A 57,671-nucleotide genomic window follows, 5' to 3' on the forward strand; every position below is an offset into this window, starting at 1 on the left:
GTTTACTGCTCATAAGCACCTCGTTAATTAGCCATTTTATCTAACTAAAAGGTGTCTACAAAATCGGTGGCTATTCATTCAGACATTAAGAATGCATGGCGACAAAAAAAGTGTAGGGATAAGGATAAGGCTAAAATTAAGCGCAATATTTCACTTAACAAAAGAACCAACAATATGTTAAAGCGACTGGCAGATGCCGATGGTAAATCTACAACAATGTATTTGGAAAGACTCATTGAAATTGAATACGCTCACAAATTTGATAAGCCAAAATAATGATATTCCAGATGAAGTACTAGCCAAGCCAGTACTTCACCTTTTGCGTATACCACTCCATCATCTTGACACACTCATCCCAATACTGTGCTCTATTGTACGCAGATCGAATACGGTTTTGGGGTACATGAGCAAGCTGTCTTTCGATAGCATCAGGACTAAACAAATTCGACTCATTGACTACTGTACTAAATAGCGCCCGAAAGCCGTGTGTCGTCATTTTGCCTTTATATCCTGACCTCTTGATTACTTGAAGGACTGTTTCACTACACATCGGCTTTTCATGATCCATGCGATGAGGGAACAGAAGATCATGATTGTGTGTCCCTCTAAGTTGATGCAATATTTCAATCATTAAATCTGTGAGTGGTACACGATGAGCTAAGCAATTTTTCATACGATCTTCTGGGATATCCCACTTCCGCTCCTCAAGATCAAACTCAGTCCACTTTGCACTCAATAACTCACCAACACGCACGCCTGTAAGCATAACGAGTATAATTGCACAATGCGTCTGTTTATCACATGGGTAAGACATGACCTTAGAGAGAAACATAGGCATTTCTGACTCAGGTAATGAGGCTAAATTCGTGACTTTTATAGATTTGAGCGCATAGACTAAATCTGATGCTGGATTATCTAATCTATAGCCATGAGCTATGGCATATTTCATGACCATGCCACAGCGTGAAAGTGTGCGCTTAGCTATTTCGAGAGAGCCACGACCTTCAATACGCTTTACTGCTTTCAATATATCTTGTGCAGTTATTTCATTAATCTGAATTCCGCCCATAAGGATACATAGTTCGTCCAACGAAGCTCTTACATTTTGGATATGCTTTTTAGACCAATTGAGCTTCTTATTGGTAAACCATTCTTCGGCGACTTCTTGAAATTCAGGTTGAGTAACTTTTATCTCGGACTTAGCTGAATATTCATAAACATAACACAGCGCAATTTCTCTAGCTTTCTTCAATCCTGTTTCGGGGTACTGACCGATGGATTTTGATCTACGTTGTCCATTTACTGTGAAGCGTACTGACCAGTACTTTTTCCCATTGGGATCGACTCTCAACGATAAGCCGTTATTGTCGGTAAGACGGTACTGTGTTTCCTTAGCAATTGCATTTTTACATTGAGCGTCTGTTAGTGCCATTTGAACCTCCAATAGAATGTTTGGCTGGGTCAAATTGTCCCAATTTTGACCCAATTAAGGCAAAGGCAGGGTCAAACAACATCGGATTAGGTTGGACAAACAGGCAAATAAAAAAGCCTTTAAATGTTGTATTTAAAGGCTTTTTATACTTCAGTGAATTTCACTGGAAGGATATGTGGTGGAGGTGGCGGGAGTTGAACCCGCGTCCGCAAGCACTACACTCGAGAATACTACATGCTTAGATATCGTCTATTATTTTAACTCAAAGTGACCCGACGAACAGGGTACAGCGAGCGATCTTCTAAGTTTGGTATAAAGCCCCGAAGCGTGACTTTATACGGACTTGTGTGCGTTCGCTTCAGTCGGGTTCACTGACCACAAGTATTCAGTGAAGCGGACAAGCTGCCCTTAGGCAGCTAGAGCGTAAGTTTCGTCGTTTGCGACTAAAAAATGCAAATTTGATTTACGAGAGGAAATGCGCTCTCGGCATGCATCTATGAGTTTCATCACCAGCGTCGAAGCCAATAACACCCCCAGATGGTCGTGCAGTATAGCACTGTTTAGATAATGGGTATAAATCATTTGTTTTTCAAGTGTTAGTTGCCGAATTTTCCACCATGCAATCTAACCATTTCAAATAATTTTGAACTTCTATAGCTCTACACTTCTATCAGTCTATACCTCTAATAATGCAGGGAGCTCTTTACGTGATATTTCAAAAGCTTCTTTGGCATCTACACCAAGTGCGATCAACACGAGTTCCGCCATCTCTGAGCCAATATCACGCCATGTTTTATGCCCTTCAAGCACCATAAATATAGAGGTTAAGACACCGCCTGCAATCATCGCCATGACCGAGATGAGTTGCTCTTGGCGAAAGCTGTATCGCTCATATTCCAAACCTTGCAATACATCAGGTACGGGAGAATCCTGCCCCGCCCACAATCCAAGCATCGCTTTATTGCTAAAAGCAAATTTGCAGATAAATTTCCCCCAATCAGGTTCTTCATGCGCACGGCGTATATACATACGAATACCATTGGCAAGGCGGTAGGCAGGATCTTTTTCATATGCAGAAGTTTTGATCACGCGACTATTCATCTCGTCGCTAAGCTGAGAAGCAATATCTTCGAACAAGCTATCTGGACTTAAGCCATTATTATAAATTGTACCCCTTGCAACACGTGCAGCCTCTGCAAGCTCGCTAACCGTAATCACGGTTGAACCTCGCTCTGCAAAAAGACGCAATGCAGCTTTATGGATTCTCGACTGGGAAGAACTATGTGCGACCATCAAAACAACCTTGAACATTTTATATTTTATTGAACACATCATAGCATGTCTGTTCAAACATTAATGTGTTTTTGACTACTTATTCAACTCAGCTTAAATCAACTTTGATCTATATTTACATCGCCTTACTTGAATTCACTTTGAGCTATTTGAATCACAACTTATCTTTTCAAAACCTCACACCTATTGAACTTCTGTTGCAAAAGTCACCGTTCTCACCACGTTTATCAACAAAACTGTCAAACAACTCGGTGGTTGTTCACAATGTTCTGCTTCAGAATGCGCCTACATTTCAACAAAAAAGGATGAAATTATGAAGCGTTCAGTAATCGCACTTATCGTTGCATCACTCCCTATGGTGGCATTTGCTGCGGATGAATTGAATGGATCAGTGTGGAAGACTGTTGATGACAAAACCAATCAACCTAAAGCATTGGTGAAATTCAAAGAAAATGGTGATGGCACGTTGTCAGGTACGATTCAAAAAGTATTAGCACCTGATGCAAAACAAAAATGTACAGACTGCGAAGGTAAGTTTAAAAATAAACCGCTTGTTGGCGCAACGATCGTCACCGGTTTAAAAAATGTTGCAGATAATCAATATGCAAATGGTTCTATTGTCGATCCTGAAAGCGGCAAAACGTACAAGTTCAAAGCCAATCTTTCTGACGATGGTAAGACTTTAAATGGTCGTGGCTTTGTCGGTGTATCAGCCATCGGTCGTGACCAAACTTGGTATCGTGTAAATTAACTTGCTATCGTGTAAGTTAACAGAACATTTGATTTATTTATTAGATGAAAAGCCCCTTATTCGGGGCTTTTCTGACATTTAAAAGCACGTTAAATACTGATTCTCTTACATACTTTGCATCAAGATCAATACAGCGACTATTGCCAACATTCCACCAACAGCACGACTTTGATTGAGTTGTTCTTTAAAGATCAATACCGCTGCCAAAATCCCCAAGCACACCACCATAATATTCATCGATGCAAATACCAATGCAGGACTATCGCTGAGCTGTCGGTGCGCATATAGATAAAAGGCAATATTGGCAAAATTCAGTGCACCTAATATCACGCCTGCAATTAAAGTTTTTAGTGTCAAAGCTTGTGATTGAAACAATGAAGCGAATAAGCACAAGATCGCAGAACAAATAAAAATCGCATTTAAACTCATCGCAAACTGCAAGCCTAAACCCGAAGTATATTTAAACAGTAAATCTATCACTGCATAGCCAACCCAGACACTCAAAATGCTCAGCCACGCTGCGACCGATTGACTTGATTTGGCACTGCCCTGTCCAATCAACATGATCAGTACAGCAACCACACCAAGCACGATGCCAAAAATTTTAAGTAATGAAAATTGCTCATGGTAAATAAGCGTCGAAACTAAAATCGTTAAGACAACTGATAAGCGCTGTGCGATCTCGGTTTTAATCAGACCTGCATGATGCAAAGCACGATCTAAGCACCAAAAAATACTGGGCAATATCACCGCCAAAGCACCAATCAACCACCACGAATGCTCAAGCTGAGCAATGTTAAATGTGGGTTTGAACCACAAAAAACACTGTACCGATGCGGTGATATAGTTCACTGTGAGCAGATGGATGATATTCATCCCATACTGACGGTAGAGTTTCAGTGCGATGGACACCGATACACTAAATAATGCTGCGATAAGGATAAATTGCATATTCAATCCATGAACTAATTTCTAATCCGAAATACTTAATCTCTGAGATCTTTAAAATAAGCGAATTCACATTCGATACAAAGCTTTTGACAATAAAAAACCCATCACATGATGGGTCTTCTATAGGTCAAATCAAATACTGTACAGATTAATAACGCTCAACCATTTTTTCCAATGAAATTGGACGGATCTTGCTCGCATTACCTGCTGTACCAAATGCAGTATAACGATCTACACAGATTTGCTTCATGGTTTCTACAGTCTTCGCCAAGTATTTACGTGGATCGAATTCCGCAGGATTTTCCGCCATAAATTGACGAATCGCACCAGTTGATGCAAGACGCAAATCGGTATCAATATTGATCTTACGCACACCATGCTTGATCGCTTCAACCAGTTGATCAACTGGCACACCATAAGTTTCACCAATCTGACCGCCGTATTCGTTGATCACTTTGAGCCACTCTTGAGGTACAGAACTAGAACCGTGCATCACGATATGCGTATTTGGCAATGCGGCATGAATCTCTTTAATACGATCAATCGCCAAAATATCACCTGTAGGTGGACGAGTGAATTTGTACGCACCATGTGAAGTACCGACTGCGATTGCCAAAGCATCGACATTAGTATCTTCTACAAACTGTTTTGCTTCTTCGACAGAAGTCAGCAATTGAGAATGATCAAGTACACCTTCTGCACCAACGCCATCTTCTTCGCCTGCCATACCTGTTTCCAAGCTACCCAGACAGCCGATCTCACCCTCTACAGACACACCACAAGCATGCGCCATCGCAACCACTTCACGTGTTACACCGACGTTATAGTCATAATCTTTTGGTGTTTTGCCATCAGTGCCTAATGAACCATCCATCATCACTGAGCTAAAACCAAGCTGAATCGAACGCTGACAGATCGCAGGGCTTGTACCATGATCTTGGTGCATCACCACTGGAATATGTGGCCATTCTTCGATTGCTGCCAAGATTAAATGACGTAAAAATGGCGCACCTGCATACTTACGCGCACCCGCAGAGGCTTGCACGATCACAGGGGAATTGGTTTCATCTGCCGCCATCATGATGGCACGCATTTGTTCTAAGTTGTTGACGTTAAACGCTGGAACGCCATATTGATGCTCAGCCGCATGGTCTAATAATTGGCGAAGTGAAATAAGTGCCATAAGTAACTCCCAAAATCTAAGCGCATTCTAACCTGATAATCATTCTAATTCAGCTAAAATCACGATTTAAAATATAAAAAAATCCCCGCAGATGCGAGGATTTTCAAAATCAATTATTGTGCAGCTTCTGTGCTTTGTTCAGCTTGCGCTGCAGGATCAGCTTCTTCAGTCGCTACTGGTTTAGTTGTCACAGTTTCAGTCGTTTCAACTGAAGCTGTAGGTTCTTCACCCTCTACAGCGATCGCTTCTGGATTTGGTTGATCCACTGAATCAATCGCCGCTTGTTGTTCTGGTGTCACCGCTTCATCAGCAGGCGCAGTCGCTTCTGCAGGTGTCGCACCTTCAGCAGGCGCTTCTTTTTTTGCACATGCCACAGTGAATAAAGGAAGAGCAATTGCCAAAGCAGTTAAAAATTTAATATTCATCAAGATATCCTCAATTAAAGTGTTAATTTAAAGTCAATTAAAATCAAATTTCAAAAAACTAACAGTATTAGTTTTTCGCACGTTCAAGAAGTACAGCTACAGCAGGTAAAGTTTTGCCTTCGACAAACTCAAGGAACGCACCGCCACCCGTAGAGATATAACCGATTTGGTCAGCCACTTGATATTTATCAATCGCCGCCAAAGTATCTCCACCGCCTGCAATCGAGAAGCCTGCGCTCTCTGCGATCGCCAAAGACAATGCTTTTGTTCCTTCACCAAACTGATCGACTTCAAAAACGCCGACAGGACCGTTCCATAGTATAGTCTTTGATTGCTTCAGCAATGTTGCAAATTGTTGTGCAGTTTCAGGACCAACATCGAGAATCATATCGTTATCAGATACATCAGCGACTTTTTTCACCACGGCTTTGGCATTGCCTACCGAACCTAAAAAGTCATCGAAGTTAATTTCTGACGCATCTGCAACCACCACATCAATTGGTAGTGGTACATCGACTTTAGCAGCGATTTGTTTTGCAGTTTCAAGTAAATCTACTTCACAGAGTGATTTACCGACGTTATAGCCTGCGGCTGCAAGGAAAGTATTGGCTATACCACCGCCAACGATCAACTGATCACAAATTGTCGATAGTGACGTTAACACATCAAGCTTCGTCGATACTTTTGACCCTGCAACGATCGCTACCATTGGCTTTTCAGGCGTTTGCATGGCACGACCTAAAGCATCCAACTCTGTTGCAAGAAGCGGACCTGCAGCTGCTTGCTTGGCATAACGTGCTACACCTTCTGTTGAAGCCTCTGCACGGTGTGCTGTACCGAATGCGTCCATGACGAATACATCGCACAGTGCTGCATATTTCTGTGCAAGTTCAGGATTATTCTTCTTTTCACCATGATTGAAGCGCACATTTTCAAGGAGTACCACTTGCCCTGATTTGACTTCAACACCGTCTAAATAGTCAGTAAACAATTGAACGTCTTGACCTAAAGCATCAGTCAAATATGCTGCAACTGGTGCAAGAGATTGTTCAGGCTTTGGCTCACCTTCTACTGGGCGACCCAAGTGAGAAAATACCATCACCGCAGCGCCTTGAGCGAGGGCTTGTTTGATGGTTGGAATCGCAGCACGTAGACGAGCATCACTGGTAATTTTGCCATCTTTAACTGGTACGTTTAAATCTTCACGGATTAAAACTCGTTTTCCATTTAAATCTAAATCAGTCATGCGCTGAAAATTCATCGACTTCTCTCATCATTGGTTAATTCAATTGCGCAAATTTTAAATCATTCTCATTAAAAAGGTAGTTCTATTTCGGTAAAATATGAAATTCGCTTCAAATATCATTTATCATGATGGTAGTTCACCTATTCATTTTTCAAAGCAGGCTGTTTTTATGTCATATCATCCCGACCCAGAACTCAATCGCCTCAATGTCTTGGGTGGCGCATTGGCTAGCTGTTGCTTTGATCCGATCACAGGTTATTATCGTGATGGTTTTTGTCATACTGGTTATGCGGATGTTGGGTTACATACGGTGTGTGCGCAAATGACTTCTGAATTTTTAAGCTTTTCACAACGTGTCGGCAATGATTTGACCACACCATTACCTGAAGTTGGCTTTCCTGGTTTAAAACCTGGTGATTTTTGGTGTATTTGCGTGACCCGTTGGGTAGAAGCTTATCAACATCAAGTTGCGCCACCTGTGAAAATTCACGCTTGCCATGAAAGTGTGTTGCAGTTTGTAGAACTCGAAACCTTGATGGAATATGCAGTGTAATGACGCAGATTATCCTTGCCTCAAGCTCTGAAACACGTAAAGCCCTGCTCAATCGACTACATCTCGATTATCTTGCGATTAGCCCTGATATTGATGAAAGCGCAAAACCACATGAAACGGCGGAACAACTTGCACAGCGTTTGAGTTATGAAAAGGCATTAAAAATTGCCAATCATCATCCCGATGCGATTGTGATTGGTTCAGATCAAGTGGCGTATCTTACAGAATCCCCACAGCAATTCATCGGCAAGCCATATACCGAACAAGGTGCAATTGCACAGCTTCAACAGCAATCTGGCAAAGTGCTTCATTTCGCTACTGGCTTGTCTGTACAGTGTATCAATCAACAATTTGAACACACATGCGTTGTGCCCTTTCAAGCCAAATTTCGTGAATTAAGCAATAATGAAATTCAGCGTTACGTGTCTTTAGATCAACCGCTACATTGTGCAGGAAGTTTTAAAGGTGAAAGCCTCGGTATCAGCTTATTTGAATGGCTCAAAGGTGATGATTATACTGCTTTGATGGGATTGCCAATGATTCAACTATGTTCTATCTTGAGAAAGCTGGATATTCAAATTCCTTGATTTATTTCTTTTGATTTAAATATAAAAAAAATGCCCAATACTTTAAGCATGGGCATTTTTTATCACAACAGATTTTCTAGGAATTCTGATGGTAAATTCGATCCGCTTCTTCAAAACGTGCCATCGTTTCACTTGACGGTGTTTTAGAAATTAAACTGACTAAAACAATCGCAATCGTTGAGAAAATAAATCCTGGAATAATCTCATAGACACCAGTATCACCAAGCATATTTTTCCAAATAATCACTGTCACAGCACCAATGATCATACCTGCAAGCGCACCCGAAAGCGTCATGCGTTTCCACATCAGTGACAATAGAATCAACGGTCCAAAGGCTGCACCAAATCCTGCCCAAGCATAAGACACCAAACCAAGCACTTTACTGTCTGGATTACTTGCCATCGAGATCGCTAATACTGCGATCGCAACAACCATGATACGACCAATCCAAATCAACTCATTTTGTGAGGCATTTTTACGGATAAAGACTTTATAAAAATCTTCGGTAATCGTCGTTGAACAGACCAAAAGTTGACTACTCAACGTACTCATGACCGCTGCCAAGAACGCTGCAAGAATCACCCCTGCAATCCACGGATTAAACAAGATTTGTGTCAGTTGTAAAAATACTGTTTCCGAATTCGCAGTCACAGGCGCCGCAAGCTCTGGATTGGCTTGAAAAAATGCAATACCAAAGAAACCGATACCGACTGAACCAAGCAAACAGATGATCATCCACGACATGCCGATACGACGTGCCATTGGAATGGTTTTCACCGAATCTGCCGCCATAAAACGCACTAAAATATGTGGCTGACCAAAATAACCCAAGCCCCATGCCATCGACGACATAATCGCAATCCAACTTAAATTTTGGAACATATGCGTCGCTTCAGGGCGAGCTGCTTGCACATAGGTCAATACATCGCCACCATTATTGGTCACAGCCAAATACGCAAAAATCGGTGTGATAAATAAAGCAAATAGCATCAAACCTGCTTGGAAAGTATCCGTCCAACTGATCGCTAAGAAGCCACCAATGGTCACGTAGATAATCGTTGCAAAAGCACTCAGCCAAAGCGCAGTTTGATAATCCATGCCGAACAGACTTTCAAACAAACGTGCCCCTGCCACCATACCGGACGCACAGTAAATCGAGAAGAAGATTAAAATAATCAGTGCTGATGAAATCCGCAAAATACGTTTATGGTCATCAAAGCGATTGGTAAAATAATCAGGCAAAGTCATCGCATTATGTTGCACTTCGGTATGGATACGAAGCCGCCCTGCGACGAACAACCAATTGAGCCATGCACCGATCACCAAGCCAATGCCAATCCACGCTTCACTCAACCCAGATAAATAAATTGCCCCTGGCAAACCCATGAGCAACCAACCACTCATGTCCGATGCCCCTGCCGAAAAAGCCGTGACTAAACTGCCAAAGCTACGACCACCTAAAATATAATCAGAAAAATCCGTTGTTGCCCGATAGGCATACACGCCTATAGCAATCATCAACACAATATATAAAATAAATGTCAATACGGTTGGATTTAAATAATTCATAGACTCATCCTATCTTGAATCTGTTTTTCTAGCCAAATCGTCTTGACCTACGAAATACAACTTATATAAAAAACAATCGTGAAAATCGTTAAAAATTCACAAAATAAAAGCAATAGTCTATAACACTTCGGCAAAATGACCAAAAACAGTCGTATTCCAAACCTCACCTTCAAGGCAATTACGCATTGCAACTCATCGCTCCACAGAGGAAAATACGCTTATATTTTTGACTGCATTTGAATAATTATGTCTAAGCAAATTTCTCAACCACTTTTAATCTTAGGTGGTATCAGTGCCGAACAATTTCTTGCTGAATATTGGCAAAAGAAACCACTTCTAGTACGCAATGCGCTACCTGAGATTGTTGGTATGTTTGAGCCTGATGACATCAAAGAATTGGCTTTAGATGACGATGTAACTGCACGCTTAATTACCCAAAATGGTCAAAAGCATGATCAATGGCAGGTAAAAAACTCCCCGCTTAGCGCAAAGGATTTTAAGAAACTACCACCTTACTGGACGCTGTTAGTTCAGGCGGTTGATCATTATTCCTTAGAACTTGCTGATCTCTGGAAACAATTTTCCTTTATTCCACAATGGCGACGAGATGACATCATGGTGTCTTATGCGCCTCAAGGTGGATCGGTTGGACAGCATTTTGATTTTTACGATGTGTTTTTATTGCAAGGTTTTGGGCATCGTCGTTGGCAACTTGGACAATGGTGTGACGAATCCACCGAAATCGTGCCTAATCAACCGTTAAAATTGCTTACCGAAATGCAAGTGGATTTTGATGAAGTGCTTGCACCAGGTGACATGCTGTATGTGCCACCTCGCCTATCACACTATGGTGTAGCACAAGATGAATGTCTGACTTTTTCTTTTGGTTTTCGCATGCCAAATCATGCGCAGTTGATCGACCGTGTTAGCGATCAATTTGCCGATCAAGTCTTAACAAAGACACCAATCAGCGATTATCAACGCAAAGCCCCACAATCTATTGGGGAAATTTCACAACTCGAATTAGATACCTTAAAACAGCAACTTTTAGAAGCCATTCAAAATAATTCTGGTTTTGAGTCTGCGGTCATGGCACTCATCAGCGAAGCCAAATATGCCGAGCATATTCCTGAACCTGAAGAAATCAGTCTTGAAGAATTAAAAGATTATGCGGAAGATGGTTATGGCATTGCACTTGAACCTGCCAATCGCTTACTTTATCGTACTCTGAATCATCATGAAACATTGGAATTTTGGGCAAATGGTGAATTATTCCCAGTCGATGCAGATTCAATGCAAATCTTTAAAGCACTTGCCGATGGTGAACAATTTTTATTAAATGACTTACCAAATCAAACAGCGAATTTAGACGCAACTTTTGAATTAATCGTCGAGGCGTTAAATTTCGGCATTCTGATGCTTATTGAACCTATTGAGTCTGACTAAAGTCTTCAATACATCATCACCTTAGAAATTGATCAGCTATTTTTCCTAAAATCAGGTAGAATAGCTCGCCTATTTTTCCATCTTGATTTATCGCTGTCTAAGCCAATCTTTGTTTCCTATGCGCACTCAATCCATTCCTGTCACTGATCCTGCTGCAGGGCTCAAACTGACCGAGATTTTCTACTCGCTACAAGGTGAAGCCAATGAGGCTGGTCATCCGACGGTATTTGTGCGCTTAACAGGTTGTCCGCTACGTTGTGTCTATTGCGATACCACTTACTCCTTTGAAGGTGGTACACGTTACAGCTTGGAAGAAATCATTCAACAAATTTCACACTACAACGCTAAATATGTCTGTGTGACAGGTGGCGAACCTTTGGCACAACCAAACTGTTTGGTTTTACTCAAAGTCTTATGTGATAGTGGTTTTAAAGTATCGTTGGAAACCAGTGGTGCGCTTGATATTAGTAAAGTTGATACACGTGTATCACGAATTGTTGATGTCAAAACACCATCAAGTCACGAACAACATCGCAATCTGATTGAGAATTACCCACATCTCACCGTACATGATCAGATCAAGTTTGTGATTAGCGATCGTGCAGATTATGAATGGTCAAAAGATTTCTTGATGCAACATCAACTTGCAGACTTTGTGTCTACCGTATGGTTTTCTCCTGCATTTGCGATCGAGGGTGATGTACGCTTACCGCCTTTAGCACGTAACTTGGCACAATGGATTTTGGAAGATCATCTCCCTGTGAAATTCCAACTACAACTGCACAAACTGCTTTGGCAAGATGAAAAAGGTCGCTAAGTTACTTGTTTAGTTAATCTCACTTTTATGTATATATTTTGCGCCAAATTCACCATGTAAATTATGCTAAAATCTATGGCTGTTTTTTAGTGTGAATTAAGGTCGTGTTATGCGTCAAAGTGCCGTCGTCTTATTATCAGGTGGTTTAGATTCAAGTACTTGCCTCGCTTGGGCTGCATCGCAATATGATTGCTATGCGATTAGCTTTATGTATGGGCAACGCTCCACCAGTGAGCTTGAAGCAGCCAAACAACTTGCAAAAAAATACGCACTCGATCATCGCATCATCAATATTGATCTCAGTAACATTGGTGGTTCTGCACTGACCGATCACAACCTCGACATACCTGATCAGTTTCAAGAAGGCATTCCAATTACTTACGTGCCTGCACGCAATACGATTTTCTTATCTTATGCGCTCGCATTGGCTGAAGTCAAAGATGCGCAAGCCATCGTGATTGGGGTCAATGCAGTGGATTATTCAGGCTATCCAGACTGCCGTCCTGAATATATCGACGCATTTACAAAAATGGCGAATCTTGCAACAAAAGCAGGCGTAGAAGGACATCCGATAAAAATTGAAACACCTTTGTTACATTTATCCAAAGCGAATATCATACGACTCGGCATTGAACATGGGTTAGACTATGCTCAAACAGTGTCATGCTACCAAGCAGATACTGACGGTCGGGCATGTGGTGTGTGTGACAGCTGTCGCCTACGCCATCAAGGCTTCATCGAAGCTGGGGTAAGTGACCCGACACGTTATGTAAACTCACTTTTAGAACAATAGGCTATTTATGAAAAATATGATGTTAAAAACTGCAGGTGCAGTCCTTGTCGCAGCACTAGCAAGTCAAACTTTTGCCGCAGACCTAAATACAAGTACCAATATCCGTGGTGATTTAGAAAAGAACTGTCAAGGTTCTTTCACCAAAGCAAAAGTGTTGACTTCAGCAGAAGCTTCAAAGTTCTGTAAATGTACCATTGATAGCCAAGCAAAAATGACCAATGCAGAAGAATGGGAAATTCGAAGTGCGGTCAATGCCAAGAAAGACCCTCGCACCCTTGCAGTGGTACAACGTACTGAAAAGCAAATGGAAACATGTGCAGGTCCAAGCTTGATCAAAAAAGTTCAAAATGCTGCACAAGCGGCATCAGCATCTGCGAAGAAAAAATAATTTGCAGACAAGATTGCAACCATCGAAAAGCCTGCTGAAGCAGGCTTTTTTTATTGGTCGAATTTGTTGATCACAGACTTATTGTTAAGCAAATGCTAAAATCTTTGCAAGATTAAATTTTTAAAGAGGAATTCACATGGCAGATCAAATCGAAAAAAGCAAAGAACAACTCGAACAAATTCAATTACCAAACTGTGCTGTGGAAAGTACACAAGGAGACATTAAGCTAAGCGACCTACAAGACTGGCTGATTATTTATTTTTATCCAAAAGATTCGACACCGGGTTGCACCACACAAGCCAATGAATTTAGCCAATTTAAAAACGATTTTACCAAACTTGGCGTGCAAATCTTTGGTATATCTCGTGACTCAATCAAAAGCCATGAACGCTTTACCGAAAAACAAGAGATTAACTTCACACTCCTCAGTGATCCAGATGAAAAACTCTGTCAGCACTTTGATGTAATCAAAGAAAAGAATATGTATGGTAAAAAAGTCATGGGCATCGAGCGCTCAACTTTTATTTTCCACAACGGTGAACTCAAAGCCAGCTTCCGCAAAGTCAAAGCCGCAGGTCATGCTGAGAAGATTTTAGAAGAAATCAAACAGTTACAAAGTGCTTAAGCCCTTGTTATAAAAATTTTTTGGGGGTTTTAGGGGCGGTATCCCCCTAAAAATCCTATACGCCATCAGTCACCAAAGGCGCCTGATGGCGTGAAATAGATATTATCTGACCTAGTAATCTCAATCTGAGTTTAAAAATACCTATTACTATTGTTGATTGATGTGGGTTTTGCCAGTCAAGGCTTAAAATCATTCAAACAGATTCATCAGGCAAAATAACAGGTGAATCATCCTGCTGTTGAAAGGCATCTTGCAACAGCGGATACCATTCACTATTTTGAAATTCGATTAAAAACTCTTGGACTTCCGCACTTAAATGATCTTGATCAATTTCACCTTGATAATATTTGGCACGTAGTGGCGTCGCCGAAAGTTGATTTTTTAAGTTTTCCAATTCGACCAATTGCCACTCAGGAAATAAAGCGAGATAGTACGAACTGTCATCTTTAAAGTGACCAATTAAGCCCGTTTTTCGCTCTATTTTGTTCTCATTTTGATGATGCTGAGCAATAAAATCATTGACGCCATCTTTCACCGCTTTGACCCATTTTTCATCATTGTATAAATCAATAATCGGGACAAATTGAATACGCTTTCGTGTTGCCTCGTCGAAACTCGATAAAATCATCTGCTGACGTTCAGTGATTGAAAAAGGATTTTTAATGCTTCGTTCATCTTGTGCGGAACCAAGCACGAGTATCACTTGCTCCGCCTGCTCTAGCGCAATATCAATGACTTCTCGATGTGCAATATGGAACGGCTGAAATCGCCCAATGAACACCAAATAATCAAACGCTTTGAACTCATGCGACATAAAAACCTCAATTTTTCAACTATACAGCGTGCGCCATCTTTGTTAAAACTACACTCAAGTTTTAAATCAAACGATGGAATACAACGATGAGCTTAGATTGTTTAAACAATAGCAACCCACATTTAAAAGCAGAATTAGCCAACGGCATTCTTACTTTAGCGATTGACCGTCCAGAAGCCAAAAATGCGCTCTATACTGACCTATATATTGCAATCGAACAAGCACTGTATCAAGCAGATGCGTCAAATGACGTACGTATCGTAGTTCTACGTGGTGCAAACAACGACTTCTCTGCAGGCAACGACATGCAGGATTTCGCAGCAAGTCTGAAAAAACAAATCAGCCCTGCGGGTGATGGCGCACCATTTTTATTATTAAAATCCGCAGCGAAGTTTTCAAAACCATTGATCGTAGGTGTCAAAGGTGTGGCAATTGGTATCGGCGTGACTTTGCTACTCCATGCTGATTTTGTCTATACAGATACTAGCGCAGTGTTCCAAATTCCTTTTGTTAGCTTAGGTCTATCACCTGAAGGCGCTGCAAGTAAATTGCTACAACAACGTGCAGGCTATTTATTAGCCGCAGACTTGCTGATGTCAGCACGTAAATTCAATGCTGAAACTGCACTAGATGCAAAACTTGTCACGCAAATCGTCGATGAGCCATATGCTCAAGCGGCGCAAATGGCAAAGCATCTCAACCAACTACCTCTTGCTTCGCTGAAACAAAGCAAAGCCTTGATGAAAGCAGATAAAGATGACATCGTGGCTTGGATTGATCATGAAGCAGAAATCTTTATGCAACGTGTTAAATCACCTGAAATGATCGAAGCATTGACTGCATTTAAAGAAAAACGTAAAGCGGATTTTTCTAAGTTTAATTAAAATCTGAACACTTAATATAGGCATTCCCTGTTCATTGTATGGCAGGGAGTGTCAAATATATTGAATTACAACTTGAGTAATAATAATGAAAATAATCATGCGAATCAGTTTAGTAGTAGTCACATCTTTTTTACAAACTGCATGTAAAGTGTTAAAAACACACACCATTAAGCTCACCAGTTCTGCCGAAATTCAAGCACAAAACATCTTACTTAAATCGACCAAAGGCTATGTTTATTTATCAAAAAGCAATATGTCAGCAAAAGAAATTGAGTTAATACAAGGCATTCAGCCATTCCAATGTTTAGAAATTAAAACGCCCGAGCAATTCAACATGCAAAATCGTGAAGTCACATTTACCGATTTTAAACTGAGAAAACTCATCGAAAGTAGTCCTGAGTGTCGAAAAATCAAAGTCGGCACACGAATCAGTGTGCATTGATTCGATGGATTAATGGCTATGATGATGATTATATAACGACGATTTGAATAAATTCTAAAGCAGGCTCTTCATAAGGATGGCTTGCCAATAACGCCTGCTTCACCGCTTGGGCAAACTGTTCATCAACAATGGTTTCAACACGCCACTCTTCGACTTGCTCAAGCTGATTGATCTGACCAATAAAAGGCTTGGCTTGACCCACTGGTTTAAACTGACCAATCCCTTTGACCTGCCAAGCACACTCTGCATAATCACCGATACCGCCTGCACCTGCTTTGAAAATTGCTTGCTTGGTCGCTTCAAGATGCGACTCAGGTACATAGTAGATCAGTTTTAACATCGTTTATTCCATCTCTGTAGAAATCATTGCAAAATCATCAAATCCCATCATTCATGGCTTGCCAAATTTTGATGGTATCCGACATCGCTTTGACATTATGTGTGCGCACCATACATGCGCCCTGTTGTATCGACAGCAAATGTGCTGTGCTACTGGCAATATCGCGCTCAGTTGCTTCTATGCCGTTTAATACCTCACCGATGAATCGCTTACGAGATAGCGCCGAAAGTATTGGATAGCCCAGTTCATGCAATTTCCAAAACTTATTGAGTAATTGTAAATTTTGCGAAGCTGTCTTCGCAAAGCCAAAACCGGGATCAATGATAATATTTTCTTTACGTATGCCTATGGCTAATGCTTCATCAATGCGCTGTTGTAACTCTGACATGACTTCTGCGGTGACATCTTGATAAACCGCCAAATCATTCATAGTGCTTGGCTCACCACGCATGTGCATCAAGATCACAGGAATATTTAAATCTGCTGCCGTTTGCATGGCATTCGGACGTTTTAAAGCACGCACATCGTTCCAAATATGCGCACCTTTGGCGACGGCTTCTCGTATCACTTCAGGCGAGCTGGTGTCGATCGAGATCACCACATCATGATCTACCAACTGCTCCACCACAGGAATCACCCGATCAAGCTCTTCTTGCACACTCACAGCATCTGCATGTGGTCGAGTCGATTCACCACCAATATCAATGATGGTTGCACCTTGCTCCATCATCTCCAAAGCATGTGCAATAGCTTTTGAAGTTTGATGAAATTGCCCACCATCACTAAATGAATCAGGTGTGACATTCAGAATCCCCATGATTTGCGGTGTAGATAAATCCAAAGTTTTATTGGCGCATTGTAGTGTACGTTTTGGCAAGGGATGCAGTTGCATGATGACTCCTTAATCATTCTTATGAGTTTAACCAATTCATCATATAAAAATGGAAATATCTTCAATTGAATTTGCTTACTGCGTTAAAAAAACAGTAATAAAAAAGACCGCTCGGAAGCGATCTAATTTTACATTTCATCCAGCCAAATTTAGGCTTTAGGCAATGATGGTAGTGGTGGTGGCGTAGATGGAGAGTCATCTTCCTCACCCACAGTTTCATCGCCTACCGTAATCGGATTTTCAGGAATATAAACTTTCGGTGGCTGTGGCTCACGACCTTCCATGATGTCACGGATTTGGTCACGATCAATAGTTTCCCATTGCATTAACGCTTTCACCATTTCATGTGCAATCGACTGATTACTCTCTAGAATCTCACGTGCAACTTTATATTGCTCATCGAGGATTCGACGAATCTCTGCGTCAACTTGCTGTTGTGTCGCTTCTGAAATCGTACGATTGCCTACATTACCAAAGAAACCATTTTGGTTTTCATCTTCGTAAACCATGACACCAAGACGATCTGACATGCCGTATTTTGTGACCATTGCACGGGCAATTTTGGTTGCACGTTCAAAGTCATTCGATGCGCCAGTTGACTGTTGATTGATAAAGACTTCTTCAGCGATACGACCACCAAAAAGAATCGAAATTTCATTCAACATCTTGTCTTTGTAGTTACTAATCGCATCTTGCTCAGGCAACTGCCAAGTTACACCAAGCGCCCAACCACGAGGCATAATCGTGACTTTATGCACAGGATCAGTCTTTGGCAACAGTTCAGCAACGATTGCATGACCTGCTTCATGATACGCCGTCGCACGACGCTCTTCATCACGAATGACCATCGATTTACGCTCAGGACCCATGTAAATTTTGTCTTTCGCATCTTCGAAGTCGTGCATATCCACAGTGGTCTTGTTACGACGTGCGGCAAACAATGCAGCTTCATTCACAAGATTGGCAAGCTGTGCACCCGAGAATCCCGGTGTACCACGTGCCAATACTTGCGTATCAACACCAGTCACAGATGGCAACTTCTTCATGTGTACATTGAGAATTTGCTCACGACCCTTGATATCAGGCAAGCCAACCATCACTTGACGGTCAAAACGACCCGGACGAAGTAAAGCTTTATCCAATACGTCAACACGGTTTGTTGCAGCGATCACGATAATGCCTTCATTACCATCAAAGCCGTCCATCTCAACTAGCATTTGGTTCAAGGTTTGCTCACGCTCATCATGACCGCCACCTGTACCCGAACCACGATGACGACCGACAGCATCAATCTCATCAATAAAGATGATACACGGCGCATGACGTTTCGCTTGTTCGAACATATCACGTACACGTGAAGCACCAACACCGACAAACATCTCAACGAAGTCTGAACCAGAAATACTGAAGAATGGTACTTTGGCTTCACCAGCGATCGCTTTTGCAAGCAAAGTCTTACCAGTACCTGGAGGTCCAACCATCAATACGCCACGTGGAATAGATGCACCAAGACGTTTAAATTTTGCAGGATCTTTTAAGAAATCGACAATTTCAACGACTTCTTGCTTAGCTTCATCGACACCAGCAACATCTTTAAAGGTAACTTTGACTTGGTCTTCTGAGAGCATTTTGGCTTTAGATTTACCAAAGCTCATTGGACCATTTTTACCGCCTGCACCACCGCCCATATTCCGCATAAAGAACATGAACAATAGAATGATCAATAAAATAGGGAAACTTGCGATCAACAGTTGCATCAACAAACCTTGACGATGCGGTGCAACACCTTCAACTTCAACGCCTTTTTCAATCAAATTCGGTACAAACTGTGGTTCAAAGACATCAGGTCGAATGGTTTCAAATTCTGAACCATTGGCTTTAGTACCTGTGATGCGCTCGCCATCTACAGTGACTTGTTTTACCTGTCCATCATTCACAGCAGTGATGAATTGAGAATAACTCAACGCATCAGTTTTGCCTCGGTCGCTGAAATTACTAAAAACCAGTACCAGCACACCGATAATAATCAGCCACAATACGGCATTCTTGACGAAATCGCTCAAAGCTCTATTCCCATATTTATCAAATTTGGTCAGCTGAAAAACAGCTCAACTCACCATTCTAAAAAGCGAAACCACATTTTAACAGCTTTAGTGTACAGATGCTCACAAAAAGTCACTCTGCACATTTAGCTTTATAACGCTACTTTCTAAAGCGACCTTATAAAGACTTGTTACGCCCCTGACCGATCAAAAAAACCTCTTTCGATCTTGCCCGAGATGCAGCAGGTTTTGCTGTTTTTAACACATCGAAGGTATCAACCATCTGTTTACGGAACTCATCAAAACCAGTTCCTTGAAATACTTTGACGACCATCTGCCCTTTTTTCCCCAAAACTTTTTGAGAAAAATCCAAAGCCAACTCACACAAATAAATTTGACGTGGTTGATCAACAGCCCTATTACCTGATGTATTGGGTGCCATATCGGAAATTACAAGGTCTACAGGTCGTCCATTTAAAATATTTAACAATTTTTCAAAAACTTCTTCTTCTCGAAAATCACCTTGTAAGAAAGTGACATCAGGCAAAGCATCCATTTCTAAAATATCTGAGGCGATCACAATGCCTTTATCACCGACTAATTTTCCTGCGATTTGCGACCAACTACCCGGTGCAGCTCCTAAGTCAACCACCGTCATTCCAGGTTTGATTAAATTGTATTTTTCTTGAATTTCCAGAAGTTTATACGCCGCTCTTGCACGATAACCTTCTTTTTGCGCTTTTTTGACAAAAGGATCATCCAAATGCTCACGCATCCAAGCGCGACTACTTTTAGATAATTTTTGATTGGTAATTTTAGTTGCCATTTGTCATACAAAATTTCAGTGAAAACAGCCTGCATTCTACGTGAAAAAATCGCTTGATGCAGTAAAACAGCGCAAATCAAGTCACGAAATCCTAATCAATTTTTCAATCAAAATGATCGCAAAATTCAAAGTATCTTCAAACTCGCCTGTGACGCATCTTAATAAATATATTGTCAAAGCCCTGCAATTTTCATGAAAAGCGTTTAAAATAATGCGTTTTCATCATCGGTTCGCATCATGGCAGCTTTAAAAATTCAAGAACGCAAACGTCTACGTCAGATCGGTCACGCACTACAGCCTGTAGTAATGATTGGTAGTCAAGGCTTGACGGATAATGTCGTCGAGGAAACTTTACGTGCGCTCAATGATCATGAATTGATTAAAGTCAAAGTCGCAGGTGAAGATCGTGAAGTTCGAGCTGCGGTGATTCAAGAGCTCATCGAACGCACCAAAGCCGAAAGTGTACAGCAGATTGGTAAAATCGTTTTGCTCTATAAAAAAGCCGCACAGCAAAATCAAAAGCTGTCGAATATTGTGCGTAATGCGCATTTGATCAAAGATTAATTTAGACAAATTAATTCGTCAGATGATCGAATGAACAGATAGAAAGTTATGGCAAGTTTTGAACTCAGTGCATTCCAGCCAACGCGTGATCTCAGCATCGTTGCGGCGATTGAATCCCCTGCCAGTGGCATTATTCAGTTAGGTTTTTGGCTGAACGACCCGATGCAACAGATCATTTGGGCGGATAAAGTCGCTGGACATCCACGACGAGATTTTCTGTGGGAACATACTTGCTATGAACTTTTTATTGGTATTCGAGATCAAGATCAGTATATAGAAGTGAATCTTTCTCCATCAGGCGCTTGGCAAAGTTATCATTTTGAAGAATATCGCTATCCTGAAACGATGCCACCACCACTCAATTCTAAAATTGAATTGGTCGAACTCAAACGTACAGGTTTTGGACTAACAGCGACGATTGATATCAATCTATTTTTACATCATCACAAAATTGCCATGAAAGACTTGTTTGTTGGCATCAGTGCAGTGATTCAAACAACTGCGAAAACGCATTATTTTGCAATGCAACACAGTAGCCCAGAAGCAGACTTTCATAACAAACGAGATTGGCTACATCAGTTCTAATTTGCAATGATTCTTTTTATTGAAATAGTTATCGCCATAAAAAAACGAAGCCGAAGCTTCGTTTTCCTCACGATCAAATGAGTGTTTTGCATCTTAAAAATCTATATTTTTAAGACTGCTTAGGCTTATACAATCGTAGCTTATAAAACTAAGACTTAAGAAACTTTCGCTTTAACTTCTTCAACTTTTTCTTGTGCTTTTTCTTTCACTTGAGAAAGGTTGATTTTGTTGAATGCTTCTACAGCAGTTTCTTTTGAACGCTTGAAAGATTCAGTCAATTGATCTTTATGCTTTGAAGAAATTGACGTAATGTCTTCTTTAATATCTTTAGATACTTTGTTGAAGTCTTCCAAAAGCGCAGTAAGCTCAACTTTCAAAGTTTCTTTCAACTCAACCAATTCAGTTTGAGAAACTGGAAATTGTGCTTTTAAAGTTTCAACACGCTTTAAAAATTCAGTTTTCAATTCAACGATTTGATCTTGTACACTTTGTGCAAAGTCTTTTTTCGCAACAATTGCTTCAGCTTTTACTTGTTCAGCTTTTTCAGCAACATCAGATGCAACTTGTTCAACTTTAACAGTCACTTGATCTACAACTTGCTCTGCTTTCTCTGTTGCTTTAGTCGTTTGTCTAGCCATTTTAAAAATCCTCAGGGAGTAATGTTATTTGGATATTGACTATTAAATATGCAAAAACATTTTTATGCTTAATTTATTGTCCGACAATTTAAATTTCTATACAGAATTGGATAAATGGTTAAAATCCAAATTGACGCAAATCTCCCGAATTTTCATTAGACTTTTAAGCAAGTTTTGCGTATAATACTTCTTTAAGTTACAAGCGAGCAGACCGAAGCGGAAAGTCGATTATTTTCCAGCTTCTCGATAAGTCTACTCGCTTTTTTACAGCTTAAAATTCAGGAGCTTTGCTTTGAGCATCCCCGCCATTTTAGCCCTCGCTGATGGGACGATTTTCAAAGGTACGTCGATCGGCGCATCTGGTTCTACGACTGGTGAAGTCGTTTTCAACACTGCCATGACTGGCTATCAAGAGATCTTAACTGATCCAAGTTATGCTCAGCAGATGGTTACTCTCACCTATCCACATATTGGGAATACAGGCTGTAATGCAGAAGACACGGAGTCTGGACGCATTCATAAAGTCTGGGCGAATGGTTTAATCATTCGTGACTTGCCGCTACTTCATAGTAACTTCCGTGCAGAACAATCACTGAGCGACTACCTACAACAACATAATGTCGTCGCGATTGCAGATATTGATACTCGTAAGCTCACTCGTATCTTGCGTGAAAAAGGCGCACAGAACGGCTGTATTCTTGCAGGGGAAAATATTACCGAAGCTGAAGCCTTAGAAAAAGCACGTGCCTTTGGCGGATTAAATGGTTTAGACCTTGCGAAAGAATGTTGCGATCCTGAAGGCTTTGAGTGGACAGAAGGTTCTTGGGTATTAGGTGAAGGTTTTAGCAAACCTGAAATGAAATTCCATGTCGTTGCATATGACTACGGCGTAAAAACCAACATTCTGCGTATGCTTGCCGATCGTGGTTGCAAGCTGACTGTTGTACCTGCGCAAACGCCTGCGGAAAAAGTTTTAGCTTTAAATCCAGATGGTGTGTTCTTATCCAATGGTCCTGGCGATCCAGCAGCGTGTGACTATGCGATTAACGCAGTGAAAACCATTGTTGAAACGACTAGCTTACCTGTATTTGGTATTTGCTTGGGTCATCAGATTTTGGCATTGGCTTCTGGTGCGACCACGATGAAAATGAATCATGGTCACCACGGTGCAAACCACCCTGTTCAAAATCTTGAAGATGGAACAGTGATGATCACGTCGCAAAACCACGGCTTTGCTGTTGATGAAAGCACATTGCCTGCAACGCTCAAAGTCACACATCGTTCATTATTTGATAGCACAAACCAAGGCATTCATCGTACTGATAAACCTGCGTTTAGCTTCCAAGGTCACCCTGAGGCAAGCCCAGGTCCGCATGACTGTGCGCCATTATTTGATCATTTTATTGAACTCATTGAAGCTGCAAAGCAGTAATTAAGGAATACTTCTATGCCTAAACGTACAGACATAAAAAGCATCTTAATTATTGGTGCAGGTCCTATTGTCATCGGTCAAGCCTGTGAGTTTGACTACTCAGGTGCGCAAGCGTGTAAAGCCCTGCGTGAAGAAGGTTACCGTGTCATTTTGGTCAACTCAAATCCTGCGACCATCATGACTGACCCTTCGATGGCAGATGCAACCTATATCGAGCCAATCACTTGGCAAACCGTTGCGCAAATCATTGAAAAAGAACGTCCAGATGCAGTCCTCCCGACCATGGGTGGTCAAACGGCATTGAACTGTGCCCTCGCCCTTGATGAGCACGGTGTACTGGCAAAATATGGCGTTGAGCTGATCGGTGCAAGTAAAGAAGCCATCGAGAAAGCCGAAGACCGTAAACTGTTTGACATTGCGATGCGCAAAATCGGTTTAGAATGTCCCAAAGCAGCCATTGCGGAAAGCATGGAAGAGGCGCTTGAAATTCAAAGCCGTTTTGGTTTCCCTGTGATTATCCGTCCATCATTTACCATGGGTGGTTCAGGTGGTGGTATTGCCTATAACCGTGAAGAATTCTTAGAAATCTGTGAGCGTGGTTTTGACCTTTCTCCAACCAAACAACTTTTGATTGATGAATCATTGATTGGTTGGAAAGAGTATGAGATGGAAGTGGTTCGTGATAAAAACGACAACTGCATCATCGTCTGCGCCATTGAAAACTTTGACCCGATGGGCGTACATACTGGTGACTCAATCACCGTTGCTCCTGCGCAAACTTTGACGGATAAAGAATATCAATTGATGCGTAATGCTTCAGTTGCGGTACTTCGAGAAATCGGCGTAGAAACTGGCGGTTCAAATGTACAGTTTGGTATCTGCCCGAACACGGGTCGTATGGTCGTGATCGAGATGAATCCTCGTGTATCACGTTCATCTGCGCTTGCTTCAAAAGCAACAGGATTCCCAATCGCTAAAGTCGCTGCAAAACTTGCCGTTGGTTATACACTTGATGAGTTGAAAAACGACATCACTGGTGGCGTAACTCCTGCATCGTTTGAGCCGTCGATCGACTATGTTGTGACGAAGATTCCACGCTTTAACTTTGAAAAATTCCCGCAAGCAGATGCAACACTGACTACACAAATGAAGTCAGTTGGTGAAGTCATGGCGATTGGTCGTAACTTCCAAGAATCTGTGCAAAAAGCGCTTCGCGGTCTAGAAGTTGGCGTATCAGGTTTTGATTCAAAAATCACTGATGAAGTGACTAATATCAAAGACAAGATTTTAGTTGAACTCAAAATTCCAGGTCCTGAGCGTATTTGGTATGTTGCGGATGCTTTCCGTCACGGCTTTAGCTTAGAAGATGTTTTCCAAGCGACTAAAATTGATCGTTGGTTCCTCATTCAAATCGAAGACATCGTTAAAACCGAAGCTCAAGTCAAAGCACTGGGTGTTGGTGATTTAACGGCAGAAAATATTCGTTCGTTCAAACGCAAAGGTTTATCGGATCTACGCATTGCAGATTTGATGGGTATTTCGCAAAAGCAATTCCGTAAAGAGCGTTGGAACTTGGGCGTTTATCCAGTCTACAAACGTGTTGATACCTGTGCTGCTGAGTTTTCATCAAATACAGCGTATATGTATTCGACTTATGATGAAGAATGCGAAGCCAATCCATCGGATAAAGACAAAATCATGGTCATCGGTGGCGGTCCAAACCGTATCGGTCAAGGCATTGAGTTTGATTATTGCTGTGTCCACGCTGCCCTTGCGATGCGTGAAGATGGTTATGAAACCATTATGGTCAACTGTAACCCTGAAACCGTTTCTACTGATTATGACACTTCAGATCGTTTGTACTTCGAACCAGTGACTTTGGAAGATGTACTCGAAATCATTCGCACTGAAAAACCAAAAGGCGTGATCGTTCAATATGGCGGTCAAACCCCATTAAAATTGGCGCGTGCTTTGGAAGAAGCGGGTGCGCCAATTATCGGCACATCGCCTGATGCGATCGACCGTGCAGAAGACCGTGAACGCTTCCAACAAATGATTCAAAAATTGAATCTACGCCAACCAAACAACAGCATTGTCAAATCTGCTGAAGAAGGTATCGCCGAAGCTGCTAAAGTTGGCTTCCCATTGGTGGTACGCCCTTCTTATGTACTAGGTGGTCGTGCGATGGAAATCGTCTATAACGAAGAAGAGCTAAAACGCTATCTCCGTGAAGCCGTTCAAGCATCGAATGAAGCACCTGTACTTCTCGATCGTTTCTTAGATGATGCGACCGAAGTCGATGTAGACTGCGTATCTGATGGTAAAGACGTTGTGATCGGTGGGATCATGCAACATATTGAGCAAGCGGGTGTTCACTCTGGTGACTCAGCATGTTCAATTCCACCATATTCTTTGTCTAAAGAAATCCAAGACGAAATGCGTCGTCAAACTGTGGCGATGGCGAAAGAACTTGGCGTGGTTGGCTTAATGAATGTACAGTTTGCGGTCAAAGGTAATGATGTTTACATTCTCGAAGTAAACCCACGTGCATCTCGTACCGTACCATTCGTGTCGAAATGTATCGGTGAGTCTTTGGCGAAAGTCGCTGCACGTTGTATGGCAGGTCAATCTTTGTCATCACAAGGCTTTACTAAAGAAATTATTCCAAAGAGCTTTGCAGTAAAAGAAGCTGTGTTCCCTTTCAACAAATTCCCAGGTGTTGACCCTGTGCTTGGGCCTGAGATGAAATCGACAGGTGAAGTCATGGGCGTCGGCAAAACCTTTGGTGAGGCTTTCTACAAAGCCGTACTTGGCTCGAATGATCGTCTACCAGGTAAGCCAACTGAAGGTGAAGTTAAACATGCCTTCTTGTCTGTGCGTGACTCAGATAAACCACATGTCGCTCGAGTTGCTCAACAACTGATCGGTCATGGCTTCAAACTGGTTGCCACTGGCGGTACATTTGATGTATTAAAAGAGGCAGGATTGCAATGTGAACGTGTCAATAAAGTCACCGAAGGTCGTCCACATATCGTGGATCGCTTGAAAAATGGCGAGATACACCTCATTATCAATACCACAGAAGGCAAGCAAGCTCAGCAAGACTCATTCTCGATTCGTCGCTCAGCCTTGCAAGGCAAAGTGTATTACACCACCACATTAAACGGTGCAGATGCAGTTTGTCAGGCTTTAGGAATTCAGTTGCCAATGGATGTATATCGCTTGCAAGATTTACAAACAGAAGCCTAAACACCATCGACACTTCCGCCATCTCTGACGGAGGTGGCGGTTTTTTTTAATTTAAACTGAGCCAATTGAAAGTGAATGATCAGCATATATCACACTTTCAATCTACGCTCAGCCTAGTGAAACAGATAGTGAGGAAAATATGCAACGCTATCCAATGACGCCAGAAGGCAAAGCTGCACTGGAAAAAGAATTACAACATCTCAAATCTATAGAGCGCCCACGTATTACGCAAGCGATCGCAGAGGCACGTGAACACGGTGATCTTAAGGAAAACGCTGAGTATCATGCTGCCCGTGAACAACAAGGCTTCTGTGAAGGTCGTATTCAAGATATCGAAGGTAAACTTGGCGCTTCACAAGTGATTGATGTCAAAGACTTAGAGCAAAATGGTCGTGTGGTCTTTGGTGTGACTGTCACCATTGAAAACTTAGATACCGAAGAACAAAAGACTTATAAAATCGTGGGTGATGACGAAGCAGATTTTAAGCAAAATAAAATCTCAGTAAACTCACCGATCGCACGTGGTCTACTTAGTAAAAATGAAGGTGACGAAGCCAAAATCACTACACCACAAGGTGAAGTAGAATACGAAGTGGTTAAGGTTGAATATTTATAAGCACTTACGATTACGCTTAGCGCTTTGGCAAAGTGCATGTAAACAGTCTGTAAAAACATCAGGCCCGTTTTAATCTAAAGCGGGCTTTTTCATTTTTGAGAAAATGGCATCATAACCCGTTTGGTCTTCTCAACTGTTGTACTGGTTTTCGGTTGAAATGCATCCCAAGTATATGCTGAATAATTGAATGTCCATTGATAATACGCTTTACCGACATCCTGAATATTCAAACGAAGGATCTGCCAAGTTTCATCGTGACAATGTGGTGAGTTTTTATAATCAGCTTCTGAGAAACATGCCCTAATCATCGAATAGTCATAAAAAGGCATGTCTTGGATCGCTACTTGATATTTCCCTTGTGCTTGCAACATGATGAAATCTGCAACTTGCTCCCCTGCACCACCACCAGAATAGCCTGTCGACCAATTGTTCAGTATGGCTATGGCATTATTTTGGCGATTGACAGGATAGAATGCGGGAAAGATTGTCATACCGCTATGAGCAAACTCATCTGAAGGTTCACGATTATGATGTTGATAATTTTTAAAATCCCAATGATTTAATGCCTTATATGTCGTTCCGACGTGTTGTAATTGCACAATCTGCGGGCGTGCATCGATGAGGTAATATTGCTGCGTTGAGCCATTTTTGACTTGCCATAATCCCCCATCATCCTGTTTCATACACGATATTTTTGCTTGCTGGCAAATCTGCTGTATTTGTGCATCCGTTTTTTTGATCTCAATCATCGGCAATGCGGTGATTTTGGCTTGTACGTGCACCCCAGACATCAACAATAATAACGACACCACACTGCCAATCTTTGTATCCATTATATTCATCGTCGTCATCCTTATTTTAATGTGTTTTAAATTTTTACTTTAAAATTCCTTTTTAGCAAGCCTCATCCTTAGATTAGCGTCGTCGTAATCCACGCCCTCGACCACGTGCCATACCACCACCCAAAGCATTGAGCACCGCAAGTTTATTCAGACTCCCAGAAGCGTGGGCATGACATATCGCAGCCGCTAAGGCATCGGCAGCATCGGCTTGCGGTTTTACAGACAGATTGAGTAATTTCATCACCATCATCTGTACTTGTTCTTTATCTGCCGCACCATAGCCAACTACAGATTGCTTGATTTGTCGTGCGGTATATTCTGCGACTTTCAGATCAAGATTGACCAGTGCCGCGATGGCTGCGCCTCGTGCCTGACCGAGCTTTAATGCTGAGTCGGGATTTTGTGCCATAAAGACTTGTTCAACCGCAGCTTCTGTCGGCTGATGAAAACGCACAATCCGATCCACCCCTGCAAAAATCCGTTTCAATCGTTCAGGAATCTCTTGGCTTTCGGTACGAATCGTCCCTGCATCTACAAAACGCAATTTTGCCCCGTCTTTTTCAATGATGCCATAGCCTGTAAGCCGTGAGCCGGGGTCAATACCGATGATTATTGTCATTTTGCCCTTTAAATTTTCAAAATCGTCACTATTGTTACATAAATTGTTGAAAAAAACCTATGCGGTCGTGCTGAGCACTTGATCATAGGTTAAATTGAATACATTGTTTTTCGTTTTAAATTTTGAATGAGGTTGCAAAGCAACAAAATGGGTCTGATTTTATTAGTATTGATTGCCATCGTGACTGAGATCGTGACGTGGATCGTGGTCGGTGATTTGGTCGGTAGCGGTTGGTACGTATTCTTTTGGTTTATCTTCGCTGCCATGATTGGCTTTACGATATTGCGTAGCAGTGTTGCGCATATCATGCCACAGATGCAACAAATGCAAATGTCGGGACAAATGGGAAATGATCCAAATATTGGCAAATATTTACCTCGTGCGATTGCAGGCTTACTGCTTGCTATTCCTGGTTTGTGGTCAGATTTAATAGCATTCTTGATGTTGATTCCTGCGGTGCAAACCATGTTTAGAAACTCAGCCATGAAAGCAATGCAAAAACGCCAACAAGCCATGATGGAAAAAATGATGGGTGGTATGTCTGGCAGTGCCAATGATCCAAACAATCCTTTTGCCGATATGATGCGTCAAATGCAAGAGATGCAACGTCAGCAGATGGGTGGTCGTGGTGCGAGTAACGACTCAAGCATTATTGATGGTGAGGCACGTGAAGTTCAGCCTGAACAAAAGCGCATCGATCACAAAGAGAATGACTAAAATTGCAACAATCAAGGATTGAATTGATATTTTAATGAGTAAAATCCTTGACCTAAAGTAGATTAGTCCATACAATCGCTTGCACATTCTCCCATAGCTCAGTCGGTAGAGCGACGGACTGTTAATCCGCAGGTCCCTGGTTCGAGCCCAGGTGGGAGAGCCAAAATTTGTAAAGTTTTAGCAATAAGCTCTACAATGAAAAAGCCTAGATGAATCATCTAGGCTTTTTTGTATTCAGCTTCATCAAACTTTAAGAAGCTGGCATAGTCGCTTCGATAAAGTCCATGATTTGCTCATTACGCTGAATAATCGCTTGTGTATGTCCTGCACCCTCAACGAGATCCAATTGCACTTGTGGTGTTGTTCCAAGCTGATTCATACCATTAACTAAAGCTTGAGTTACTTGATATGGGACAGCTGCATCCAATGTACCTTGCACAACATAGATAGGCTTATCAAGTTTCACTGTACCAGGCTGTGAACTTGCTAAAAATTCTGCAATCGTTTCGTTTTCTAAGAAATCGTCAGTTAATGCAGGATAGTCTATCACTTTTGCAGAAGGATTCTGCACAAGATAAGTTTGAATATCCGTATAATAATTAGCGATCATATCATCCAAACACAATCCATTATCACCATTTGTGCCTTGAGCACTCAATGCTACGTTATAGGCCTGTGAATGAAATATCTCATTATAATTAAAACTTGGCATATACGCTTTGATGCCTACACCAACATACGCAGCATAAGACAGTAACTCTGAATAAACTCGAATTGCATAGTTTTTATTTTGCATTTCTATCCCACTAATCGCCTGTGGAGCAACCTCAGTGATGATATAACCCAAGCTAGAAGCAGGTGCTGTGGCAACTGCACCTTTATAGTTTTCATCATCATTGGCAAATTGTGCTACGCCCAGTGAGGCATGTCCACCTTGAGATTGACCAATCGACATCCAATCTCCTTGTAAATCTGCACCATACTTTTCTTTAAATGCGTTCACAGCGTAGATCGCTGAATTGGCTTCACTTTCTAGATTCAAATAAGGGTGAATACCTTGATCACCTAAGCCTTCATAATCTGGTGCAACAATCACATAACCTCGTTCCAATAGATTGTTCGCAGTGACTAGGAAATTTTCATTCATCGCCATTTTACTTGGTGCACATCTATCGCCTACACCCGTTGTACCATGTGTCCACACTACCACACGCCAGCCATCACTTGGTTTTTCTGTTTTTGGATAAATCACCATAGCTGATGATGGATGAATTTCGCCATTGCTATATGGCATATTGTAGCTCATGACATCGACTTTACTTGCTTCTTCTGGAATAGCGTCTGCGCTATAGCTCGTTTCAGAAACATAACCACTCTCTTCTTGACTTGGCCCACCACTACTCTTGTTGTCATCATTATTACATGCCGCTAGCGTGATTGCTGTTGCTAACACCGTCATTCCTGCAAATGCTTTAAGCCCCTGTTTTTTAGATATTTTCATTGACGTACTCCTTACATCATTGGATTGATCTCTATTTTATTTAGGCATAAAAAAAGTACCGTGTCTACGATACTTTCAGCGAAATTTAATTATTTTGTTATCTTTACAGCGTCAATATCATTTTCTATTCCAACTCACATGGATAATCCCAAAATGATGCCTAACCAAATCACTAACCCAACCCACCGATTATGCCGAAATGCCCAGAAGCACATCACAGGATCGCAATCTTTAGTTTTCATGCCTTGGTAGATAAAATCAAAGGCAACGATAAGAAGCGCCAAACCTGCCCACGGTAATAATTGCTCACGCCAAAATGCTAATCCAATCAATAACAAACTCATGACTTGTAGCAATCCAATGATCTGCAAATCATATTTCCCAAACAAGATCGCTGTGGATTTCACGCCAATTTTTAGATCATATTCACGATCGGTAATGGCGTACTGAGTATCGTATGCCACCGTCCAAGCAAGATTGCCAAAATATAACAGCCAACACGTTAGATCAGGTGTCTGCCCGACTGCGCTATATGCCATTGGAATCGACCATGAAAATGCCGCACCCAAAAATACCTGTGGCAAATGGGTATAGCGCTTCATAAATGGATAAATAAAGGCGAGAATTAATGCGCCAAATGACCAATAAAACGTTTCAACAGGTAAGAAAAATAATAGACAGGCACTCGCCAAAACAAGGACTAGAAACACCCAAATCGCTTCGATCGGCTGAATAATGCCTGATGCCAGTGGACGAGTTTTGGTACGCTCAACATGACCATCAACTTTACGATCGGCAAAATCATTAATTGCACAGCCTGCTGCACGCATAAAGATCACACCCAAAATCATCGGAATCAAAATACCGAGTGATGGCATACCTTTCGCTGCAATCCAAAGTGCCCACATGGTCGGCCAAAAGACTAGCTCTGTACCGATCGGCTTATCAAACCGACACAAGTAATAATAGGCTTGGAAACGCTCTTGCCAAGTCGTGGCAACGTGAGTTTGCATAGGCACTGTCCGAATTTATTTTTGAATGAACTGTTCAAAACTTGTTAAGAAAGTTTCTTGTACAATAAATTGACAACCATGCCAAGTATAGCAACTTTGCCGTGTCCAACCCTCATCTAATTTTAGAATCCGACGCTGACATAATGGCGTAGTACGTTGAAACAATAAACGTCCAATTGGCTGACGTCCGATATGTTTAAAAATTCGAGCTTGTTTATTTAGGCTCAAAATCGGAAAAATACTTTTTGCTTTTACCCACGGTGTGACATCACTGCCATACAAATCACTTTCACGCACCCACGCAATATGCTGTGCAGGCATATTGAGCCACATTGCATCAATCTGTGAAAGCCGTTGGTAATGTTCATTTATCGGAATGACGTGGAATTGCCCATTGGACAACTTAATCAATTGTTGTGTAAGTGAGCCGTCTGCGACTAACCATTGCTTGAGCCCTGTTGGTAATTGTAATTGTTGTATCTCTCGCAGTTGGTAAAAACGCATGAATCCGCACCCTAAAAATCAGCGTTTAGTGTAAACCAAAATCGTTGATTGCATAGCGTCCGAGGTGATGATTTTATTCAATTTTGCGATATAAAAATGTAAGCTCGCCAAATTAATTGATGAGCTTATATTGATTAGACGACTTCTACTTTTCCAACATCTTGCGAATTTTCTGTAAGCTCTTTCTTTTTCCAGAGATGTGCATACTTTTTCAACAATGATTTTTTCGCTTTTGGATAGACGTTTACTTTCTCGATATCGCCACCATAATTCGCAATCACACGCTCATCCATCAGCTTAAACCATAATTTTGGAATCATCACAGGTAAGAACAAACTCGCATAACCCATTGGCAATTGTGGTACATCTTCATAATGACGTAGCGATTGGAAACTGCGGGTTGGATAGGCATGATGATCTGAATGGCGTTGTAGCTGATACAGTAAGACATTGCTAAATTTACTATTATTATTCCAACTATGTTCAGGCATGGTGCGTACATAACGACCGTTGCCCAAATCTTCACGCTTCAAACCATAATGTTCCATATAATTCACCGCTTCGAACAGCGTAATACCCTGCAACGCCTGCGCAATCTGCGTTGGCAAAATACGTGTACCAAACATTTTTAAAGTCAACGCATGATAAGCCGCACTCATCCCCCAACCTTGTAATAGCTCATTGTCCAATGACCAGAATTTTTTGCCTTTACGTTCTAGGCGACGAGTTTCAATCTCAATCGCAGATTTAAAGCTACCGATGACAGTGCGAGGCCAAAATTGCCAAAAAGTTTCTCCCATTTGCGAAGACGCAGGATCTTCAGGTGTCGCAACACGGCGATGATGTCCATACGGATGTTCAATACGGAAATGGTTATAACCTGTCGGCGCAAGTGCAAGATGCGACAGATAATGCTCAAGCTTACCAGGTTTATGGCTCAGCTCATGTGCCGTGTTAATTGCGACGCCATTGACCACACCGAGCATATGACCAATGCCAATTTGATCAACGAGTGGCGTAGATTTTTTACTCGCAAGGTACAAGCCATAAATATTGGCAGCATATTGAAATGGGATGAATAATTTCACCACTCGTGCATAGTACGGATCGTCTTCTAAATCTGCGATCGCTTGCTCAGGCGGGTTGTCAGGATCGACACCCATCATTTTATCAATACTTGGAATGATCACATGCAAGACGAGAGGACCTGCAAAAGCAAATAATTTTTTCGTCGATTTCGGTCCAAACTGATAACCGAGCAATACGGTATTGGCAATATTGGGTACAACGATACCAAGCATCCAAAGACGACGCTTTTTGTCCACATACGGCTTGGCTTGCGATAAAACTTCAAGATCAACTGACTGATTCATTATTGTTGCTCCTTCACCGTCACGGTGTATTTCATGACTTTATTATGCAGAGCTGATCATTTTTTAAGTATTCATATTAAGACAGTAGATAATCATAATAAGACAAGCGATTTAAATGTATGCTAAAAAGAGCAAATACAAAGGAGTTTGAGAAATAACGTATGGATCGAAATATCCCAATTTTTCCTGCACGCTATTATTTAAAAGTCATTGAACTACTACAACAGCGTGGCATTGCTGTGGCGGAAATCCTTGTAGAATCAGGCTTACCGATAGAAAGAATTCTACAAGATGAAGATGCCAAACTGTCTATTTCTCAAATTGAACGCTTTGTCGAACTGTGTTTGAAGTATCCACAAAATGCCGATTTGGCTTTTGAACTTGGCTCAACCCTCAAGCTCAGCTCGCACAGCCTTGTCGGTTATGTGGCAATGACCAGTGAAACTGCACGTCAAGCAATTGAGCTGATTGCACAATATTTCAAACTGATTATTCCCAATTTTCAGCTCAAGATCAGAGAAACTGAAACGCAAGTCTTTTTGAGTTTTGAACCGTCAATGCCGATGAGTACGCTGAATGTGAATTTTCATATTGAAGCGATTGCCATAGCCTTTTATCACAATCTCATTGAGTTACTTGGGCGCAACCATCCACCCTACCATGTCTATCTGTCCATCGCACAACCACGTCATCTGCAAAAATATCATCAACTCGATCGGGTCACTTTCCATTTTCAGCATTTGATTCAGACTGGGATTCAGTTTGTTTTGCCGATTACTACTTTAGATATTCGCTTGCCGATGGCAGATATTTATAGTTTAAAAGTCGTTGAGCAACGCTGCCAAGAGCTGATGAAACAACTTTCTGATAGTGATGAAATGGAAGCGTGGATTAGGATGATGTTGCAAGAAGCCTATCACATCCCAACCCTTGCTGAATGCTCAAAACTACTGAATCTATCGACCAAAACCGTACAGCGCTATCTGAAAAAACACGGACAAGATTTTCATAGCATGCGCATGCAGATCATCATAGAACGTGCTAAAACCGCTTTAATTGATACAGATAAAAGCGTCACTGAAATCGCCGATGAACTAGGCTATTCCACCTCGGCGAACTTTATTCGAGCCTTTAAAACAGAAATGCAAATGACACCAACGCAATATCGAGAACAGACCATTGCTCAAGCCCAATAAAAAAGCTTCCTTACTAGGAAGCTTTTTATTTGAAACTAAAATATTTACTTACACAATCACATTTAAAGTCACGTCAATATTGCCACGTGTTGCATTTGAGTATGGACATACGATATGTGCGGCATCAACCAATTTTTGTGCTTCTGCTTGATCCATACCTTCAAGATGAATATTCAATGTCGCTTCAATCCCAAAACCATTTGGAATAGGACCAATACCAACCTCACCATCAATATACGCATCTTTAGTAAGTGCAATCTTGTCACGCCCTGCGACGAACTTCATCGCACCCAAGAAACACGCTGAATAACCTGCCGCAAATAGTTGCTCTGGATTGGTCACTACACCACCTGCACCGCCCATCTCTTTTGGCACACCAAGCTGTGCATCTAACGCACCATCGTCAGAACGTACACGACCATCACGACCACCTGTTGCTTTTGCTTTCGCTGTATACACTACTTTTTCTAAAGCCATGAGAATAACTCCTTAATAATATCGCTCACAAATGTATCGTACACGATATATTTAATAATTCAAGCTTGAAATTTCACTTGAGTGTTAAACAATGTAACGCCTTATGAATTGCTGGTCTGTTGTTTATTGTTTCGCTTATTTTTGATTGAGCTGATCTCTTAGATCATTCAAAGATTGTTTAAGCTCAATCAATTGCTCCAAATCACACTCAGTTGCGCACATCACCGCTTCGGGAATTTTCTCTGCGTGTTGTTGCAATGCTTTGCCCTGCTCGGTGAGATGAATCAATACTTGACGCTCATCTTGGTTTGAACGGCGACGTTGTAAAAGATGCTGTGCTTCAAGTCGCTTAAGCAATGGTGTCAATGTGGAAGATTCTAAAAAAAGTTTTTTACCAATCTCGGAAACAGTGAGCTGATCTTTTTCCCATAAAACGAGCATCACTAAATACTGCGGATAAGTAATATTCAGTGGTGCAAGCAGTTCTCTGTAACGTTGATTCAGTGCGAGATTTGCCGAATACAAGGCAAAGCACAACTGATTATCTAGTTTAAGTAATTCATTCACAAAAAATACCACGCCATGTTCATTGATAAGCACATCATTACATCGCCTATTATAAAGCGTTTACACAAATAAATCGCACACAATTTAATCTTACCTATGGATAGCTTTGTCTTGGCATAAAAAAAGCCCGCACATGGCGAGCTTCTTTTATTACAGATAATGTATTACAAGCTGTAGTACATATCAAACTCAACTGGGTGAGTTGTCGTGTTCAAACGACGAACATCTTCAGTTTTCAATTCGATATACGCATCAAGCATTTCTTTAGTGAATACGCCGCCTTTCAACAAGTATTCGTGATCTGCTTGAAGTGCTTCAAGAGCCATATCTAGGCTATGCGCAACTGTAGGGATTTTCGCTTCTTCTTCAGGAGGAAGATCATACAAGTTTTTATCAGCAGCTTCACCTGGATGGATTTTGTTTTGAATACCGTCAAGACCAGCCATCAACAATGCCGCAAAACCTAAGTATGGGTTCATCATTGGATCTGGGAAACGTGCTTCAATACGCTTGCCTTTCGGGCTAGAAACGTAAGGAATACGGATTGATGCAGAACGGTTACGTGCTGAGTAAGCCAACATAATCGGTGCTTCGTAGTGTGGTACCAAACGCTTATACGAATTCGTTGATGGATTCGTGATTGCATTCAATGAACGAGCGTGCTTGATCACACCACCGATGAAGAACAACGCCATTTCTGAAAGACCTGCGTATTCATCACCTGCAAACAAGTTCTTGCCATCTTTAGAGATCGACATGTGAACGTGCATACCCGAACCGTTGTCACCTACAAGTGGCTTCGGCATGAAAGTCGCAGTTTTAGCAAACTGGTGCGCGACGTTATGTACAGCATATTTGAACTGTTGTACTTCGTCCGCTTTACGAACCATAGTGTTAAAGCTTACACCGATTTCCATTTGGCATGATGCAACTTCGTGGTGATGTACTTCTACACGACCTGGACCCATGATGTCTTCGATTTTCGCACACATTTCTGCACGCATATCTTGACCAGAATCTACTGGTGGTACTGGGAAGTAACCGCCTTTCACACGTGGACGGTGACCAGAGTTACCTGCGTCGTATTCATTGCCTGTAGACCAAGCAGCTTCTTCCGCAGAAATCGTGTGACGTGCGCCAGACATGTCGATGTCCCATTTCACGTCATCAAACACGAAGAATTCTGGCTCTGGACCAAAGAATGCTGTATCACCGATACCTGTAGATTTCAAATATTCTTCTGCACGGCGTGCGATAGAACGTGGATCACGCTCATAACCTTGACCAGTCGATGGCTCGATCACGTCACAAGTCACAACAACTGTTGCTTCTGCGAAGAATGGATCGAGGAATGCAGTTTCTGCATCAGGACGTAAAATCATGTCAGACGCCTCGATACCTTTCCAACCTGCGATTGAAGAACCATCGAACATTTTACCGTCTTCGAAAGAGTCTTCGTCGATTGTATCAGCAGGGTAAGTAACGTGTTGTTCTTTACCTTTGGTATCTGTGAAACGGAAGTCTACCCACTTCGCGCCACTTTCTTTGATTAGATCAAGTACTTTATTTGACATGTGCATTACGCTCCAGTTGAATTTGTCCGCACCTGTTCGGTGCTTTTCCAGTTGGCAGTTTATTAACTTGATTTACCTTAAAGCAAATCCCATACCAACTTTTAATCCTTTATCTAAAACATTGATATTCTTAGAACTCAGACGCTTTTAGAACTTTGAACTTGCCCATATTATACTGAGCAAATTTGAAAATGCACTATTTAGAAACATCTAATTAAACAATTCACTTTTGATTCAAAAAGATGCACCATTTTAATGCTGATGTATTTTTCAATACACATATTGCATCAAAATGGCGCACTATTTTTTGTCTAGATTTTTATCCAGCAAGTTGTTGATGAATACTTTGGCTAATGATCTCAGCGGTCGCCATTGAAAGCGTCCAGCCCAAATGACCATGTCCTGTATTATAAAAAACACGAGGGTGTCTGCCCTGTTCAACACGCGGCATCAGATTCGGTGTCATTGGACGTAATCCACTCCACGGCACACTATTACAGGCATTGAGGTGGAAGTTTGTGCGCACCCATTGCAGTAGTGGGAAAATACGATCCGCACGAATATCACGGTTGTAACCATTAAACTCTGCTGTACCTGCAACACGGAAGCGATTTTCACCCAAGCGACTGGTCACAATTTTGGCACTTTCATCGAGCAAGCTCACCCACGGTGCATTTTCTTTATTCGGTTCTGCTTCAAGATTGACCGTGATCGAATAGCCTTTTACAGGATAAATATTCACTCGATCACCAAGTTTCTCAGCCAGTTGATAACTATTCACACCACCACAGATCAGCACGGCATCGGCTTCAATCGTGTGTGCTTCAAACTGCTCCAATGATTCTTCACTCGGTTGAATCATTAATGTCACGCCACCGTCTTGAAGAGTAGAGCCTTTGAGCTTGACATCGGTCACGTCTGTACCGACTTTAAACGTCACACCTAACTTCTCAGCAGCTTGAGCTAAGCCATTGGTAAATTTATGAATATCACCCGTTGCATCATCTGGTGTGTAAAAACCACCGACATATTCGCCTTTCAATGCAGGTTCGATTTGTTTAATTTCTTCAGGACTAACTGCATAACGATCTAAACCACCTTTGCACAGTAGCTCATTGACTTTCTTTGCGGTTTGAAAATCTGCATCATTATGGAAAAAGTGCAAAATGCCTTTCTTTTCTAAATCAAAATCAATGCCCTCTTGCTCTGCCACATCGAATAGGCGATAGCGTGCATCGAGTGCTAACTTTACCGTTTGAATGGTATTGGCTTCATAGTCTTTGATATGCGATACGAATTGATACAGCCAACTGTATTTGTGCATAGAAAATGATGGATTGAGCAACAATGGTGCATCAGCTTTACCAAGCCACTTGATACCTTTACGGATGGTTGCTACTTGATTCCATACTTCGGCATTACATGCGGAAAGCTGTCCACCATTGGCAAACGACGTTTCCATTGCAGGTTTGAGATGACGTTCGATGACGGTCACTTGATGACCGAGTTTGGCGAGTGCATAAGCAGAGGTCACCCCTGTAATGCCTCCACCGATGATACAAATTTTTGACATGGCTCCCCCATACCTATTTGATATAGTCGAAGAAGTTCATTCTGATACAAGGCAACCGAGTGAAGATGTATAAATAATACTTCGAGCGAGGTTAACGCTGTAACAGGATTTAAGTTCTCTGACTATAGGTTATGCGTTCGCCTCATCTGTCATTTGTACCTGAGAGTTTCGATTCGCTTTATTTTCCTAACACACTCAAAAACATAAGAAAAATAAAACCAACCATCCCCTTCGGTGAGTATTTTTAAACACATTGATCAATATATGAAAAAACAAATACTTTGAAAAATATGTTTAAGCTACTTCTCTCCAGATTGTGAGTAATCATCACGGTCCTTTTGCCTGAGAGTTTCCGAGGCTGTTGCTCCTTCGGCGTGCACTGATATACAACTTAAATATGGTTTAGAAATTTCTAAAAAACTTCCTAAAATATCCATGTTGCATTGCACTCTCCCGCAATGATCATTTCCGCTTACTTTAACTGATTTTCATCTAAAACAGTGCATAAAATATGCCACGAGTTTCGTTTTACAACTTAACCATCTAAATATTAATCATAAAAAAAACAGAATCTTTAATTCCGCTTTTTCATCCACACTAAACCCAACTCTAAAAAATTGAATCAAAATACCTCAGGCACAGCACTCAAAAATTCTTGACGTGCTTGTTGATTGTCTTTCATCTCACCCAAATACGATACGGTACGTGTGGTGGAATGCTGTTTACCCACACCACGCATCACCATACACATATGCGCAGAGTCGATCATCACCGCAACACCACGTGCACCTGTTGCTTCTTGAATGGCTTCGGCAATTTGCTTGGTGAGATTTTCTTGAATCTGTAAACGTCGAGCAAACATTTCTGTAATTCGAGCAAATTTCGACAAACCCAATACCTGACCTTCAGGTAAATAGGCAATATGCACACGCCCATAAAATGGCAATAAGTGATGCTCGCAGAGTGAGTAAAATTCGATATTTTTTACCAAGACCATCTCACGGTTATCCGCAGGGAATACCGCATTATTGACCACTTCTTCGAGCTTTTGTTGATAACCTGATGTCAAAAATGAGAATGCTTTTGCCGCACGCATCGGCGTATCTTGAAGTCCTGGACGTGCCAAATCTTCACCAATTTCCGTTAAAATTTTTGCGTAATATTGTTGCATACTCATGGGCTTACACTAGTTTCGACAAACAAGGAGCGCATTGTAGCAGAAAGCCATGCAGAATTCAGGTCAATGGATTGATTCATGCGCAATTTCTTATTCGCAAACCATGATAATTATTTGGAAAAACTGATGCATTAAAGCAATGAATGTTCATAAATAAATAAGCAGCTATTTCTGTGCATCGTATTTAGGATTTTTCTCAGCACGCTTTAATAGCACCAAAACAGCGCCTGTGCCCCCTTGATTCTCTGGTACACTAACAAATGCTAACACTTCTCGATGTTGACGAAGCCAACCATTGACGCAGGTTTTCAGTACGCCATCTTTGCCTTTGCCATGCACGATTTTTACCACATTTTGATTATTTTCTTTGGCAATTTGCAGTAGCTCTAACACAGCTCTGCGCGCTTGTTCGATAGTACAACCATGCAAATCCACCGCTTCAAACCAACGCATTTTGCCTGCTTTTAAATCTTCAAAAATACGATGTTGCAAGGTGGTAATGCGATAACTAAGAAAAGCCTGACTTGCTACAGGATTGAGCAAAGCCTGCATATCGGACAGTGCCTCACCTTCTGCGATTTCACTGCCCTCTGCAGCCATACGTTTCGCTAAAGTTTGCGCATCGACTTTCTTTTGTTTAGTGGTCTTTTCAGTCTGAGCAATATTATGATCTTTAATCTTTTCCACACCTTGCATGGCTTTGGAGAATAGTAGTGATTCATCCTCTATAGTCTGTGTATCTGCGCTATTATTTTTTTGTGCTTTGCTTTTTGTTTGGGCGTGACTGTCTGTGCGATCACTATCATTGTGAATTTGCTTTTTAAATTGTTTGAGTAGGTCGAGTTGTGATTTTGAAAGTGAAGTGTCGTGTTTGCTCATGGGGTGAACTATAAAATGAGATGGACAGAGTATAGTATAAAATTTTGAAACTTAAAGATTACCAAAGCAATCAAATGATATTGATTCATGGCTTTGTTGCATAAATATGTAAGCATCTGATTTAAATAAATTTAATTTTGGATCAAAAAATAATCAAAACTTTTAAAATCATATAGTTATGAAATCTTTGTGCAACAAAGCCATTCAAACTCAATATTTCAAAAATTTAATCGTTGGTCCAGTAGCGATAAATTAATGAAAATATTTAAGCTATTTGCTAATTGTGCAGATGTTGAATGGCTATTTATTGATGGGAGTCATGTGAGAGCACATCAGCATTCTTCGGGTAGAAAAGATCAAGATATTTCGAAAAGTATTGGTGGAAATAGTTCAAAAATCCATTTGGCTGTTGATTCTAATGGCAATCCTATTGAGTTCATCATTTCTGATGGGACGACTCAACTTAACTTACTACGTTAATAGATTCTATTACGAATTTTGTATCTCCCATGACATAGCGACCTGTTGCATAAGGCCATACTCTTTAGTTCTAAGTGGAATTTTACTTATATGAACTTTCTGACCTATCAATAATTCATAATCAGTGATCATCTGGCTAAAAATATCTTCAAAATACTCACTTAGACCATTTAACTCTTCGATCATCTTAGTTAGATATTCTCTGTCATAAAACCTATATCTAACATTTAAAATGACATTAATTCTTTCAATTGGATGTTGTAATAATTCTTTTTGAGATATGACTAAAGATTCAGGATAATGTAAGGACCAGTTTCTTAATTGATTTAACTCATTTAATTGAGTTGAAATAGAAGTAGGGAGATCTGGAAGAGTAATACCATACTTAGGGCAGTCTTTCTTCAATCTCTTACGATACCTTTTAAATGAAAGAGCACCTTTAGTCTCATCTCCTAATAAATTGCATAAAAATCTTAAAAGGCCATCATTTCTTCTAGAAAGTGCTTCAAATCTCAATACTTCAACATGGCTATCTGTAGTCAAAGAAGCATCTAATTCATTCAGATCATTCAAGCAGATGTTGAATTGATCTTTAAAATTTAATACTTCTGTAATCAAGTAATTAAAATAGTAGATATGATCATATTGATTATTAAAAGAATACGTTTTAAGCATCACATTGGCTTCCAAAGGCAATTTAAATGTACTAGCTCAAACCTAATAAACATGTAATCTCTTCTACGGTAAAACTAAACCGAAATCGGCACACCAAACAACGCCTCCAACGCCTGCCCCGCATGCGCCTGCTTCATAAAGCCCTCACCCACCAAGAAGCGATCCACCGCATGATCACGCATATACTGCACATGCTCAGGTGTGCTGATACCGCTTTCGGTGATGATCACACGATCATTTGCCATATCTTTTAAACGTACTGTGGTCGCCAAATCCACTTCAAAAGTCTTGAGATTACGGTTATTGACACCGAGCAGACACTGCTCAGGGAGCTTGAGCGCACATTCCATTTCCGCTTCGTCATGCACTTCCACCAATACATCCATACCTTGCTCGAAAGCCAGACTCGATAATTCATCGAGCTGTGCATCGCTCAAACATGCCACGATCAACAAGATACAATCCGCATGCAGTGCACGACTTTCCACGATGTGATACGGCTCAACCATGAAGTCCTTACGCAGTGCAGGCAAAGCGCAGGCTTCCCGAGCAATACGCAAATAGTCGTGATGCCCTTGGAAAAAATCCACATCAGTCAACACAGACAGACACGCCGCCCCTGCTTGCTCATATTCTTTGGCGATTTGCGCAGGCTGAAAGTCCGCTCGAATCACGCCTTTTGATGGCGAGGCTTTTTTCACCTCAGCGATGATCGCTGGTGATTTCTGGTTTAGTGCATTGGCAAAGCCACGAGTTGCTGTGGCTTGCTGTGCCAATTCTTCTAAATCGGCAAAGCTATACTGCTTTTTCTTTTCAGCGATTTCTTCAAACTTGCGTGCAACGATTTTGCCCAAGATGGTATTTTGAATATCTGCGTGCATGACCTGACCTTATTCTGCGCTTGGCGATTGTTGTGTAGCATGAGCCTGTTGTTTCAGATTTTGAGTAAATTCTGCAACGATGCTCATTTTCTCTAAGGCTTGACCGCCATAGATAATATCTTGCGCAAAATCAACTGCTTGCTTCATATCTTTGCATAGACCTGATACATAGAGTCCTGCCGCCGCATTTAGCGTGATCATATCTGCGGCTTTCTCGCCAATGTCTGATTTATTTTTACCGAGTGCATCTTTGATCAGTTTTAGACTTTCTTCTGAATCTGCAACAGACAAACCCGTGAGCGTTTGTGAAGTGATGCCAAAGTCTTCAGGCTTGATCGTCCACTCGGTGATTTCACCATTTTTCAGTTCGGCAACGGCGGTTTCGGCAGCCAGGCTGATTTCATCCAAACCATCTTTGGAATGCACCACCATCACATGTTCTGCGCCAAGTTGTTTTAGTACTTCTGCCATTGGCACGCACAGCTCATCAGAAAACACGCCGATGACAAAACGCTTCACACCCGCAGGATTGGTCAGTGGTCCAAGTAGATTGAAAAAGCTCCGAATACCCAGTTCACGACGAGGGCCTGCCGCATATTTCATTGCTTGGTGGTGATTCGGTGCAAATAAGAAGCCCACGCCCATCTCACGAATAACACGTTCGATCTGCACCATGTCAAGGTCAAGGCGAATACCTGCTTGCTCCAATAAATCCGATGAACCCGATTTACTCGATACACCTCGACCGCCATGTTTGGCAATAGTCGCCCCTGCTGCCGAGATAACAAAGCTCGATGCGGTAGACACATTAAATAGGTTTTGCCCATCGCCACCAGTACCGACGATATCGACTAAATACTCAATATCGCTCACGTCGATTTTGATGGCAAACTCACGCATGATGCGCGCTGCTGCGGTGATTTCATCAATACTTTCACCTTTGAGGCGCAAGCCCATCATCAGCGCACCAATCTGTGCATCGGTCGCCTCGCCTTGCATAATACTGCGCATCACATCTTCCATCTGCGCTTGAGTCAGATGGATATTTTTAGTAATGTGATTGAGTGCTTGTTGGATATTCATTTATTTATAAATCTCTAAAAAATTCTGAAAGACTTGATGCCCATGTTGGCTCAAAATCGACTCAGGGTGGAATTGCACCCCTTCGATCGGCAAGGTTTTATGTTTTACGCCCATGATTTCTTCAATCGAACCATCCGCTTCTTGCGTCCAACAGGTCACATCAAAACAATCGGGAATCGTTGCCTGCTCAATCACCAAAGAGTGATAACGTGTCGCAGAAAATGGCGACGGCAGATTGCTAAAAATCCCTTGGTCAGAATGGTACATATCCGACAGGCGACCGTGCATCACGGTCTTGGCACGGATAATATTTCCGCCAAAAGCCTGACCAATTGCCTGATGTCCAAGACATACGCCAAGTAGTGGAATTTTCCCTGCAAAGTGCTGAATCGCAGGCACAGAAATCCCTGCCTCAGTCGGTGAACAAGGACCAGGTCCGATCACTAAGTATTTTGGTTGCCAACGCTCGATGTCTTCTAAAGTCACTTGATCATTGCGAACGACTTTTACCTCTTGTGCCAACTCACCAAAGTATTGCACGATGTTATAAGTAAAAGAGTCATAATTATCAATCATAAGAAGCATAGCGTACGCACCTGTAAGCAAAGAGATTGAATGCAAATTACATTAAAAAAATGATGGTTTAACTGCTTTTTCAACAGCATTTTATCTTTAAAAAAGCGTAGGCTACTTTAGCAGAATTTTTAAGGCTTGTGCGGATTGCTTTTGATCTGATCTTTCACCAATGCCTTATTTAGATGATAAAAAATAAAAAAGCCCTGTCTATGAATTGACAGGGCTTTTCAGCATTCTTAAGCGAACAAATTAGAACTGCGTAGAGAAACTTACCCCATAACGACGACCATCTAATACTTGCGCACCATCAGCATCTTCAGCTGTTTTATCAAGCAAGTTATATACGCCGAATTTACCTTTTAGATAATCCGTAAATGTATAATTAAAACCAACATCCATAAACGTATACGCTGGTAGAGGATCAGACATACTTGAACGACCTAAGTATGGTGTCGTTTCACCACGATAATGTAAGCGCGTCCAAATATTTAAATCATCGTTGACTTCATGATCAAAGGTCACATTGAATAAATGCTCAGGCATACCATTTAACGGCTGACCTTCAAAAGCACCTGATTTAATCTCAGTGTCAGTAAAAGTATAGTTCGCACTTACCGTATCATAATCGCTAAGATTTGCCCCAAAAGTGACTTCAATACCACGCAACTCTGCTTCGTCAATATTTTCACGTGAGCTAATAAATGCAAATGGAATGCCATTTTCAGAGCATGTCCAAGTTGATGCGTCATTACGATCGTAATCCGCATTCGTGGTTGAATCACATTCACGAATTTCTGAAATACGATCTTCAAACTTGGTGATATATCCTGTCAAAGATGCATTGATATAGTCATTTTTCCAATGGAACCCTAGCTCTGTCGATGTGCTTGATTCTGGTTCAAGATCAGGATTGGCTTTAATGATTGCACGCCCTGTCGCTGTTGGTGAACCACCGCCACCTGTGACTTGGTAGAAACCATCGGTAACCGCACGAATATCCGGTTGCTTATAGCCTGTAGACACGCCACCTTTGATGGTAAATTGATCGGTCAGGTTGTATACTCCATACATTCGTGGTGAAATATTTCCCTCATAATGCTCATCATAATCATAACGAGCACCCGCAGTGAGGTTAAATTTGTCGGTAATCTGCCATGTATCTTCTAGAAATGCTGCAGCAGACCAACGGGTCAACTCACTAAACTCAGGCACTAGTGGGTTACGGTTGGTTGCCTTATCATTCAGACTTTCATCTTTATAGTAACTACCAAATGCCAGCGTATGATTACCCAAAGTCCAGTTCCATTGACTGTTCGCAGTGATGGTTTCAAGTTCAATGCCTTTGGTGCCAACGACGGTATTTTCACGGTCTGGGTTTTTTGAATCCTCATACTGCACATATGAAGTGCTATCTAGCGTATCCGAATATTCGCCATGATGTGTCAGCGCATAGACACTACGAATACTACGACTTGATGATGAAGTACCTGTGTCAGCAACCGTTTTACCCGGAGTAGACTCACCGTCTTGATTAACAAAGTTGGCATCCAAAGCCAAATCATGGGCATCATTAATCACATAAGTCCATTTGGTATTTAAACTTTCTGTGGTGTGTCCACCAAAGCCATTGAGATAGCTATCTTCTTTACGTTCTAAACGGTTTAGGCCAATTTGCACGCCGAGCTTATCTGCAATAAGCGGTCCCGAAAGATAAGCTGACGTATTGTAGATATTACCTGCATTGCCATGATCTTGTAGCGTTGCACCAACCTCTACACTACCCGTCCACACATCAGAAACCTTTTTAGTAATGATGTTGATCACCCCACCCATCGCTTCCGATCCATACAAAGTTGATGCAGGACCACGAATAATTTCGATGCGTTCAATAGCAGCCATTGGTGGCAGAATATTCTTCTCCATCCCATAATCATCGCCATTCGGGTTTGTATCCCGAGCAAACTGTCGCTTACCATCCACCAAAAACAAGGTGTAATCTGAAGACATACCACGAATGCTAATTCCTTGCGAGTGATTACCACCAGTTACCACCACCCCTGGCGCATTACGCAAGGCGTCGGTAATGTCGTTATATTCACGCTTATCTAATTCTTCTCGATCGATGACCGTAATTGACGCAGGTGCTTGAACCAAATCTTGTTCATAACCTGTAGCAGTGACGACAATGGTATTGAGCTTGACCACGTTATCGGCTGTTTCAGAAGCATTCTCTGTTGTAGGCACTTTCTCTGTTGTTGAGCCATTCGCGTCATTTTCTGAAGCACTGGCTGCTGTTGTGGTGATACCATCAACATTTTCTGCTGCATAGCTCGGTGCAGAAATAAAATAAGTCGCAGTAATTGCCAGTGCAAGTGCACTTTTGGAGAATTTCAACAACATAAGATAACCCTTCAAATTAGTAAAAATTAAACGTTTAACTACAAAACATTGCATATACTATCAATTTTATCTACATTGTAAATATAAATAAGAATATTTATCATTTAGTTAATTATTACCAATAAACAATTGAGGTAGAAACAGTCAGTTATCGACCGACATAAAAAAGACCACCGTAGTGATCTTTTATCGTTTAATTGTTTAAGCAAATGGGCTTATTTCATGTAAGCACCGTCATTCTGCGTATGGTCGGTTTTATCAATCACACGAGCAAGCTCAGGAATGTGCGATTGTAACGTGGTTTCTACGCCTTGCTTTAATGTAAGGTCGATCGCTGAACAACCCTGACAACCACCACCAAACTGCAATACCGCTGTTAAGCCGTGCTCTTTATCCTCGAAAACTTCGAGCAGACTACAGTTACCACCATGACTTGCAAGCCCAGGATTAATTTCCGCTTGCAATACATAGGCAATACGCTCTTCAATCGACGCATCAGGTCCAACGCGCGGGACTTTTGAGTTTGGTGCTTTAAAGGTTAATTGACCGCCAAAACGATCTTTGTTGTAATCAATTACAGCGTCTTTTAGATACGGAATAGACGGCGTGTCGATAAATGCAGGAAAATCAGGATAATCTTGCTTGTAATCTGTTGGCACCACATCTTCGGGCGCACTATATGCCATACAGCATTCTGCACGTGCAGTTCCCGGGCTTTCAACAAAGATACGCACGCCAATCCCAGGAGTATTTTGCTTCGCCAATAAATCTTTCAAGTACTCCTGTGCCGTTGGGGTGATGATCATATTTGGAATTTGATCGGCATCAGTTGAATTTGTGGCTTGGTTAGACATACATCTTACTCCTAAAATTACTGCCTATATAATACAACATTTCGTATTTAAAGTTGAGTAAAACAGTCAGATTTAGGCGTGTGAATTAAACGATGGTCATAATAGGGAAAGCCTGTTATTCACATTTTAGATTGGCCTAAAAGCTTGAATGTGAATTTTGAACATAAAAAAACGCATCTTGATGATGCGCTTTTAAGGGTTCGGCGTATTTATTTCGATGATTTATATTCAATCACATAATGTCGCCAATGATCACGCAATTGTGGTGTGAGTTCTAATGACTGCTCATCAAAGACTAAACCACCTATATCACGTGCCATCAAACCTGCAAGACTGACCATCATGTCAAAGCCTTGTACCGCATGGCTATTTGGTAGGGCTAAGAAGAAAGCTAAACCTTTGACTTCTTCGCTTGGTAAAGTTTCAAGATCAAATCCTGTTGGTGCACCATCATCATTAATCCGCAGTACACTAAACATCAGTGGACTAACCGTTTCAGGATTTTCATAGCGATGGAAACACGACATTTCACCAAAACGTAAGCCATATTTTAATAAAGTTTTCAGCGCACGATCACCCGACAAGGCACGTGTCGGATTTGGATAAAGATACAGTGCGATGAGTTGCTCTGCTTTTGCCAAAGCACTTTCTTCATCATTGCGATATTGCTCACTCAAGTGTGCGTCTAACACATCACTTTCGCCCTGCCACTCTTCGATTTTTACTGTTTCTAACTGATCGTCTGATGTTGTATCTGTATCCGTATTTTCTTCAATGAAGTCATTTTCAACATTTTCTTTTTGCTGTGATTGCTCTACTTCGTCTTGATCTAGTTGTTCAATAAAGCGTTCGATTTCATCGGCTTTATCAGGTGCTACAGATGGATTGGTTGTAACGATTTCATCTGTCGTTTCTGTTTGAACTTCTTCAATTTCTACAGATTTGTTTGCATTTGATACATTTTCCACATCATCAGGATCAGCAGAGAATAAATCTTGTTGAGTATTGGCACGAGTTGCGCTCGATGGTGAAGCAGTTTCCGCCTGCAATTTCTCGCCGTCTAATTCAAAACCATCCGCTTCTACAGTTTGCTTTGTATCTGCATGATTATCGGTATCTTGCGCATCGAAAACTTGTTCAAGGCTTTGCTTACGTTCTGCATGGTTTAATGATTGTGTATTCTCAACATTCGCTTGAGCATTTCGAAGATGGCGTGGTGTCACAGGCTGTTGGCTCTGTGCTTCGATCAACACTTCTGACGGTGTGTCGTCTGCTTGCACTTTGGGCTTTTTCAGGATTAAACGCAATCCGATAACCACCATCACCACAGCCACGATGATACCAACGATTTCCCAAAGTTGATCCATGCTTTACTCCGTCATTCCGTATGCTTCTGCCTGCGCAAGGCTCACCGCCACAAGTTTTGAGCTTCCTGCCTCAGGCATGGTCACTCCCAAAAGGTCTGTTGCCATTGTCATGGCGAGTTTATTATGTGTAATGTAAATGAATTGAACCTGTTGTGATAGTTCTTTTACCAAATTACAAAAACGATTTACATTGGCATCATCTAGTGGCGCATCGACTTCATCCAATACGCAAAATGGCGCAGGATTTAGACGGAAAATCGCAAAGACTAACGCCAAAGCGGTTAAGGCCTTTTCACCACCAGAAAGCAGAGCCAAGGTACTATTTCTTTTCCCAGGTGGTCGTGCCATCAGACGCACACCTGACTGCCAATCATCCTCTAAGCTCAGACTCGCTTCACCACCTGTAAAGACTTTTGGAAATAGATCCTGTAGCTCTCGGTTGATTTGATCAAAAGTCTTCATAAACAATTGCTTGGTTTCTTGATCAATGCTTTGCATCGCATCTTGCAGTTGTGCTACGGTCTGCTCCAAGTCTTGGATTTGATGATCGAGCTCATCGAAACGAGCTTGTTTTTCTTGCAGTTCTTCAAAGGCAACTAGATTGACCGCACCCATTTTTTGTAATTGTTGTTCGAGCTGTTCCAATTGTGCTTTGACTTGGGAAGTTTGCACAGTTTCATACAATTGCGAGCTATCTAATTTGGAAACATCAATCGCCTGTGCGCCAAGCTCTTCCAGTTGTGACTTGGCATGGTGCTGTTCAGTTTTATGTTGTTGCCATTGCAAGCGTGTATTTTCCAATTGATCACGTAAGGCTTGATCGTCTTGCTGTTGTTGTTGACGCAGATCGCTCAATTGTTGCTGTTCAGTTTGTAAAGTTGCAATCCCTTGTTGCCATGTCTGCCATGCTTTTTCCGATTGGTCTGCATCCGCTTGAGCTGTTGCAACATTGGCTTGGTATTTTTCTAAACCTGTTTGCAGGCGTGTGATTTGCTGTCTTGCACCCAGTTGTTGTTCATCGAGCTGTGCCATCCGCTCTTGATGAAAATCTTGATCTTTATCCATCAACGCCAGTTTCGACTGCAACTGCTGAATGCTTTGCGTGGTGTCTTGCAGTTGTTTTTGATCGGCAGTGGACTGTGCTTGTAAATCGTGTAATTTCTGTTGATGCGTTGTCGCAAGCTCTTGCCCTGCATCAACTTGCGGTTGCATCTCGTTGATTTTTAACTCAAGCGCCACTTTGTCATATTGAATCTGCTCAAGCTCCGCTTCATCATCTTGCAATTGGAGTTGTAAAACATGCAACTGCTCTTGATATTGTGCGGTATTTTGCGCTTGATGTTCGATTTTGGCTTGTAGCTTGGTTTGCGTGGTGAACAATTGTTGCTGTGTGTTTTGCCACGTTTTCAGTTGTTGCTGACGTTCAAGTTGCGTAGTTTGAACATTCTTTAATTCGAGTATGACTTGATCAAGCTGCTGTTGAATCGGTTCGATTTGCTTTTGATTGTCCTGAAATTGGCTCTGTAAACTTTGCAAATGTTGATGATAATGCAATAGTCCTGCTTGATCTGGTGTATCGAGATTCAGATTGATCCACCAATCTTGTGCAAGCCAATAACCATCTTTGGTGATGATACTGGTATGTGGTGCTAAGCGATTTAAATTTTCTTGCGCATCGGTCAAGGTTTTTGCAATATAAATCCCTTGCCACAGCGGATGAATCGTTGAAGAAATCCATGTGTTAATGGATTCTAAACCGTCAATTTTTGAAAAATCTAAATCTTTACTCAAAATAAGCTGACGTTGCCCTTGATATGACCAATCTAAATCATCGACCACATTGGCTTGTAACCATTTCGCCAAGACTTTTTCGATCAACTCACTATGCTGTTTACCTTGTTCAGTGAGTTGTAATTGGCTGAGTAATGGATGCTCGGCAGAATGTGCCGTATTTTGATTCAGTCCATTCAATAATTTTTCAGTTTGACGAATATCGGCTTCAAGATTTTTATGGAGCAATTTGACGTGTTGCTGTTGTTGTTCCAGTTGATTTTTCTGCTGTTGCAACTGCTCAAGTTGATTTTGTTGTTCACTGTGCTTTCGCTGTTCATCGTCAATTTTAATCTGCACACTTGCCAATTCGATCTGTACATCATCGAGTTCTAGCTGAATCTCTTCATCTTGAGCTAAGTCCAATTGACTTTGCAGGTGTTGCGCTTGCTGTTCAGCACGTTGCCGATTTTTCTGCACCTGCTCATATTGATAGTGCAAGTGATTACGCTGTTGTTGCAGCTGATTTAACGATTGCTTGAGTTGATTGAATTCTTCGCCATGTTGCGTCATGCGCACTTGCAATGCCGATAAATCAAAACTGCTGTCTTCGCTCAACTGCTGATATTCAGCCAATGCATCTTGTGCTTTCGCCAATTGCGTTTGCAGATTTTCACGCTCAGATTGTTGTTGATCGTATTGTAGTAAAGCACTTTGCTGTTGTGATTCCGCTTTAGCAATATTATGTTGTAATCGCTCGATATGCTGTTGATCTTGCTCAAGTTGCCAACGACTTTGTTGTAGTTTTTCTTTGGCAGATTGCCATGCTTTTTGTAGTTGTTCTGACTGTGGGAGTTGCTGTTGCAGTTTTTGCTGTAATAAATGCGTTTCGATTTCTGTCTGTTCTAAGGCTTTGTGCTGTGTTTGATAGTTTTGATTCAGTGTCGCAAGTTGCTGTGCGAGCTTGGCAACCTGTTCGCCATGTTGATGAAATTGGTTTGACCAGAGTTGTACTTTCAGTTGATGTGCATCGGTTTTTAATTTTTGATACTTTTCTGCTTGTTCAGCTTGACGATTCAATGTCCTGATTTGTGATTTTAATTCAGAGGCAATATCGTGCAATCGAGATAAATTGTCTTGCGTATGTTCAAGATGTTGCAAGGTTTCTTTACGGCGTGCTTGGTAGCGTGAAATTCCCGCTGCTTCTTCGATAAAGACTCGCATTTCTTCAGGTTTGGCATCGACCAGTCGGTTGATCATGCCCTGCTCAATCACCGCATACGAGCGAGGTCCAAGCCCTGTACCGAGGAAAATATCGGTAATGTCTTTACGGCGACAACGGGTACCATTAAGGAAATATTCAGATTTACCTTCACGGTTGACTTGGCGTTTTACACTAAGCTCAGTGTAAGCATTATAGGCACCGCCCAATTTCCCCAAGGTATTCTCAAAACGCAGTTCGACACTTGCCACGCTATTCGGCTTACGAGATGAGCTCCCTGCAAAAATCACGTCTTGCATATTGCCACCACGAAGTTGCTTGGCACTGGACTCGCCCATCACCCAGCGAATGGCATCAATGACATTGGATTTGCCACAGCCATTCGGTCCGACGATAGCGGAGCGATTATCCTTAAAGTGCAAGGTGGTGCTTTCGGAGAAAGACTTAAAACCTGCGAGTTTTAGACTACTTAAACGCATAACTTAAACATAATAGATTGCAATGCACACTCACCCAACATTACCGACGCGACCGTCTTGCCCACGCCAACTCGACCTGTTTCATTCGTGCCAAAGATTCGAGCACGAGATTGCGTAAGTGTCGGCAAAAATCATCCATAAATAAAGTGGCTTGTTGTGCATTTCTGCGCAAAATCGCATCAATCACCAATTGAAACAGCGCATACGCCTCTTGAAGCTCACGCTTAGCACTGTTCGAGGTGAGGTAATATGCCCGACGAATCGACGGTAGAATACTTTGATAAATATTACTCAGGTAAAAATTATCCATTTTTTGATTATATGCAGTGAGGAATTCAAAAATCGCTTCATAAAATCCTTCAAAGTCGCCACTGCGCACAAGGACTGACAACTGATCAAGGAGCTTTTGCATCTCTGCTTGTTCAGCACTTTGCCACGCATCACTGATCTGCTGTACCAAATAACCAAGCACTAATAAACTGGTTTCAAATAGGTAATGAATTTGCCCACTCGACATCTCGGATACGATCGCACCACGACGTGGAAAAATCTCAATCAAATAGGTGCGTTGTAACAATAGCAACGCCTCTCGTACCGAACCTCGACTGACATCAAGCTCAGTAGCAATACGCACTTCCTGAATTCGCTCGCCCTCGACCAACTCGCCAAGGATGATCTGCTCAGCAATGTGTTTTGCGATTTGTTCAGAAAGACCTTCCGAGGATTGACCGAGTTCCATAGCACCTCATTGATTACTTTTTTGAATTGCGCTGTATCGTCATGACCTTGAAAGCACTAGACAAAACAATATTTTTCTCGTCTAAGATTATTCCTTAAACTTTTATGAAATTCCAATCTTCGACATTTTGCACAACATATGCTTTATATTTAACCTACTCTTACATGACAATAGCACAACTTTGTCTAACAATCTTTAGTGATCAAGACCGTTTATCATTTTTTTAATTCCTCTCATTATGACGCCTTGTTCAATTTTTGGATTTAATTTTACTTTAAATATTTAACATTACTCGGATTATTTATGAAAAACATCACATTGAGTATCGAATTTTGTTATCAGTATGATGATAAAATACAATTGTACATTTCATTCAAATCATTAGATAATTATTGTATTAAAGCACTGGTCAATGCGGTTTATTTGATCATCCCTAGAGTGTATTGATTATTTTGAAAAGTTTTCGTTTTTCAACCTAGCCTCCCCAATGGCTAGGTTTTTTTTGCCTATTTTTTTAGAATCTAAGAAATATGAATCTAAAATTTACTTGGTCAATAATTAGAAAAATCCTTTATACACAAAGAATACACCTACCACCGAGAGCAAGCCTGCAAAACACTTTTTCAGCATTGCAGATGAGAGTTGGTGCGCCACTTTCGCACCCAGTTTTGCAGTGATGAAACTCATGACACTGATGCCGATAAAGGCATAAATATGTACATAGCCCACTGCACCTTTGATTGGTTGGGTTTGCACACCAAACCACATAAAACCGAGTGCCCCTGCGATCGCAATTGGCAAACCGCACGCCGCCGAAGTTGCAACTGCATTTTGCATCACCACACCATGACGATTGAGATAAGGTACGGTTAAACTGCCACCGCCGATACCAAAGATCGCCGATGCCACGCCAATCCCTGCACCAGCACCGACTTGCGCCATTTTTGATGGCAATTTTGAGTTTGGGTCAATCTGTACTTGCGCTGTACGAAACATGCGCCATGCAACCCAAAGTGCAAATAGTCCGATGATCAATTGCAAACCATGTGTCGGTAATAAATCGGCAATCCCTGCACCGAGAAATGCACCGATGACAAGACTCGGTGCAAGATTGCGAAAGACTTGCCAGAGTACCGCACCTTTTTTATGATGTGCAGACAAAGAGCTGATTGAAGTGACCATAATCGTCGCTAACGATGTACCGAGTGCCATGTGCATGACGATCGAAGGGTCATAGCCTTGCTGTAAGAAAACAAGGTAAAGTATCGGCACAATGGTCAATCCACCGCCCACACCAAATAAGCCCGCAGTAAAGCCTGCCGCCGCACCAATCAATAAATATATGAGTAAAGTCATGGATCGAACCTTTTGCATCGAAAGTCCAGAAACGGAGCAACACTTGCTCTGCGCACTACTGGAACGACACCATGCTACGCCACAACGGATAATTTGCAAGTCTAAAACACGCTCGACCAATGATGATGTGATGCAACTCCACGAACAAGGCATACAATCCGCCTTAGTGATTAGCCATCAACAAAGTCATGGACGTGGGCAACATCAACGAGAATGGCTCTCTCCACAAGGCAATATTTTCTTGAGTGCGCTATTTTCGCTTGAACGTCCTGTGGATGGACGTCTTGCTTTGGAATGTGGTTTAAATATTCTGCACACAGCTACTTTAGAAAAATTAGACAATTTGCAAATTAAATGGGCAAATGATCTGTATAGCCCACAAGGCAAATGGGGCGGGATTTTGGTCGAACCCCTCAATGCACATCAGGTCATTGTTGGTATCGGCATCAATGTCGTGCCTTTTGAGCAAAGCAAAGATATTCAGCAAGCGACCACCTGCCTTACCGAGCTTGGCTTAACACACTCTGATCGGATTCAATTTTTAGCAGAAATTTATTTGGCGTTACAGCAAGCCGTGCAATGGTTTAATTTCGGCAGTCAAAACCTCGCGCAACGCTTCAATGCTGTTGCTGCATTTAAAGATCAATGGGTCAATATCCAACGTCAACATCAAACCGATCTCGTTGGTTATTTTCAAGGCATTCAAGATGATGGCGCAATGCTGATTCGCCAAGATGCAGACGCTACAAATACAGTCTGCTATGATGGTCGCTTAATGATTCCATAAATATCTGCTGAAACACATGAATCAACTTTGGCTCGACTTGGGTAATACGCGTTTAAAATATTGGCTTTGTGATGCACAAGGTCAGGTCATTGAATATGCGGCGGAATTGCACCTACAATCCCCTGCCGATTTATTACTGGGTTTAAGCTCACATTTTCAACATAAAAATATCAGCTTAATTGGCATCTCGTCCGTACTTGATCAAGCCACCAATCAGCGTATTGAAAAGACTTTAAAGCGACTCAAAGCACCGATTTATTTTGCCAAAGTACATGCTGAGTATGCAGGCTTGATTACAGGTTATGATGTGCCCAATCAGCTCGGTATCGACCGTTGGCTACAAGTCTTAGCCATGACGCAAAATAGTGGAAACTATTGCATCATCGGCTGTGGCACAGCATTGACAATTGATTTACTTGAAGAAAAAACACATTTGGGTGGCTATATTCTGCCAAGTTTGTACCTACAACGCGACTCACTCACACAAGGCACCAAAGGCATTAAAATCCCAGATCAAGCCTTTGAAAGTCTTGCCGTTGGACGGAATACCAGTGATGCGGTACATCACGGCATCTTACTTGGCTTACTCGGCGCAATTCATCAGAGTTTAAAAACTCATCCTGATGTTCAATTGATTTTAACAGGTGGCGATGCGTCATTTTTTGCCAAACATTTGAGCCAATATCAACCCATTGTCGAGTCAGATTTATTGTTAAAAGGTTTACAGCATTATGTGTTTTATCAGCTGAATAAAAACGCTTAATGGTTGTCTTATTCAGTCGCATGACTTAAATGTCACCTTCATCGAAATCATGATTTGTATTAGTTCAAACCTGTTCGGACAATTCCTTTTGTACTTTCTTTGGCAACTTTGCCACGACTAATTCGTATGAATTAATAATCCATTCTTGCAACAGATCTTCTGAAAGTGAGCCGTGCATATTGACGCTATTCCAATGGCGTTTATTCATATGATAGCCCGCAGTGACTTCAGGATAAATCTCCCTAAAAATCGTTGCCTCATCAGGATCACTTTTCAAATTGATAAACTGATAATCCACACTATCTATCAGGCAAAACATTTTTCCACGTACTGTAAATACAAGCACTTGATCATCAAAAGGCATCTTTTCTTCAACACCTTTAAGCGAGTGGCAAAACTGTTTCAATTGTTCGAGGGTCATTGTGATTTAACCTTTAATCATTCAATCTTATTACCACTTTTGATCTGATGAATGGATTAAATCAAAAAATTCTATTTCAGGTTTACCATTCAGTCCATGCTCATCTCTTTATCTTTGGAACTCAAGAAATGATGGGATATTTAACAGCTTCTTTTGAATATCCTCATCTTGATACATCGAATGATGAACAAAAGTTAAGCCATTTTGTTTGCAAAATATATGTTATTGAAATTTTGAAGCATCTAATGCTTTAAAATCTTTGATGAAATTTGCAATGTTTGCTTTATTTTATCAACGAATCCTTGTTTAACTTTGTAAGAAACCATCACTGAAATCATGCTAATTTACACCTTGAAATTCACATTATTCTTGAATCTAATTTAACATAGATAGGTGTTAGCTCACATCTCACTACTTGTCTG

General features: G+C 41.4%; 56 protein-coding genes, 1 tRNA gene, 1 other RNA gene, 1 pseudogene and 1 riboswitch. Of the genes and pseudogenes, 22 read left to right on the forward strand and 37 right to left on the reverse strand.

Annotated features, from left to right (window positions below):
* The first annotated feature begins 66 nt into the window (after positions 1 to 66).
* Complete coding sequence (locus MKI79_RS02980; protein ID WP_241570588.1) at positions 67 to 276, forward strand: hypothetical protein; 210 nt, start codon at positions 67 to 69, stop codon at positions 274 to 276.
* Positions 277 to 295: 19 nt separating this feature from the next.
* On the opposite strand, the gene MKI79_RS02985 is transcribed toward MKI79_RS02980, so the two are convergent.
* The 3 genes from MKI79_RS02985 to MKI79_RS02995 form a co-directional block, all read right to left on the reverse strand.
* A complete protein-coding gene (locus tag MKI79_RS02985) occupies positions 296 to 1,432 on the reverse strand; it encodes a tyrosine-type recombinase/integrase (RefSeq protein WP_241570589.1) in 1,137 nt (378 codons plus the stop codon).
* A gap of 176 nt (positions 1,433 to 1,608) precedes the next feature.
* Positions 1,609 to 1,967: a transfer-messenger RNA gene (gene ssrA / locus MKI79_RS02990) on the reverse strand.
* A gap of 140 nt (positions 1,968 to 2,107) precedes the next feature.
* Positions 2,108 to 2,725, reverse strand: coding sequence for a TetR/AcrR family transcriptional regulator (locus MKI79_RS02995; RefSeq protein ID WP_241570590.1), 618 nt, complete (start codon positions 2,723 to 2,725; stop codon positions 2,108 to 2,110).
* 313 nt (positions 2,726 to 3,038) lie between these two features.
* On the opposite strand from MKI79_RS02995, the gene MKI79_RS03000 reads away from it, so the two are divergent.
* A complete protein-coding gene (locus MKI79_RS03000; RefSeq protein ID WP_241570591.1) occupies positions 3,039 to 3,476 on the forward strand; it encodes a DUF2147 domain-containing protein in 438 nt (145 codons plus the stop codon).
* A gap of 105 nt (positions 3,477 to 3,581) precedes the next feature.
* On the opposite strand, the gene MKI79_RS03005 is transcribed toward MKI79_RS03000, so the two are convergent.
* The 4 genes from MKI79_RS03005 to MKI79_RS03020 all read right to left on the reverse strand — a co-directional run bounded on the left by MKI79_RS03005 (position 3,582) and on the right by MKI79_RS03020 (position 7,296).
* A complete protein-coding gene (locus MKI79_RS03005; RefSeq protein ID WP_241570592.1) occupies positions 3,582 to 4,427 on the reverse strand; it encodes a DMT family transporter in 846 nt (281 codons plus the stop codon).
* Positions 4,428 to 4,575: 148 nt separating this feature from the next.
* The gene (gene fba / locus MKI79_RS03010; RefSeq protein ID WP_241570593.1) at positions 4,576 to 5,610 is read right to left on the reverse strand and encodes a class II fructose-bisphosphate aldolase; all 1,035 of its coding nucleotides are present in this window, start codon (positions 5,608 to 5,610) and stop codon (positions 4,576 to 4,578) included.
* 113 nt (positions 5,611 to 5,723) lie between these two features.
* The gene (locus MKI79_RS03015; protein ID WP_241570594.1) at positions 5,724 to 6,035 is read right to left on the reverse strand and encodes a hypothetical protein; all 312 of its coding nucleotides are present in this window, start codon (positions 6,033 to 6,035) and stop codon (positions 5,724 to 5,726) included.
* 67 nt (positions 6,036 to 6,102) lie between these two features.
* Positions 6,103 to 7,296, reverse strand: coding sequence for a phosphoglycerate kinase (locus MKI79_RS03020; RefSeq protein ID WP_241570595.1), 1,194 nt, complete (start codon positions 7,294 to 7,296; stop codon positions 6,103 to 6,105).
* Positions 7,297 to 7,450: 154 nt separating this feature from the next.
* On the opposite strand from MKI79_RS03020, the gene MKI79_RS03025 reads away from it, so the two are divergent.
* Entirely contained in the window at positions 7,451 to 7,834 is a 384-nt protein-coding gene (locus MKI79_RS03025; protein ID WP_241570596.1) for a DUF2237 family protein, read from the forward strand.
* On the forward strand, positions 7,834 to 8,421 hold the full coding sequence (locus MKI79_RS03030) for a Maf family protein (RefSeq protein WP_241570597.1): 588 nt from the start codon (positions 7,834 to 7,836) through the stop codon (positions 8,419 to 8,421). Before MKI79_RS03025 ends, MKI79_RS03030 begins: the two co-directional genes overlap by 1 nt.
* A gap of 76 nt (positions 8,422 to 8,497) precedes the next feature.
* On the opposite strand, the gene putP is transcribed toward MKI79_RS03030, so the two are convergent.
* Entirely contained in the window at positions 8,498 to 9,991 is a 1,494-nt protein-coding gene (gene putP, locus MKI79_RS03035) for a sodium/proline symporter PutP (RefSeq protein WP_241570598.1), read from the reverse strand.
* 258 nt (positions 9,992 to 10,249) lie between these two features.
* On the opposite strand from putP, the gene MKI79_RS03040 reads away from it, so the two are divergent.
* The 5 genes from MKI79_RS03040 to MKI79_RS03060 all read left to right on the forward strand — a co-directional run bounded on the left by MKI79_RS03040 (position 10,250) and on the right by MKI79_RS03060 (position 14,060).
* Complete coding sequence (locus MKI79_RS03040) at positions 10,250 to 11,437, forward strand: cupin domain-containing protein (RefSeq protein WP_241570763.1); 1,188 nt, start codon at positions 10,250 to 10,252, stop codon at positions 11,435 to 11,437.
* Between the two features lie 118 nt (positions 11,438 to 11,555).
* Entirely contained in the window at positions 11,556 to 12,254 is a 699-nt protein-coding gene (queE, locus tag MKI79_RS03045; protein WP_407651538.1) for a 7-carboxy-7-deazaguanine synthase QueE, read from the forward strand.
* 109 nt (positions 12,255 to 12,363) lie between these two features.
* Positions 12,364 to 13,047, forward strand: a complete 684-nt coding sequence (queC, locus tag MKI79_RS03050; RefSeq protein WP_241570600.1) for a 7-cyano-7-deazaguanine synthase QueC — start codon at positions 12,364 to 12,366, stop codon at positions 13,045 to 13,047.
* Positions 13,048 to 13,063: 16 nt separating this feature from the next.
* Complete coding sequence (locus tag MKI79_RS03055; protein ID WP_241570601.1) at positions 13,064 to 13,435, forward strand: hypothetical protein; 372 nt, start codon at positions 13,064 to 13,066, stop codon at positions 13,433 to 13,435.
* A 136-nt stretch (positions 13,436 to 13,571) separates the two neighbouring features.
* Positions 13,572 to 14,060, forward strand: coding sequence for a peroxiredoxin (locus tag MKI79_RS03060; protein WP_241570602.1), 489 nt, complete (start codon positions 13,572 to 13,574; stop codon positions 14,058 to 14,060).
* 193 nt (positions 14,061 to 14,253) lie between these two features.
* Here the strand turns inward: MKI79_RS03060 and MKI79_RS03065 are convergent, their stop codons facing one another.
* Positions 14,254 to 14,874, reverse strand: a complete 621-nt coding sequence (locus MKI79_RS03065; protein ID WP_241570603.1) for a nicotinate-nicotinamide nucleotide adenylyltransferase — start codon at positions 14,872 to 14,874, stop codon at positions 14,254 to 14,256.
* Positions 14,875 to 14,960: 86 nt separating this feature from the next.
* Here MKI79_RS03065 and MKI79_RS03070 point away from each other — a divergent pair, with 86 nt between their 5' ends.
* Positions 14,961 to 15,758 (forward strand): enoyl-CoA hydratase-related protein, encoded by a 798-nt coding sequence (locus MKI79_RS03070; protein ID WP_241570604.1) that lies wholly within the window; start codon positions 14,961 to 14,963, stop codon positions 15,756 to 15,758.
* A gap of 97 nt (positions 15,759 to 15,855) precedes the next feature.
* Positions 15,856 to 16,200 (forward strand): hypothetical protein, encoded by a 345-nt coding sequence (locus tag MKI79_RS03075; protein WP_241570605.1) that lies wholly within the window; start codon positions 15,856 to 15,858, stop codon positions 16,198 to 16,200.
* A 28-nt stretch (positions 16,201 to 16,228) separates the two neighbouring features.
* Here MKI79_RS03075 and MKI79_RS03080 read toward each other — a convergent pair whose 3' ends face one another.
* From MKI79_RS03080 to rlmE, 4 genes are all read right to left on the reverse strand, one after another.
* Positions 16,229 to 16,540, reverse strand: a complete 312-nt coding sequence (locus MKI79_RS03080; protein WP_241570606.1) for an NGG1p interacting factor NIF3 — start codon at positions 16,538 to 16,540, stop codon at positions 16,229 to 16,231.
* A gap of 37 nt (positions 16,541 to 16,577) precedes the next feature.
* Complete coding sequence (folP, locus tag MKI79_RS03085; RefSeq protein WP_241570607.1) at positions 16,578 to 17,432, reverse strand: dihydropteroate synthase; 855 nt, start codon at positions 17,430 to 17,432, stop codon at positions 16,578 to 16,580.
* A gap of 149 nt (positions 17,433 to 17,581) precedes the next feature.
* On the reverse strand, positions 17,582 to 19,495 hold the full coding sequence (gene ftsH, locus MKI79_RS03090) for an ATP-dependent zinc metalloprotease FtsH (RefSeq protein ID WP_241570608.1): 1,914 nt from the start codon (positions 19,493 to 19,495) through the stop codon (positions 17,582 to 17,584).
* A 157-nt stretch (positions 19,496 to 19,652) separates the two neighbouring features.
* On the reverse strand, positions 19,653 to 20,300 hold the full coding sequence (gene rlmE, locus MKI79_RS03095) for a 23S rRNA (uridine(2552)-2'-O)-methyltransferase RlmE (RefSeq protein ID WP_241570609.1): 648 nt from the start codon (positions 20,298 to 20,300) through the stop codon (positions 19,653 to 19,655).
* A 237-nt stretch (positions 20,301 to 20,537) separates the two neighbouring features.
* Here rlmE and MKI79_RS03100 point away from each other — a divergent pair, with 237 nt between their 5' ends.
* Complete coding sequence (locus MKI79_RS03100; protein WP_241570610.1) at positions 20,538 to 20,864, forward strand: YhbY family RNA-binding protein; 327 nt, start codon at positions 20,538 to 20,540, stop codon at positions 20,862 to 20,864.
* A gap of 48 nt (positions 20,865 to 20,912) precedes the next feature.
* Positions 20,913 to 21,449: a DOMON-like domain-containing protein gene (locus MKI79_RS03105; protein ID WP_241570611.1), complete on the forward strand. Its 537-nt coding sequence runs from the start codon at positions 20,913 to 20,915 to the stop codon at positions 21,447 to 21,449.
* A gap of 155 nt (positions 21,450 to 21,604) precedes the next feature.
* Here the strand turns inward: MKI79_RS03105 and MKI79_RS03110 are convergent, their stop codons facing one another.
* Complete coding sequence (locus MKI79_RS03110; protein WP_241570612.1) at positions 21,605 to 22,087, reverse strand: hypothetical protein; 483 nt, start codon at positions 22,085 to 22,087, stop codon at positions 21,605 to 21,607.
* A 292-nt stretch (positions 22,088 to 22,379) separates the two neighbouring features.
* On the opposite strand from MKI79_RS03110, the gene carA reads away from it, so the two are divergent.
* The 3 genes from carA (at position 22,380) to greA (ending at position 27,384) form a co-directional block, all read left to right on the forward strand.
* Positions 22,380 to 23,519 (forward strand): glutamine-hydrolyzing carbamoyl-phosphate synthase small subunit, encoded by a 1,140-nt coding sequence (gene carA / locus MKI79_RS03115; RefSeq protein ID WP_241570613.1) that lies wholly within the window; start codon positions 22,380 to 22,382, stop codon positions 23,517 to 23,519.
* 15 nt (positions 23,520 to 23,534) lie between these two features.
* Positions 23,535 to 26,768, forward strand: coding sequence for a carbamoyl-phosphate synthase large subunit (gene carB, locus MKI79_RS03120; RefSeq protein WP_241570614.1), 3,234 nt, complete (start codon positions 23,535 to 23,537; stop codon positions 26,766 to 26,768).
* 139 nt (positions 26,769 to 26,907) lie between these two features.
* Positions 26,908 to 27,384, forward strand: a complete 477-nt coding sequence (greA, locus tag MKI79_RS03125; RefSeq protein ID WP_241570615.1) for a transcription elongation factor GreA — start codon at positions 26,908 to 26,910, stop codon at positions 27,382 to 27,384.
* 89 nt (positions 27,385 to 27,473) lie between these two features.
* Here greA and MKI79_RS03130 read toward each other — a convergent pair whose 3' ends face one another.
* On the reverse strand, positions 27,474 to 28,226 hold the full coding sequence (locus tag MKI79_RS03130; RefSeq protein WP_241570616.1) for a hypothetical protein: 753 nt from the start codon (positions 28,224 to 28,226) through the stop codon (positions 27,474 to 27,476).
* A 73-nt stretch (positions 28,227 to 28,299) separates the two neighbouring features.
* Positions 28,300 to 28,845 (reverse strand): crossover junction endodeoxyribonuclease RuvC, encoded by a 546-nt coding sequence (gene ruvC, locus MKI79_RS03135; RefSeq protein ID WP_241570617.1) that lies wholly within the window; start codon positions 28,843 to 28,845, stop codon positions 28,300 to 28,302.
* A gap of 147 nt (positions 28,846 to 28,992) precedes the next feature.
* Between ruvC and MKI79_RS03140 the strand changes: the two genes are divergently transcribed.
* Together MKI79_RS03140 and MKI79_RS03145 are read left to right on the forward strand one after the other, a co-directional pair.
* Entirely contained in the window at positions 28,993 to 29,562 is a 570-nt protein-coding gene (locus MKI79_RS03140) for an FxsA family protein (RefSeq protein WP_241570618.1), read from the forward strand.
* 87 nt (positions 29,563 to 29,649) lie between these two features.
* Positions 29,650 to 29,725: transfer RNA gene (locus MKI79_RS03145), tRNA-Asn, on the forward strand.
* Between the two features lie 87 nt (positions 29,726 to 29,812).
* Here MKI79_RS03145 and MKI79_RS03150 read toward each other — a convergent pair.
* The 4 genes from MKI79_RS03150 to MKI79_RS03165 form a co-directional block, all read right to left on the reverse strand.
* Positions 29,813 to 31,063, reverse strand: a complete 1,251-nt coding sequence (locus MKI79_RS03150; protein WP_241570619.1) for an alpha/beta hydrolase family protein — start codon at positions 31,061 to 31,063, stop codon at positions 29,813 to 29,815.
* A gap of 134 nt (positions 31,064 to 31,197) precedes the next feature.
* Positions 31,198 to 32,076 carry a 4-hydroxybenzoate octaprenyltransferase gene (gene ubiA / locus MKI79_RS03155; RefSeq protein ID WP_241570620.1) on the reverse strand — a complete coding sequence of 293 codons (879 nt, stop codon included), beginning with the start codon at positions 32,074 to 32,076 and terminating at the stop codon, positions 31,198 to 31,200.
* 15 nt (positions 32,077 to 32,091) lie between these two features.
* On the reverse strand, positions 32,092 to 32,580 hold the full coding sequence (locus MKI79_RS03160; protein ID WP_241570621.1) for a chorismate--pyruvate lyase family protein: 489 nt from the start codon (positions 32,578 to 32,580) through the stop codon (positions 32,092 to 32,094).
* A gap of 134 nt (positions 32,581 to 32,714) precedes the next feature.
* Positions 32,715 to 33,953 (reverse strand): alkane 1-monooxygenase, encoded by a 1,239-nt coding sequence (locus tag MKI79_RS03165; protein WP_241570622.1) that lies wholly within the window; start codon positions 33,951 to 33,953, stop codon positions 32,715 to 32,717.
* Positions 33,954 to 34,114: 161 nt separating this feature from the next.
* Between MKI79_RS03165 and MKI79_RS03170 the strand changes: the two genes are divergently transcribed.
* Positions 34,115 to 35,149, forward strand: coding sequence for a helix-turn-helix domain-containing protein (locus MKI79_RS03170; protein WP_241570623.1), 1,035 nt, complete (start codon positions 34,115 to 34,117; stop codon positions 35,147 to 35,149).
* 48 nt (positions 35,150 to 35,197) lie between these two features.
* Here the strand turns inward: MKI79_RS03170 and MKI79_RS03175 are convergent, their stop codons facing one another.
* From MKI79_RS03175 to MKI79_RS03200, 6 genes are all read right to left on the reverse strand, one after another.
* A complete protein-coding gene (locus MKI79_RS03175) occupies positions 35,198 to 35,626 on the reverse strand; it encodes an organic hydroperoxide resistance protein (RefSeq protein WP_241570624.1) in 429 nt (142 codons plus the stop codon).
* A gap of 135 nt (positions 35,627 to 35,761) precedes the next feature.
* Entirely contained in the window at positions 35,762 to 36,193 is a 432-nt protein-coding gene (locus tag MKI79_RS03180) for a MarR family winged helix-turn-helix transcriptional regulator (protein ID WP_241570764.1), read from the reverse strand.
* A gap of 164 nt (positions 36,194 to 36,357) precedes the next feature.
* Entirely contained in the window at positions 36,358 to 37,773 is a 1,416-nt protein-coding gene (glnA, locus tag MKI79_RS03185; protein ID WP_241570625.1) for a type I glutamate--ammonia ligase, read from the reverse strand.
* Between the two features lie 313 nt (positions 37,774 to 38,086).
* Entirely contained in the window at positions 38,087 to 39,340 is a 1,254-nt protein-coding gene (locus tag MKI79_RS03190) for a D-amino acid dehydrogenase (protein ID WP_241570626.1), read from the reverse strand.
* A 320-nt stretch (positions 39,341 to 39,660) separates the two neighbouring features.
* Positions 39,661 to 39,806: riboswitch (glycine riboswitch) on the reverse strand.
* A gap of 156 nt (positions 39,807 to 39,962) precedes the next feature.
* Positions 39,963 to 40,511, reverse strand: a complete 549-nt coding sequence (gene folE, locus MKI79_RS03195) for a GTP cyclohydrolase I FolE (RefSeq protein WP_241570765.1) — start codon at positions 40,509 to 40,511, stop codon at positions 39,963 to 39,965.
* 171 nt (positions 40,512 to 40,682) lie between these two features.
* Positions 40,683 to 41,396, reverse strand: coding sequence for a Smr/MutS family protein (locus tag MKI79_RS03200; protein ID WP_241570627.1), 714 nt, complete (start codon positions 41,394 to 41,396; stop codon positions 40,683 to 40,685).
* Between the two features lie 201 nt (positions 41,397 to 41,597).
* On the opposite strand from MKI79_RS03200, the pseudogene MKI79_RS03205 reads away from it, so the two are divergent.
* Positions 41,598 to 41,855: pseudogene (locus MKI79_RS03205) on the forward strand (IS5/IS1182 family transposase); the annotation flags it as partial.
* A 30-nt stretch (positions 41,856 to 41,885) separates the two neighbouring features.
* On the opposite strand, the gene MKI79_RS03210 reads toward MKI79_RS03205, so the two are convergent.
* The 10 genes from MKI79_RS03210 to MKI79_RS03255 form a co-directional block, all read right to left on the reverse strand.
* Entirely contained in the window at positions 41,886 to 42,551 is a 666-nt protein-coding gene (locus MKI79_RS03210) for a hypothetical protein (protein ID WP_241570628.1), read from the reverse strand.
* A gap of 74 nt (positions 42,552 to 42,625) precedes the next feature.
* On the reverse strand, positions 42,626 to 43,432 hold the full coding sequence (trpC, locus tag MKI79_RS03215) for an indole-3-glycerol phosphate synthase TrpC (RefSeq protein ID WP_241570629.1): 807 nt from the start codon (positions 43,430 to 43,432) through the stop codon (positions 42,626 to 42,628).
* Between the two features lie 9 nt (positions 43,433 to 43,441).
* Entirely contained in the window at positions 43,442 to 44,515 is a 1,074-nt protein-coding gene (trpD, locus tag MKI79_RS03220; RefSeq protein WP_241570630.1) for an anthranilate phosphoribosyltransferase, read from the reverse strand.
* Entirely contained in the window at positions 44,516 to 45,100 is a 585-nt protein-coding gene (locus MKI79_RS03225; protein WP_092620669.1) for an anthranilate synthase component II, read from the reverse strand.
* A gap of 240 nt (positions 45,101 to 45,340) precedes the next feature.
* Positions 45,341 to 47,491, reverse strand: coding sequence for a TonB-dependent receptor domain-containing protein (locus MKI79_RS03230; RefSeq protein ID WP_241570631.1), 2,151 nt, complete (start codon positions 47,489 to 47,491; stop codon positions 45,341 to 45,343).
* A gap of 215 nt (positions 47,492 to 47,706) precedes the next feature.
* Complete coding sequence (gene nfuA / locus MKI79_RS03235) at positions 47,707 to 48,345, reverse strand: Fe-S biogenesis protein NfuA (RefSeq protein ID WP_241570632.1); 639 nt, start codon at positions 48,343 to 48,345, stop codon at positions 47,707 to 47,709.
* A gap of 209 nt (positions 48,346 to 48,554) precedes the next feature.
* Entirely contained in the window at positions 48,555 to 49,712 is a 1,158-nt protein-coding gene (locus tag MKI79_RS03240; RefSeq protein WP_241570633.1) for a cell division protein ZipA C-terminal FtsZ-binding domain-containing protein, read from the reverse strand.
* A gap of 3 nt (positions 49,713 to 49,715) precedes the next feature.
* The gene (gene smc / locus MKI79_RS03245; protein WP_241570634.1) at positions 49,716 to 53,183 is read right to left on the reverse strand and encodes a chromosome segregation protein SMC; all 3,468 of its coding nucleotides are present in this window, start codon (positions 53,181 to 53,183) and stop codon (positions 49,716 to 49,718) included.
* A gap of 40 nt (positions 53,184 to 53,223) precedes the next feature.
* Positions 53,224 to 53,922, reverse strand: a complete 699-nt coding sequence (locus MKI79_RS03250) for a GntR family transcriptional regulator (protein WP_241570635.1) — start codon at positions 53,920 to 53,922, stop codon at positions 53,224 to 53,226.
* 558 nt (positions 53,923 to 54,480) lie between these two features.
* A complete protein-coding gene (locus MKI79_RS03255) occupies positions 54,481 to 55,278 on the reverse strand; it encodes a sulfite exporter TauE/SafE family protein (protein ID WP_241570636.1) in 798 nt (265 codons plus the stop codon).
* Here MKI79_RS03255 and MKI79_RS03260 point away from each other — a divergent pair.
* Positions 55,277 to 56,065, forward strand: coding sequence for a biotin--[acetyl-CoA-carboxylase] ligase (locus tag MKI79_RS03260; protein ID WP_241570637.1), 789 nt, complete (start codon positions 55,277 to 55,279; stop codon positions 56,063 to 56,065). The two genes, MKI79_RS03255 and MKI79_RS03260, sit on opposite strands and share 2 nt — an antisense overlap.
* A gap of 16 nt (positions 56,066 to 56,081) precedes the next feature.
* Complete coding sequence (locus MKI79_RS03265) at positions 56,082 to 56,828, forward strand: type III pantothenate kinase (protein ID WP_241570638.1); 747 nt, start codon at positions 56,082 to 56,084, stop codon at positions 56,826 to 56,828.
* 64 nt (positions 56,829 to 56,892) lie between these two features.
* On the opposite strand, the gene MKI79_RS03270 is transcribed toward MKI79_RS03265, so the two are convergent.
* The gene (locus tag MKI79_RS03270; protein ID WP_241570639.1) at positions 56,893 to 57,249 is read right to left on the reverse strand and encodes an MmcQ/YjbR family DNA-binding protein; all 357 of its coding nucleotides are present in this window, start codon (positions 57,247 to 57,249) and stop codon (positions 56,893 to 56,895) included.
* Positions 57,250 to 57,671: the final 422 nt, after the last annotated feature.

The organism is Acinetobacter sedimenti, assembly GCF_022601685.1.
GTDB classification, from domain to species: Bacteria; Pseudomonadota; Gammaproteobacteria; order Pseudomonadales; family Moraxellaceae; genus Acinetobacter; species Acinetobacter sedimenti.

Bases quoted from the DNA above. Each gene is read 5' to 3' on its own strand.
- MKI79_RS03255 (WP_241570636.1), bottom strand. From the start codon at position 55,278: ATGACTTTACTCATATATTTATTGATTGGTGCGGCGGCAGGCTTTACT.
- carB (WP_241570614.1), top strand. From the start codon at position 23,535: ATGCCTAAACGTACAGACATAAAAAGCATCTTAATTATTGGTGCAGGT.
- MKI79_RS03140 (WP_241570618.1), top strand. From the start codon at position 28,993: ATGGGTCTGATTTTATTAGTATTGATTGCCATCGTGACTGAGATCGTG.
- MKI79_RS03080 (WP_241570606.1), bottom strand. From the start codon at position 16,540: ATGTTAAAACTGATCTACTATGTACCTGAGTCGCATCTTGAAGCGACC.
- MKI79_RS03065 (WP_241570603.1), bottom strand. From the start codon at position 14,874: ATGTCGCATGAGTTCAAAGCGTTTGATTATTTGGTGTTCATTGGGCGA.
- MKI79_RS02995 (WP_241570590.1), bottom strand. From the start codon at position 2,725: ATGGTCGCACATAGTTCTTCCCAGTCGAGAATCCATAAAGCTGCATTG.
- MKI79_RS03200 (WP_241570627.1), bottom strand. From the start codon at position 41,396: ATGAGCAAACACGACACTTCACTTTCAAAATCACAACTCGACCTACTC.
- MKI79_RS03250 (WP_241570635.1), bottom strand. From the start codon at position 53,922: ATGGAACTCGGTCAATCCTCGGAAGGTCTTTCTGAACAAATCGCAAAA.
- smc (WP_241570634.1), bottom strand. From the start codon at position 53,183: ATGCGTTTAAGTAGTCTAAAACTCGCAGGTTTTAAGTCTTTCTCCGAA.
- MKI79_RS03130 (WP_241570616.1), bottom strand. From the start codon at position 28,226: ATGAATATAATGGATACAAAGATTGGCAGTGTGGTGTCGTTATTATTG.
- MKI79_RS03055 (WP_241570601.1), top strand. From the start codon at position 13,064: ATGATGTTAAAAACTGCAGGTGCAGTCCTTGTCGCAGCACTAGCAAGT.
- MKI79_RS03165 (WP_241570622.1), bottom strand. From the start codon at position 33,953: ATGAATCAGTCAGTTGATCTTGAAGTTTTATCGCAAGCCAAGCCGTAT.
- MKI79_RS03240 (WP_241570633.1), bottom strand. From the start codon at position 49,712: ATGGATCAACTTTGGGAAATCGTTGGTATCATCGTGGCTGTGGTGATG.
- queC (WP_241570600.1), top strand. From the start codon at position 12,364: ATGCGTCAAAGTGCCGTCGTCTTATTATCAGGTGGTTTAGATTCAAGT.
- MKI79_RS03225 (WP_092620669.1), bottom strand. From the start codon at position 45,100: ATGCTTCTTATGATTGATAATTATGACTCTTTTACTTATAACATCGTG.
- MKI79_RS03230 (WP_241570631.1), bottom strand. From the start codon at position 47,491: ATGTTGTTGAAATTCTCCAAAAGTGCACTTGCACTGGCAATTACTGCG.
- queE (WP_407651538.1), top strand. From the start codon at position 11,556: ATGCGCACTCAATCCATTCCTGTCACTGATCCTGCTGCAGGGCTCAAA.
- glnA (WP_241570625.1), bottom strand. From the start codon at position 37,773: ATGCACATGTCAAATAAAGTACTTGATCTAATCAAAGAAAGTGGCGCG.
- MKI79_RS03030 (WP_241570597.1), top strand. From the start codon at position 7,834: ATGACGCAGATTATCCTTGCCTCAAGCTCTGAAACACGTAAAGCCCTG.
- folE (WP_241570765.1), bottom strand. From the start codon at position 40,511: ATGCAACAATATTACGCAAAAATTTTAACGGAAATTGGTGAAGATTTG.
- MKI79_RS03190 (WP_241570626.1), bottom strand. From the start codon at position 39,340: ATGTCAAAAATTTGTATCATCGGTGGAGGCATTACAGGGGTGACCTCT.
- MKI79_RS03075 (WP_241570605.1), top strand. From the start codon at position 15,856: ATGCGAATCAGTTTAGTAGTAGTCACATCTTTTTTACAAACTGCATGT.
- MKI79_RS03150 (WP_241570619.1), bottom strand. From the start codon at position 31,063: ATGAAAATATCTAAAAAACAGGGGCTTAAAGCATTTGCAGGAATGACG.
- MKI79_RS03005 (WP_241570592.1), bottom strand. From the start codon at position 4,427: ATGCAATTTATCCTTATCGCAGCATTATTTAGTGTATCGGTGTCCATC.
- folP (WP_241570607.1), bottom strand. From the start codon at position 17,432: ATGCAACTGCATCCCTTGCCAAAACGTACACTACAATGCGCCAATAAA.
- rlmE (WP_241570609.1), bottom strand. From the start codon at position 20,300: ATGGCAACTAAAATTACCAATCAAAAATTATCTAAAAGTAGTCGCGCT.
- MKI79_RS03260 (WP_241570637.1), top strand. From the start codon at position 55,277: ATGGATCGAACCTTTTGCATCGAAAGTCCAGAAACGGAGCAACACTTG.
- MKI79_RS03025 (WP_241570596.1), top strand. From the start codon at position 7,451: ATGTCATATCATCCCGACCCAGAACTCAATCGCCTCAATGTCTTGGGT.
- MKI79_RS03000 (WP_241570591.1), top strand. From the start codon at position 3,039: ATGAAGCGTTCAGTAATCGCACTTATCGTTGCATCACTCCCTATGGTG.
- MKI79_RS03060 (WP_241570602.1), top strand. From the start codon at position 13,572: ATGGCAGATCAAATCGAAAAAAGCAAAGAACAACTCGAACAAATTCAA.
- MKI79_RS03015 (WP_241570594.1), bottom strand. From the start codon at position 6,035: ATGAATATTAAATTTTTAACTGCTTTGGCAATTGCTCTTCCTTTATTC.
- MKI79_RS03100 (WP_241570610.1), top strand. From the start codon at position 20,538: ATGGCAGCTTTAAAAATTCAAGAACGCAAACGTCTACGTCAGATCGGT.
- nfuA (WP_241570632.1), bottom strand. From the start codon at position 48,345: ATGTCTAACCAAGCCACAAATTCAACTGATGCCGATCAAATTCCAAAT.
- MKI79_RS03160 (WP_241570621.1), bottom strand. From the start codon at position 32,580: ATGCGTTTTTACCAACTGCGAGAGATACAACAATTACAATTACCAACA.
- fba (WP_241570593.1), bottom strand. From the start codon at position 5,610: ATGGCACTTATTTCACTTCGCCAATTATTAGACCATGCGGCTGAGCAT.
- MKI79_RS03020 (WP_241570595.1), bottom strand. From the start codon at position 7,296: ATGAATTTTCAGCGCATGACTGATTTAGATTTAAATGGAAAACGAGTT.
- MKI79_RS02985 (WP_241570589.1), bottom strand. From the start codon at position 1,432: ATGGCACTAACAGACGCTCAATGTAAAAATGCAATTGCTAAGGAAACA.
- greA (WP_241570615.1), top strand. From the start codon at position 26,908: ATGCAACGCTATCCAATGACGCCAGAAGGCAAAGCTGCACTGGAAAAA.
- trpD (WP_241570630.1), bottom strand. From the start codon at position 44,515: ATGAATATCCAACAAGCACTCAATCACATTACTAAAAATATCCATCTG.
- MKI79_RS03175 (WP_241570624.1), bottom strand. From the start codon at position 35,626: ATGGCTTTAGAAAAAGTAGTGTATACAGCGAAAGCAAAAGCAACAGGT.
- MKI79_RS03265 (WP_241570638.1), top strand. From the start codon at position 56,082: ATGAATCAACTTTGGCTCGACTTGGGTAATACGCGTTTAAAATATTGG.
- MKI79_RS03270 (WP_241570639.1), bottom strand. From the start codon at position 57,249: ATGACCCTCGAACAATTGAAACAGTTTTGCCACTCGCTTAAAGGTGTT.
- MKI79_RS03105 (WP_241570611.1), top strand. From the start codon at position 20,913: ATGGCAAGTTTTGAACTCAGTGCATTCCAGCCAACGCGTGATCTCAGC.
- MKI79_RS03210 (WP_241570628.1), bottom strand. From the start codon at position 42,551: ATGCTTAAAACGTATTCTTTTAATAATCAATATGATCATATCTACTAT.
- ubiA (WP_241570620.1), bottom strand. From the start codon at position 32,076: ATGCAAACTCACGTTGCCACGACTTGGCAAGAGCGTTTCCAAGCCTAT.
- MKI79_RS03110 (WP_241570612.1), bottom strand. From the start codon at position 22,087: ATGGCTAGACAAACGACTAAAGCAACAGAGAAAGCAGAGCAAGTTGTA.
- ruvC (WP_241570617.1), bottom strand. From the start codon at position 28,845: ATGACAATAATCATCGGTATTGACCCCGGCTCACGGCTTACAGGCTAT.
- putP (WP_241570598.1), bottom strand. From the start codon at position 9,991: ATGAATTATTTAAATCCAACCGTATTGACATTTATTTTATATATTGTG.
- MKI79_RS03170 (WP_241570623.1), top strand. From the start codon at position 34,115: ATGGATCGAAATATCCCAATTTTTCCTGCACGCTATTATTTAAAAGTC.
- trpC (WP_241570629.1), bottom strand. From the start codon at position 43,432: ATGCACGCAGATATTCAAAATACCATCTTGGGCAAAATCGTTGCACGC.
- MKI79_RS03070 (WP_241570604.1), top strand. From the start codon at position 14,961: ATGAGCTTAGATTGTTTAAACAATAGCAACCCACATTTAAAAGCAGAA.